This is a genomic window from Nocardioides sp. Z13_37, assembly GCF_058355585.1.
The window spans coordinates 677,320-734,990 of sequence record NZ_JBZGDV010000001.1; the positions used below are offsets into that span (position 1 = coordinate 677,320).

Annotated in this window: 45 protein-coding genes, 2 tRNA genes and 1 pseudogene (2 of these 48 only partly in view); 37 read left to right on the top strand and 11 right to left on the bottom strand. The window is 70.7% G+C overall.

Annotated elements, in window-relative coordinates:
- Window positions 1-2,466, top strand: partial view of a magnesium-translocating P-type ATPase gene (mgtA, locus tag AC4H2S_RS03215; protein ID WP_491495516.1) — the 3' portion only. It extends 126 nt beyond the left edge of the window; the window shows 2,466 of its 2,592 coding nt (coding positions 127-2,592); its start codon lies off the left edge, out of view; its stop codon occupies window positions 2,464-2,466.
- Between the two features lie 183 nt (window positions 2,467-2,649).
- Here the strand turns inward: mgtA and AC4H2S_RS03220 are convergent, their stop codons facing one another.
- Window positions 2,650-4,101: a CCA tRNA nucleotidyltransferase gene (locus AC4H2S_RS03220; protein WP_491495517.1), complete on the bottom strand. Its 1,452-nt coding sequence runs from the start codon at window positions 4,099-4,101 to the stop codon at window positions 2,650-2,652.
- A gap of 53 nt (window positions 4,102-4,154) precedes the next feature.
- Between AC4H2S_RS03220 and AC4H2S_RS03225 the strand changes: the two genes are divergently transcribed.
- The 7 genes from AC4H2S_RS03225 (at window position 4,155) to trxA (ending at window position 13,288) form a co-directional block, all read left to right on the top strand.
- A complete protein-coding gene (locus AC4H2S_RS03225) occupies window positions 4,155-6,446 on the top strand; it encodes a DUF6049 family protein (RefSeq protein WP_491495518.1) in 2,292 nt (763 codons plus the stop codon).
- A complete protein-coding gene (gene murJ, locus AC4H2S_RS03230; RefSeq protein ID WP_491495519.1) occupies window positions 6,443-8,083 on the top strand; it encodes a murein biosynthesis integral membrane protein MurJ in 1,641 nt (546 codons plus the stop codon). Before AC4H2S_RS03225 ends, murJ begins: the two co-directional genes overlap by 4 nt.
- 54 nt (window positions 8,084-8,137) lie before the next feature.
- Entirely contained in the window at window positions 8,138-10,279 is a 2,142-nt protein-coding gene (locus tag AC4H2S_RS03235; protein ID WP_491495520.1) for a protein kinase family protein, read from the top strand.
- Complete coding sequence (sigM, locus tag AC4H2S_RS03240) at window positions 10,276-10,932, top strand: RNA polymerase sigma factor SigM (RefSeq protein WP_491495521.1); 657 nt, start codon at window positions 10,276-10,278, stop codon at window positions 10,930-10,932. Before AC4H2S_RS03235 ends, sigM begins: the two co-directional genes overlap by 4 nt.
- A gap of 82 nt (window positions 10,933-11,014) precedes the next feature.
- Entirely contained in the window at window positions 11,015-11,755 is a 741-nt protein-coding gene (locus AC4H2S_RS03245) for a hypothetical protein (RefSeq protein WP_491495522.1), read from the top strand.
- Between the two features lie 98 nt (window positions 11,756-11,853).
- The gene (trxB, locus tag AC4H2S_RS03250; RefSeq protein ID WP_491495523.1) at window positions 11,854-12,873 is read left to right on the top strand and encodes a thioredoxin-disulfide reductase; all 1,020 of its coding nucleotides are present in this window, start codon (window positions 11,854-11,856) and stop codon (window positions 12,871-12,873) included.
- A gap of 91 nt (window positions 12,874-12,964) precedes the next feature.
- On the top strand, window positions 12,965-13,288 hold the full coding sequence (trxA, locus tag AC4H2S_RS03255; RefSeq protein ID WP_277395305.1) for a thioredoxin: 324 nt from the start codon (window positions 12,965-12,967) through the stop codon (window positions 13,286-13,288).
- Window positions 13,289-13,296: 8 nt separating this feature from the next.
- Here trxA and AC4H2S_RS03260 read toward each other — a convergent pair whose 3' ends face one another.
- Window positions 13,297-13,941, bottom strand: coding sequence for a GNAT family N-acetyltransferase (locus tag AC4H2S_RS03260; RefSeq protein WP_491495524.1), 645 nt, complete (start codon window positions 13,939-13,941; stop codon window positions 13,297-13,299).
- A gap of 42 nt (window positions 13,942-13,983) precedes the next feature.
- Here AC4H2S_RS03260 and AC4H2S_RS03265 point away from each other — a divergent pair, with 42 nt between their 5' ends.
- Together AC4H2S_RS03265 and AC4H2S_RS03270 are read left to right on the top strand one after the other, a co-directional pair.
- Window positions 13,984-15,198 (top strand): pyridoxal phosphate-dependent aminotransferase, encoded by a 1,215-nt coding sequence (locus tag AC4H2S_RS03265; protein WP_491495525.1) that lies wholly within the window; start codon window positions 13,984-13,986, stop codon window positions 15,196-15,198.
- A gap of 47 nt (window positions 15,199-15,245) precedes the next feature.
- A complete protein-coding gene (locus AC4H2S_RS03270) occupies window positions 15,246-16,013 on the top strand; it encodes a lysophospholipid acyltransferase family protein (RefSeq protein WP_491495526.1) in 768 nt (255 codons plus the stop codon).
- 196 nt (window positions 16,014-16,209) lie between these two features.
- Here AC4H2S_RS03270 and AC4H2S_RS03275 read toward each other — a convergent pair whose 3' ends face one another.
- From AC4H2S_RS03275 to rpmH, 8 genes are all read right to left on the bottom strand, one after another.
- Entirely contained in the window at window positions 16,210-17,208 is a 999-nt protein-coding gene (locus AC4H2S_RS03275) for a ParB/RepB/Spo0J family partition protein (protein ID WP_491495527.1), read from the bottom strand.
- Between the two features lie 13 nt (window positions 17,209-17,221).
- Window positions 17,222-18,160, bottom strand: coding sequence for a ParA family protein (locus AC4H2S_RS03280; protein WP_491495528.1), 939 nt, complete (start codon window positions 18,158-18,160; stop codon window positions 17,222-17,224).
- 304 nt (window positions 18,161-18,464) lie between these two features.
- Window positions 18,465-19,163, bottom strand: coding sequence for a 16S rRNA (guanine(527)-N(7))-methyltransferase RsmG (gene rsmG / locus AC4H2S_RS03285; RefSeq protein WP_491495529.1), 699 nt, complete (start codon window positions 19,161-19,163; stop codon window positions 18,465-18,467).
- Between the two features lie 50 nt (window positions 19,164-19,213).
- A complete protein-coding gene (locus tag AC4H2S_RS03290) occupies window positions 19,214-19,795 on the bottom strand; it encodes a Jag family protein (protein WP_491495530.1) in 582 nt (193 codons plus the stop codon).
- A gap of 65 nt (window positions 19,796-19,860) precedes the next feature.
- Window positions 19,861-20,835, bottom strand: coding sequence for a membrane protein insertase YidC (gene yidC, locus AC4H2S_RS03295; RefSeq protein WP_491495531.1), 975 nt, complete (start codon window positions 20,833-20,835; stop codon window positions 19,861-19,863).
- On the bottom strand, window positions 20,836-21,090 hold the full coding sequence (yidD, locus tag AC4H2S_RS03300; RefSeq protein WP_491495532.1) for a membrane protein insertion efficiency factor YidD: 255 nt from the start codon (window positions 21,088-21,090) through the stop codon (window positions 20,836-20,838). It lies immediately after the preceding gene.
- A complete protein-coding gene (gene rnpA, locus AC4H2S_RS03305; protein ID WP_491495533.1) occupies window positions 21,087-21,440 on the bottom strand; it encodes a ribonuclease P protein component in 354 nt (117 codons plus the stop codon). Before rnpA ends, yidD begins: the two co-directional genes overlap by 4 nt.
- A 23-nt stretch (window positions 21,441-21,463) precedes the next feature.
- On the bottom strand, window positions 21,464-21,601 hold the full coding sequence (rpmH, locus tag AC4H2S_RS03310) for a 50S ribosomal protein L34 (protein WP_011758123.1): 138 nt from the start codon (window positions 21,599-21,601) through the stop codon (window positions 21,464-21,466).
- A 502-nt stretch (window positions 21,602-22,103) separates the two neighbouring features.
- On the opposite strand from rpmH, the gene dnaA reads away from it, so the two are divergent.
- From dnaA to AC4H2S_RS03370, 12 genes are all read left to right on the top strand, one after another.
- The gene (gene dnaA / locus AC4H2S_RS03315) at window positions 22,104-23,570 is read left to right on the top strand and encodes a chromosomal replication initiator protein DnaA (protein WP_491495534.1); all 1,467 of its coding nucleotides are present in this window, start codon (window positions 22,104-22,106) and stop codon (window positions 23,568-23,570) included.
- 427 nt (window positions 23,571-23,997) lie between these two features.
- Window positions 23,998-25,131 (top strand): DNA polymerase III subunit beta, encoded by a 1,134-nt coding sequence (dnaN, locus tag AC4H2S_RS03320; protein WP_491495535.1) that lies wholly within the window; start codon window positions 23,998-24,000, stop codon window positions 25,129-25,131.
- On the top strand, window positions 25,128-26,171 hold the full coding sequence (gene gnd, locus AC4H2S_RS03325) for a phosphogluconate dehydrogenase (NAD(+)-dependent, decarboxylating) (RefSeq protein WP_491495843.1): 1,044 nt from the start codon (window positions 25,128-25,130) through the stop codon (window positions 26,169-26,171). The genes dnaN and gnd overlap by 4 nt, the downstream gene beginning before the upstream one ends.
- A gap of 6 nt (window positions 26,172-26,177) precedes the next feature.
- Window positions 26,178-27,314 carry a DNA replication/repair protein RecF gene (recF, locus tag AC4H2S_RS03330; RefSeq protein ID WP_491495536.1) on the top strand — a complete coding sequence of 379 codons (1,137 nt, stop codon included), beginning with the start codon at window positions 26,178-26,180 and terminating at the stop codon, window positions 27,312-27,314.
- Window positions 27,304-27,930 carry a DciA family protein gene (locus AC4H2S_RS03335; RefSeq protein WP_491495537.1) on the top strand — a complete coding sequence of 209 codons (627 nt, stop codon included), beginning with the start codon at window positions 27,304-27,306 and terminating at the stop codon, window positions 27,928-27,930. The genes recF and AC4H2S_RS03335 overlap by 11 nt, the downstream gene beginning before the upstream one ends.
- Before the next feature lie 479 nt (window positions 27,931-28,409).
- Window positions 28,410-30,611, top strand: coding sequence for a DNA topoisomerase (ATP-hydrolyzing) subunit B (gene gyrB / locus AC4H2S_RS03340; protein WP_491495538.1), 2,202 nt, complete (start codon window positions 28,410-28,412; stop codon window positions 30,609-30,611).
- A 150-nt stretch (window positions 30,612-30,761) separates the two neighbouring features.
- Entirely contained in the window at window positions 30,762-33,428 is a 2,667-nt protein-coding gene (gene gyrA / locus AC4H2S_RS03345) for a DNA gyrase subunit A (RefSeq protein WP_491495844.1), read from the top strand.
- Between the two features lie 3 nt (window positions 33,429-33,431).
- Window positions 33,432-33,977, top strand: a complete 546-nt coding sequence (locus tag AC4H2S_RS03350) for a DUF3566 domain-containing protein (RefSeq protein WP_491495539.1) — start codon at window positions 33,432-33,434, stop codon at window positions 33,975-33,977.
- 70 nt (window positions 33,978-34,047) lie between these two features.
- Window positions 34,048-34,121: transfer RNA gene (locus AC4H2S_RS03355), tRNA-Ile, on the top strand.
- A gap of 35 nt (window positions 34,122-34,156) precedes the next feature.
- Complete coding sequence (locus AC4H2S_RS03360; RefSeq protein ID WP_491495540.1) at window positions 34,157-34,282, top strand: DLW-39 family protein; 126 nt, start codon at window positions 34,157-34,159, stop codon at window positions 34,280-34,282.
- Window positions 34,283-34,309: 27 nt separating this feature from the next.
- A tRNA-Ala gene (locus AC4H2S_RS03365) sits at window positions 34,310-34,385 on the top strand.
- A 297-nt stretch (window positions 34,386-34,682) separates the two neighbouring features.
- Complete coding sequence (locus tag AC4H2S_RS03370) at window positions 34,683-37,784, top strand: DEAD/DEAH box helicase (protein WP_491495541.1); 3,102 nt, start codon at window positions 34,683-34,685, stop codon at window positions 37,782-37,784.
- A gap of 669 nt (window positions 37,785-38,453) precedes the next feature.
- Here the strand turns inward: AC4H2S_RS03370 and AC4H2S_RS03375 are convergent.
- Window positions 38,454-40,190, bottom strand: coding sequence for a CRTAC1 family protein (locus AC4H2S_RS03375; protein WP_491495542.1), 1,737 nt, complete (start codon window positions 40,188-40,190; stop codon window positions 38,454-38,456).
- Window positions 40,191-40,710: 520 nt separating this feature from the next.
- Here AC4H2S_RS03375 and AC4H2S_RS03380 point away from each other — a divergent pair.
- The 15 genes and pseudogenes from AC4H2S_RS03380 to AC4H2S_RS03450 form a co-directional block, all read left to right on the top strand.
- Window positions 40,711-40,797, top strand: a pseudogene (locus AC4H2S_RS03380) (helix-turn-helix domain-containing protein); the annotation flags it as partial.
- A 523-nt stretch (window positions 40,798-41,320) separates the two neighbouring features.
- Window positions 41,321-42,838, top strand: a complete 1,518-nt coding sequence (locus AC4H2S_RS03385; RefSeq protein WP_491495543.1) for an ABC transporter substrate-binding protein — start codon at window positions 41,321-41,323, stop codon at window positions 42,836-42,838.
- A gap of 13 nt (window positions 42,839-42,851) precedes the next feature.
- Window positions 42,852-43,775: an ABC transporter permease gene (locus AC4H2S_RS03390; protein WP_491495544.1), complete on the top strand. Its 924-nt coding sequence runs from the start codon at window positions 42,852-42,854 to the stop codon at window positions 43,773-43,775.
- Window positions 43,775-45,754 carry a dipeptide/oligopeptide/nickel ABC transporter permease/ATP-binding protein gene (locus AC4H2S_RS03395; protein ID WP_491495545.1) on the top strand — a complete coding sequence of 660 codons (1,980 nt, stop codon included), beginning with the start codon at window positions 43,775-43,777 and terminating at the stop codon, window positions 45,752-45,754. The genes AC4H2S_RS03390 and AC4H2S_RS03395 overlap by 1 nt, the downstream gene beginning before the upstream one ends.
- Window positions 45,751-46,773, top strand: coding sequence for an ABC transporter ATP-binding protein (locus AC4H2S_RS03400; RefSeq protein ID WP_491495546.1), 1,023 nt, complete (start codon window positions 45,751-45,753; stop codon window positions 46,771-46,773). The genes AC4H2S_RS03395 and AC4H2S_RS03400 overlap by 4 nt, the downstream gene beginning before the upstream one ends.
- The gene (locus tag AC4H2S_RS03405) at window positions 46,773-47,807 is read left to right on the top strand and encodes a Gfo/Idh/MocA family protein (protein WP_491495547.1); all 1,035 of its coding nucleotides are present in this window, start codon (window positions 46,773-46,775) and stop codon (window positions 47,805-47,807) included. The genes AC4H2S_RS03400 and AC4H2S_RS03405 overlap by 1 nt, the downstream gene beginning before the upstream one ends.
- Window positions 47,804-49,252, top strand: coding sequence for an aldehyde dehydrogenase family protein (locus AC4H2S_RS03410; RefSeq protein ID WP_491495548.1), 1,449 nt, complete (start codon window positions 47,804-47,806; stop codon window positions 49,250-49,252). The genes AC4H2S_RS03405 and AC4H2S_RS03410 overlap by 4 nt, the downstream gene beginning before the upstream one ends.
- Window positions 49,249-50,010 carry a creatininase family protein gene (locus AC4H2S_RS03415; protein WP_491495549.1) on the top strand — a complete coding sequence of 254 codons (762 nt, stop codon included), beginning with the start codon at window positions 49,249-49,251 and terminating at the stop codon, window positions 50,008-50,010. The genes AC4H2S_RS03410 and AC4H2S_RS03415 overlap by 4 nt, the downstream gene beginning before the upstream one ends.
- A gap of 105 nt (window positions 50,011-50,115) precedes the next feature.
- Window positions 50,116-51,864: an FG-GAP repeat domain-containing protein gene (locus AC4H2S_RS03420; RefSeq protein ID WP_491495550.1), complete on the top strand. Its 1,749-nt coding sequence runs from the start codon at window positions 50,116-50,118 to the stop codon at window positions 51,862-51,864.
- Entirely contained in the window at window positions 51,861-53,360 is a 1,500-nt protein-coding gene (locus AC4H2S_RS03425) for a M81 family metallopeptidase (RefSeq protein ID WP_491495551.1), read from the top strand. Before AC4H2S_RS03420 ends, AC4H2S_RS03425 begins: the two co-directional genes overlap by 4 nt.
- Window positions 53,353-53,799: a RidA family protein gene (locus AC4H2S_RS03430; RefSeq protein WP_491495552.1), complete on the top strand. Its 447-nt coding sequence runs from the start codon at window positions 53,353-53,355 to the stop codon at window positions 53,797-53,799. The genes AC4H2S_RS03425 and AC4H2S_RS03430 overlap by 8 nt, the downstream gene beginning before the upstream one ends.
- A gap of 141 nt (window positions 53,800-53,940) precedes the next feature.
- A complete protein-coding gene (locus AC4H2S_RS03435) occupies window positions 53,941-55,167 on the top strand; it encodes an aspartate aminotransferase family protein (RefSeq protein ID WP_491495553.1) in 1,227 nt (408 codons plus the stop codon).
- Between the two features lie 2 nt (window positions 55,168-55,169).
- Window positions 55,170-55,991 carry a fumarylacetoacetate hydrolase family protein gene (locus tag AC4H2S_RS03440; RefSeq protein WP_491495554.1) on the top strand — a complete coding sequence of 274 codons (822 nt, stop codon included), beginning with the start codon at window positions 55,170-55,172 and terminating at the stop codon, window positions 55,989-55,991.
- 94 nt (window positions 55,992-56,085) lie between these two features.
- Window positions 56,086-56,874, top strand: coding sequence for an IclR family transcriptional regulator (locus tag AC4H2S_RS03445; RefSeq protein ID WP_491495555.1), 789 nt, complete (start codon window positions 56,086-56,088; stop codon window positions 56,872-56,874).
- Window positions 56,875-56,923: 49 nt separating this feature from the next.
- Window positions 56,924-57,671 carry the 5' portion of an FAD-binding oxidoreductase gene (locus AC4H2S_RS03450; RefSeq protein WP_491495556.1) on the top strand. The gene runs 638 nt beyond the window's last position, so 748 of the gene's 1,386 nt are visible here — the first part of the coding sequence; it begins with the start codon at window positions 56,924-56,926; the stop codon falls past the right edge of the window.

Sequence of the window (57,671 nt, forward strand, 5' to 3'; positions counted from 1 at the left end):
CTCGAGTCGGCCGGTCCCAACCGGCTCGCGCCGGCGCACCACGTCTCCTGGCCGGTCGCCCTCGCGAAGCAGTTCACCGAGCCGATCATCGTGATCCTGATCCTCGCCAGCCTGATCTCCATCGTGCTGCGCGACGTCACCGACGCGGTGATCATCCTGACCATCGTCGGCCTCAGCGGCCTCCTCGGCTTCTGGCAGGAGCACCGCGCCTCACTCACCGTCGCCCGGCTGCTCGCCCTGGTGCAGGTGCATGCCGACGTGCTCCGCGGTGGCGCCGAGGTCGAGGTCGCCCTCGAGGAGGTGGTGCCCGGCGACGTGGTGGTGCTGCACGCCGGCGACGTGGTGCCCGCCGACTGCCGACTGCTGAGCGCCGACGCCCTCCAGGTCGACGAGTCCGCCCTGACCGGGGAGACCTTCCCCCGGCACAAGCGCCCCGGGGCGACGCCCGCCGACGCCCCGCCGGCCGACCGGCACGGAGCACTGCTGCTCGGCTCCCACGTGGTCAGCGGCCGCGGCCTCGCGGTGGTGGTGGCCACCGGTGCGCGCACCGAGCTGGGCCGGCTGTCCCGGAGGCTCGAGCAGCAGCCCCCCGCCACCGGCTTCCAGCGGGGCATCCGGCAGTTCGGCCTGCTCCTCGCCCGGGTCACTGCCGGCCTGGCGCTGGTCATCCTGCTGCTCAACCTCGTGCTCGAGCGCCCGTTCGTCGACTCGCTGCTCTTCTCGCTCTCGCTCGCTGTCGGGCTGACCCCGCAGATGCTCCCCGCCATCATCGCCGTCAGCCTCTCCGCCGGTGCGAGGCGGATGGCGCGCGAGCAGGTCGTCGTACGCCGCCTCGACACCATCGAGGACTTCGGCGCGATGGACGTGCTCTGCACCGACAAGACGGGCACCCTCACCGTCGGGACGACCCGGCTGCACGCGGCCCTCGACGCCGAGGGCGCCCCCAGCAACCTCGTGCTGGCCCTGGCGTCGCTCAACGCCGGGCTGCAGACCGGCTTCGTCAACCCGATCGACGCGGCGATCGTGGAGGAGCACCGCCCCGAGCCGGGCCACCGGGCGGTGGCGGAGCTGCCCTACGACTTCGAGCGCAAGCGGCTGGGCGTTCTGGTCGACGGGCCGACCGGTCGGCAGCTGGTCTGCAAGGGCGCGTACGCCTCCGTGGCCGACGTCTGCACCGGCGTGGACCGCCCCGCGCTCGACGCCCGGTTCGCCGAGCTCAGCAGTCAGGGCTACCGGGTGCTGGGGCTGGCCCGGCGTCCGCTGCCGGGGGCCGAGGGCCTCCGCCCCGACGACGAGCGGGACCTGGAGTTCGTCGGCTTCCTGGCGTTCGCCGACCCGGCCAAGCCCGGTGCGGCCGCGGCCCTGAGAGACCTGCGCGAGGCCGGGATCAGCGTGCGGATGATCACCGGCGACAACCACCTCGCCGCCGCCCACATCGCGGGCCAGGTCGGGATGGACGCCGCCACGGTGCTCACCGGCGACGACATCGATGCGCTGGACGACGACCAGCTCGTCAGCCGGGTGCGCGACGTCGAGGTGTTCGCGGAGGTCGACCCGCTGCACAAGGAGCGGATCATCCGGGCGCTGCGCGACAGCGGGTCGGTCGTCGGCTACCTCGGCGACGGGATCAACGACGCGGCGGCGCTCCACCTCGCCGACGTCGGGATCTCGGTCGACACCGCCGTCGACGTGGCCAAGAGTGCCGCCTCGATCGTGCTGCTGGACAAGGACCTCGCGGTGCTGGGCCACGGCGTGCGCCTGGGCCGGCAGACCTTCGCCAACACCCTGAAGTACGTCTTCACCACCGTCAGCGCCAACTTCGGCAACGTCGCGAGCATGGTGATCGCCTCGGCGTTCCTGCCCTTCCTGCCCCTGCTGCCGCGCCAGATCCTGGTGCTCAACTTCCTCTCCGACATCCCGAGCACCACCCTCGCCGTCGACCACGTCGACCCCGAGCAGCTCGCGCGGCCTCAGCACTGGGACCTGCGCTTCGTGCGCGACTTCATGGTGGTCTTCGGGCTGCTGAGCACCCTGTTCGACCTGCTCACCTTCGCGGTCCTGCTGCAGGTCTTCGACGCCGACTCGACGCTCTTCCGCTCGGCGTGGTTCGTCGGGTCGACGCTGACCGAGCTGGCGGTGCTGATGGTGCTGCGCACCCGGCGCGCCGCGATCCGCAGCCGGCCGGCGACCCCGCTGCTCGTCTCCTCGCTCGTCGTGGGGCTGCTCACCCTGGCGCTCCCGTTCGTGCCCGGCGTCTCGGAGGTGCTCGGCCTGGAACCCCTGCCCGTCGCCGTCGTCGGCGCGCTCGTGCTGATCACCCTCGGCTACGTCGTGGCTGCGGAGGAGCTGAAGCGCCACTTCTTCCGCGCGGCCGACCGGCCCCGGCCCGTCGCCCCCCGCGGACAGCGCCTGCGGCTGATGGGCATCGTACGCGAGCACGGCGGGACCCGGGTCGGCGGGCAGTGACCCGTACGGCGGCGCGCGGCTGGGCGGAGGGCGATGCCGGGCGGCGGCCACGTACATCGTGGCGGACTTGGCGGGGCAGTCTGACACGTGGAGGGGGTTGCAACCCCCTCCACGTGTCGGAGTCCCCGCTCGAGCGGGGACTCCGACAAAGACCAGACGCAGGCCCGACAGGACCCGAGGCGGTCAGCCCTGGCGGTCGGCCCACCACGCGCGGAGGGCCGCCTCGGCGGCCTCGCGGGACATCGGGCCCTCGTCCATCCGGAGCTCGAGGAGGTGGCGGTAGGCCTCGCCGACCTCGCGGCCCGGACCGATCCCGAGGATCTCCATGATCTGGTTGCCGTCGAGGTCGGGCCGGATCGAGGCCAGCTCCTCCTCCTCCGAGAGCCGCGCGATCCGCTCCTCGAGCGAGTCGTACGTGCGACGCAGCCGGTCGGCCTTGCGCTGGTTGCGGGTGGTGCAGTCGGCGCGGGTCAGGATGTGCAGCCGCTCGAGCTGGTCGCCGGCGTCGCGGACGTAGCGCCGCACGGCGCTGTCGGTCCACTCGCCCGAGCCGTAGCCGTGGAAGCGCAGGTGCAGCTCGACGAGTCGCGAGACGGCGTCGATGTCGTGGTTGGAGAAGCGCAGCGCCTGCATCCGCTTGCGGGTCAGCTTGGCGCCCACGACGTCGTGGTGGTGGAAGGTCACGACGCCGCCGGGCTCGAAGCGGCGGGTGCGCGGCTTGCCGACGTCGTGCATCAGCGCCGCGAAGCGGGACACGAAGTCGGGGCCGCCGCCGAGGCGGTCCTCGAGCTCGATCGACTGCTCCAGCACGGTGAGGGTGTGCTCGTAGACGTCCTTGTGGCGGTGGTGCTCGTCGCGCTCGAGGGCCAGCGCCGGCAGCTCGGGCAGGACGTAGGACGCCAGGCCGGTGTCGACGAGCAGCGTCAGGCCCAGGCGGGGGTGGGGGGCGCACACCAGCTTGACCAGCTCGTCGCGCACCCGCTCGGCGGAGATGATCTCGATCCGCCCCGCCATCGCGGTCATCGCCTCGACGACGTCGGGGGCGACCGAGAAGCCGAGCTGGGCGGAGAACCGCGCCGCCCGCATCATCCGCAGCGGGTCGTCGGAGAAGGAGTCCTCGGGCGCGCCAGGCGTGCGGAGCACGCGCTCGGCGAGGTCGACGATGCCGCCGAACGGGTCGACGAACTCGCGGCTCGGCACCCGCACCGCCATCGAGTTGACGGTGAAGTCGCGCCGCCCGAGGTCGCCCTCGAGGGAGTCGCCGAAGTCGACGTCGGGCTTGCGGGAGGACGCGTCGTAGCTCTCGGATCGGTAGGTCGTGATCTCGACCTGCCACGGTCCCTTGCGGCAGCCGATCGTGCCGAAGTCGCGGCCCATGTCCCACACCGCGTCGGCCCAGCCCGACACGAGCCGCTCCGTCACGTCGGGGTGGGCGGAGGTCGTGAAGTCGAGGTCGTTCTGGAGCCGACCGATCATCGCGTCGCGGACGGGCCCGCCGACCAGCGCCAGCTCCTCGCCGGCCTCGGCGAACAGGGTGCCGAGCTCGTCGATGACCGACCCGATCCGGTCCAGCTCGTCGCCGACCCGTCGCTGGATCTCGACGATCGTGAGGGGCTGCAGTGCGACGTCGGACACGACAGGCCAGTCTACGTGCCGGTCCGGTGGGGCCGAACAACTAGCATCGGGGCGTGCCCCGCCCGTCGTCGTTCCGTGCTGCCCTGGCGGGCCTCCTGACCGTCGGCATCGCCGGCGCCGGGCTCGCAGCGCCCGCCCCGGCGGCCCCCGCGGCCGAGTCGGACCCCCTCGTCGTGCACATCGACACCATCAGTCCCGTGCTGCCCCGCCGCGGTGACGTGGAGATCACCGGCACCGTCACCAACGTCAGCGACGACACCTTCACCTGGGTCAACCTCCACGCGTTCTCCTCCGAGTCCCCGATCCTCGACGCGAGCGCCCTCGCCGCCTCGGCCACCATCGACCCGACCGAGTACGTCGGCGAGCGGGTGACGGTGCCGGGCACGTTCGACACCATCGAGGAGCTCCCGCCCGGAGCCACCGCCGAGTTCAGCGACTCCGTCCCCGTCGAGCTCCTGGCCACCTCCGGCCAGCCCGGCGTCTACTGGATCGGCATCCACGCCCTCGGCGACGGAGCGGAGCCGCGCGACATCGTCGCCGACGGCCGCGCCCGTACGTTCATCCCCCGCGTGCCCGCCGGCGACGGGGTGCAGGAGGCGTCGGTGATCCTGCCGATCCGCAGCCGCGTCTGGTTCGCCGAGGACGGGTCCATCGCCGGCACCGAGCGGTGGGCCCGCCGCCTCGCCGAGGGCGGCAGCCTCGACGGTGCGCTCGACATGGCCGAGTCCGCCGGCACCACGCCCTACAGCTGGCTGGTCGACCCCGCTGTGCTGCTCGCCCTCGACCGCCTCGCCAAGGGCAACCCCCCGCGAGCGCTCGCGCCCGACACCACCGTGCCCGGCCAGGAGCCGCCGCCGGCCGAGCCGTCCGAGGGCGAGGAGTCCCCCGACCCCGCGGGCGAGGCGCTGAGCCCCACCGCCTCGGCGCCCACCGACGACCCGACCGCGGAGGAGGCCGCGCTGGCCGCCGCCGCCTCCGCGTGGCTCGAGCGCTTCCGCGCCCTGGCGGCCGCGACCCCGGTCCTGGCCCTGCCCTACGGCGACATCGACGTCTCGGCGGCGGTCCGCCACGACCGCACCCGCCTCGACCAGGCCGTGGCGCGGGCGGCCGCCGTCATGGCGGCGTACGAGATCGACTTCCGACCCACGGTGGCGCCCGACAACGACGTGCTCAGCCCCGAGGCCCTCGCCGCCGTCGCCGAGGGCACGGTGGTGCTGCTGGGCGACAACGCCTTCGAGATCCCGCCGACCAGCCCGACCTCGGTCGTGCGGCTCCTGGGCCACGAGGTGGTCGTCACCAGCACCGGCGCCGAGTCGGGTGGCCCCGGCCCCACCGCTGCGAGCGACCCCCTCGCGCTGCGCCAGCGCCTGCTCAGCGAGGCCGCCCTCCGCCTGGACTCCGCCAACACCGCGCCCCTGGTCGTCACCCTGCCGACGGTGTGGCGGGGCGAGGACGCGGCGGCGTTCTTCTCCGACCTCGAGCAGCCCTGGCTCGAGATGGTGTCGGTCGACGCCATCGCGAGCCGCCCCGCCAAGGGGGTCCCGGCCGCGAGCCTGACCTACACCGAGTCGGACGAGGCCGCCGAGATCGGCGGCTCCGTCTTCGCCGCCGTCTCTCGTGCTACCGCGGCCGCCACCCTGCTCGAGCAGGTGGTCATCCCGGTGACGACCATCGAGGCAGCGGTGCTCGACGAGGTGCTCGTGTCGCTCTCGCAGCAGCACAGCGACCAGCAGGCGATGGCGCGCACCGCGGCCGAGCGGATCGAGGAGTCCCTGCGGGCCGACCTCGGCATGATCGACATCGAGGCACCGCCCGCGGTGACCCTCTCCAGCGACTCGGGCCAGCTCGGCGTCACCCTGGTCAACGGCCTCGACCAGCCGGTCGAGGTGCGGGTGCAGGTGCGCACCGACGGCGCGCTGACGCTCAGCGGGGGCGGCGTACGACGCCTCGGTCCCCGGGCGCGCAGCGTGGTGCGGTTCGAGGCGACCACCAGCCGCGCCGGCGTGCACAAGGTCAGGCTCGCGGTCACCAGCCTCGACGGCGTGCCGCTCGGCGCCTCCGCCGAGCTGCCCATCCGCGCAGCACGGGTGAGCGCGCTCATCTGGATCGTGATGGCCCTCGGCGCGCTCGTGCTGTTCGGGATGGTCGGCTACCGGCTCCCCCGCCAGATCCGGGCGCGACGCGCGCAGCTCGCGGCCGACCAGGCCGCCGAGCGCGAGCAGGCCGAGCGCGAGGACCAGACCGACGAGCAGACCAGCGACCAGACCGGCGACGAGACCGGCGACGAGACCGGCGACGAGGGGGACGAGCGCGCGCCGCAGTCCCCGGTCGGGGAGCGTTCGTGAGCGACCAGCGGGTCCTGGCCAACTCGGCCGTGATGGCGGCGGGCACGATCTTCTCCCGCGCGTCGGGCTTCATCCGGAGCGCGCTGCTCGTCGCCGCCCTCGGCGCGGGGCTGCGCGGCGACCTGTTCACCATCGCCAACACGCTGCCCAACATGGTCTACATCCTGCTGGCGGGCGGCATCTTCAACGCCGTGCTCGTGCCGCAGCTGGTCCGGCGGATCACCGACGACCCCGACGGCGGCGACGCCTACGCCAGCCGGGTGATCACGCTCTCGGCGCTGTTCCTGGGCACCGTCACGGTGCTGCTGGTCGTGCTCGCCCCACAGCTGCTGAGCATCTACCTCGACAGCCGCCTGCTCGACGCCGACCGGGTGGCGCACCTGGAGTCGATCGTCGACCTGACGCGTTGGTGCCTGCCGCAGGTCTTCTTCTACGGCATGTACGTCCTGGTGGGCCAGGTGCTCAACGCCCGTGGGCGCTTCGGCCCGATGATGTGGGCGCCCATCGCCAACAACCTCCTCTCCGTGGTGATGCTGCTCGTCTACCTGGTGATCTGGGGATCGGTCGGCGACGGCCCCGAGCAGTACGCGCCGCTCGGCACCGACCAGGAGGTGCTGCTCGGCCTCGGCTCGACGCTCGGCATCGTGGCCCAGTTCGTGGTGCTGGTGCCCTACCTCCGGGCCTCGGGCTTCACCTACCGCCCGCGGTTCGACTTCCGCGACCCCGAGCTGCGCCACACGCTGTCGCTCGGCATCTGGACGGTGCTGTTCGTCGTCGTGACCCAGGCGGCCTACCTCGTCGTGGTCAGGCTCGCCTCCGGCGGCACGGCCGAGGGTGGCGACGGCACCGGCTACACCGTCTACAGCAGCAGCCTGCTCATCATGATGGTGCCGCACTCGGTCATCACCGTGTCGCTCGCCACCGCGATCCTGCCCCGGCTCTCCGTCTTCGCCCACGACGGCGAGCTGCGCGAGCTCGGCAGCACCGTGGGCTCGACGCTGCGCACCGCGCTCGCGCTGGTGCTCCCCTTCGCGGTCATCCTGCCGGTCGTCGCGGGTGACGTGGCCGGCTTCGCCTTCGGCTGGGGCGGCGGCGCCGACACCGCCGCGAGCTTCGCCCCGACCCTGGCGCTCTTCGGGCCGGCGCTGGTGTTCTTCACCGTCCACTACTTCATGCTGCGCGGCTTCTACGCCATGGAGATGACGCGGCTCGTCTTCTTCATCCAGGTCGCCGTGTCGGCCACCAACGTCCTGGTCGCCACCCTGCTGGTGCCCTCGCGCCCGGCCGAGGAGACGGCGCCGATGCTCGTCGTGGCCTACCTGTCGTCGTACGTCGTGGGCGCGGTGGTGAGCTTCACCCTGCTCCGCCGCACGGTGGGCGGCCTCGAGACGCCCCAGCTGCTCCGCTTCCTCGCGCGGATGGCCGTCGTGCTCGTCGCCGCGGGCGCCGCGGCGTGGCTGGTCGGGTTCGCGCTGGCCGACCTCGGTGAGCGTCCCGGGCCCCTCGTCGGGCTGGTCCGGGGTGCGTCCAGCGCGCTGGCCGGCTTCGTGGTCGTGCTCGTCGGCGCCCGGTTGTTGCGCATCCGCGAGGTCACGACCGTGGTGGACACCGTCGCGGCGCGCCTCCGACGGGGGTGAGACTGCCTAGAGTGGACCAGCAACCAGACGTGTGAGGAGAGGTGGGGGTGAGCGGTGGCTGCGTCGATGCAGGCCGGTGACGTCCTCGCCGGGCGCTACCGCCTCGACGACCTCCTCGCCGAGGCGGGCGCCGGCCGGTTCTGGCGGGCCCACGACCTGGTGCTCCACCGCCCGGTCGCCGTCCACATCCTCGGCCGCGACGACGACCGGGCCCAGCCGCTCCTCGACGCGGCCCGGCGCACCGGCCCGGTCATCGACCGGCGACTGCTGCGGGTGCTCGACGCCGAGGAGGCCGACGGCCGCTGCTTCGTGGTCAACGAGTGGGGCCAGGGCGACTCCCTCGACATCCTGCTCACCCGTGAGGGGCCGATCCCACCCCGCCGGGCCGCCTGGCTCGTCGCCGAGGTGGCCGACAGCCTCGTCGGGGCGCACGAGGCGGGGCTCGCCCACGGCTGCCTGACCCCCGAGCACGTGCTGGTCGACCAGCACGGCCAGGTGCGCATCATCGGCTTCGGGGTCGAGGCCGCCCTGCGCGGCCTCCCGCCCGGACGGGCCCACGTCGACGACGTCGACCTGGTGGGCCTGCTCTACTGCGCGCTCACCGGCAAGTGGGCCGGGGTGTCGCCCTCCACCCTGCCCCCCGCACCCGAGGTGCACGGACAGGTGCTGCGCCCGCGCCGGGTCCGCGCCGGCATCCCGCGGATGCTCGACGCGCTCTGCGACCAGGTCCTCAACCCCCACCGCGAGGACGCCACGCCACCCTCGGCCCGCACCGTGCGCGACCTGCTCCTCGAGCACGTCGGGGAGACGACCGGCACGCACGTCCCGGCCCACCCCCTCCACCCCGTACGTCCCATCGCCACCTCGTCGCTGCCTCCCGTCTCCACCACGCCGCCGGCGGTGGCGACCGCGCCCGATCCCGCCCCGGCTGCCAGCCCGGATCTCGCCCCCGATCTCGCCCCCGATGCCGGCGCCCGCGCCGCCACCGACGTCGAGGACGGCACCCGCACCGAGATGGAGCTGGTGGTCCCGTCCGCCTCGGAGGTCGACGCCGCGGTCGACCCCGCGACCGAGCCGGACGCCGGCCCCTCGGCCACCGACCACGCGCTCGCGCCCGCGGTCGACCCCACACCCGACCCCACACCCGACCCCACACCCGACCCCACACCCGACCCCACACCCGACCCCGCGCCGGCCGCCACACCAGACCCCGCGCCCTCGGTGACCGACCTGCCGACGGAGGCGGGGATGCCGGTGTTCCACGACGACGTCGACGAGGTCGACTGGCTGCGCGCCCGGGCCGAGCGGCCCGCGCCGCCACCGCCGCTCGCCGAGCCGGAGCCCAAGCCGCTCTTCGCCCCCGACCCGCCCGACGGCCAGCCCGTACGCCGGCCGCGCCCCGGCAGCCGCGCCCTCACCGACTCGTCGTACTGGCCGTGGGACTCGGGCACCGACGCGGGCACCGGCGCCGGCCGTGACCCCTCCAGCGACTCCGGCGTGCGCGCGCTCGGGCGCGACACCGGGTCGTGGGCGTCCGGGTCCTGGTCCGACGACCACTGGGACACCGGCGACTTCGACGACACCGGCGACCAGGTGCCCGGGCGCAGGTGGATCCGGCTCGCGCTGATCATGGGCATCTGCCTGCTCGTGGGCGTGGCCGCCGTCGCGGCCTACCAGCTCGGGCTCAAGCCACCGACGCCCGGCTCCGACGACGAGCCGAGCGCCACGGCCAGTCCCAGCGCCGCCGAGCCGACGCCCTTCGCCGACCTGACCGCCGACGACTTCGACCCGCAGGGCGCAGCGCCACAGGAGGAGAACCCCGACTCGGTGCCCAACGTCCTCGACGGTGACCCGGCCACCTCGTGGTCCACCTCGACCTACGAGCAGAACTTCGGCCCGGCCGGCCTCAAGACCGGGGTCGGCCTCGTGGTCGACCTCGGCGGCACCAAGGCGGTGCGACGGGTGGTCGTCTCCACGACCGGTGGGCAGACCTCCCTCGCGGCCTACGTCACCTCCGAGCCGCCCACCGGAGTCTCCGAGCTCACGCCGGTGGGCACCACGTCCGGCACCGGCGAGCTGGTGATCGACCTCGACGAGGCGGTGTCCGGGCGTTACGTCACGGTCTGGCTCACCCTGCTGCCCCAGGTCGACGACGGGTTCCGCGGCACGATCACCGAGGTGCAGGTGCTCGGGTGAGCGACGAGCGCTCCGACCAGGCACTGCTCCAGGCCCACGTCGCCGGCGACGCCGACGCCTTCGGCGAGCTGTTCGCCCGGCACCGCAACCGACTCTGGGCGGTCGCCCTCCGCACGATGGGCAACCCCGAGGACGCCGCCGACGGCCTCCAGGACGGCATGATCGCCGCGTTCCGCCGAGCCGGCTCCTACCGGGGCGAGGCCGCCGTCACGACGTGGCTGCACCGGGTGGTGGTCAATGCGTGCCTCGACCGGATCCGGTCGGCGCGGATCCGGCGGCTCGAGGCGCTGCCGGACGACGTCGAGGACCGCGGCACCGTGGTGGCCACCGCCGCGCGCGACGTCCAGCCCGACGAGGTCGCCGTCGACTCCGAGCGCCGCCGGCGCGTGCTCGACGCGCTCGCGAGCCTGCCGGCCGAGCAGCGCGCGGCGCTCGTGCTGGTCGACATGGAGGGCTACCCCGTCGCCGAGGTCGCCCAGATGCTCGGGTGCGCGGAGGGCACGGTGAAGTCCCGCTGCTCGCGCGGGCGCACCAAGCTGGCCGGGATGCTCGCCGACCTCCACCATCCCGCCGGTGACCCGCCCCACGGGAACCCGCCACCCGAGGGTCCCGTCCAACCACGGGTGCGGCCGCGGGGACCGCCCGCGCCCTGACCCCCTCCCTGACCCCGATCCCCCACCGGATCGCAGATCCCTGACCGTGACCACGCCGCGCCGCCCGAGGAGGTGAGCACCGATGACCGATCACTCCGGGCCCTCCGGGCTCCCGCCCGAGCAGGAGGCCGTACGCCGCCTCCTCGCCGACGCGCGCCACGACGCTCCGACGCCCCCGGACGTCGTCGCGCGCCTCGACGACGCCCTCGCCTCCCTCGTCGCCGAGCGCGGCACCGGCGCGGAGACGGAGGCCTCGCCCGGACGGATCGTCGACATCGGCTCGCGCCGGCGGCGCCGCGCCGGGATCGGGCTGCTGGCCGCGGCGTCGGTCGTGGTCGCCGGCGTCGCCATCGGCCAGGCCCTGCCCCGCAGCGGCTCCGACGACGCGACCGCCGGGTCCCCGTCCGAGAGCTCGATCGCCGAGTCGCCCGCCCCGAGGAGCGACGCGAGCGGCGACGACCGCGCCGGTGACAGCGCCAGGGACAGCGCCGGCGCCGCACAGGCCCCCGAGTCGCTGAAGAGCACCGCCGCGACGCCGTTCGCGGGTCGTCCCACCCTCTCCTCGGCCGACGCCCGCCTCGACGACGAGCTGCTGGCGCTGCGCGGTCAGGCCACCGCCCGCCACCGAGCGCTCGGCTCGGCCGGGGCGCTCAGCGGCTGCGACCTGCCGGACCTGGGCCGAGGTCGACGGCTGGCGGCCGAGGTCGACGGCCAGCCCGGTGTGGTGGTCTTCCGCAAGCCCGACGGCACGGCCCAGCAGGCCGAGGTCTACGTGTGCGGGGTCAGCGAGCCGGTGCGCACCCTCACACTGCCCGCGCCCTGAGTGCCCTCCCGCTGCGGAACAACACTCCCCTACGATCCGTTGAGGATGGCGTACCGCCCATCCCGACCAGTCGATCCTGCAGGAGTCACTGACCACTCATGAGCACCAGCACCGAGACGCGCAACGTCATCATCATCGGCTCGGGCCCCTCGGGCTACACGGCCGCCGTCTACGCGGCCCGCGCCTCGCTCAACCCGCTCGTCCTCGAGGGCTCGGTCACCGCCGGCGGCGCACTGATGAACACCACCGAGGTGGAGAACTTCCCCGGCTTCCGTGACGGCATCATGGGCCCGGCGCTGATGGACGAGATGCGTGCCCAGGCCGAGCGCTTCGGCGCCGAGCTGGTCTCCGACGACGTCGTCGAGGTCGACCTCACCGGCGACGTGAAGGTCGTGAAGACCGCCACCGAGACCTACACCGCACGCGCGGTGATCCTCGCCACCGGCTCGGGCTACCGCAAGCTCGGCCTGCCCAACGAGGAGGAGCTCTCCGGGCGCGGGGTGTCGTGGTGTGCGACCTGCGACGGCTTCTTCTTCCGCGAGCAGCACATCGCGGTGGTCGGTGGTGGCGACTCGGCCATCGAGGAGGCCACCTTCCTCACCCGCTTCGGCTCCAAGGTCTCGCTGATCGTGCGCCGCGACGAGCTGCGCGCGTCCAAGATCATGCAGGAGCGGGCGTTCGCCGACCCCAAGCTCGAGATCGAGTGGAACTCCGTCGTCGAGAGCATCAACGGCAGCGACCGTCTCGAGTCGATCACGCTGAAGGACACCGTCACCGGCGAGACCCGCGAGATGCCGGCCACCGGCCTGTTCATCGCGATCGGCCACGACCCGCGCTCGGAGCTGCTCACCGGCCAGGTCGACCTCGACGGCGACGGCTACGTGCTGGTCCGGCACCCCTCCACGGCCACCAACCTGCCCGGCGTGTTCGCCGCCGGCGACCTGGTCGACCACCACTACCGGCAGGCCATCACCGCCGCCGGCACCGGTTGCTCGGCCGCGCTCGACGCGGAGCGCTACCTCGCGGAGCTCGACCACACCGGGGCGACGGCCCGCCAGGCGCAGGACGACGTCGCGATCGACGCGCTCACCGACCGGGTGCAGACCGCGGGCCTCTGAGGAGCGCGGTCGGGAACATCCGCTCCCGACCGCGTGTTCAGATGAGCACTGACTTCCGTCGCAGCAACAGCACCGAGAGAGAGGCACACCCGTGGGCAACATCGCCGCCGTGACCGACGCCGAGTTCGAGGCGCAGGTCCTCAAGTCCGACAAGCCGGTCCTCGTGGACTTCTGGGCCGAGTGGTGCGGCCCGTGCCGCCAGGTCGCCCCGATCCTCGACGAGCTGAACGCCGAGCACGGCGACAAGCTCACCTTCCTCAAGATGAACGTCGACGAGAACCCCGTCACGCCGTCGTCCTACCGGGTCACCGGCATCCCGACCATCAACGTCTACCAGGGCGGCGAGGTCGTGAAGTCCATCGTGGGGGCCAAGCCCAAGGCTGCGCTCCTCAAGGAGCTCGACGGCATCATCTGAGCCGCATCTCAGTCGCGCGAGGCGACCCGCACCGATCCGATCGGGCGGGTCGCCTTCTGTGTGGGGCGCACCGCCCCCCACACCTTCTCGAGCGCGAGCTCGACCTCGTCCTTCCAGCTCAGCGTCGTGCGCAGGTCCATGCGCAGGCGAGGCGTGGTCGGGTGCGCGCGCTGGACGGTGAATCCCACCCGCCCCCAGAAGTCGGCCGGCAGCACGCAGCCCACGGTGTGTCCCCGGGTGTCGCCGTAGGCCTCGATGGCGGTGTGGCCGCGCTCGACCAGGTCGGCGGCCATCGACTGGACCAGGAGACGCCCCAGGCCGCTGCCGCGCAGCGACGGCTCGACCCAGGCGGTGGCCGCGACGATGGCGTCGGGCGAGCCGGGTGCGGTCGGCAGCGCCGCGGCCCCGGGCAGCCGGGTCGCCGGGGCGTACACGATGTGCCCGACCGTGCGCCCGTCGACGCGCACCACGCGCCCGCACGGGCCCCACTCGCGCAGCACCGACGCGAGCCAGCGCTCCTTCTCGGCGACCCGGTCGGCCTCGTCGAGGCGCGAGCGCTCGACCGGCGTGAGCTCCCAGAACACGCACGACCGCACCGGGTCGGCCAGCTCGCGGAGGTGGTCGACCGTCAGGTGCACGGTCTTGCGGGACACATCTCCGATGCTAGTCCGCGATCGCGCCTGAGAGGATGAGGCGTGCGCCCGATCCGACAGAGCAAGAAGCTGCAAGGTGTCCGCTACGACGTGCGCGGGCCGATCCTCGTGGAGGCACAGCGGCTCGAGGCCGAGGGCCACCGGATCCTCAAGCTCAACATCGGCAACACCGCCCCCTTCGGCTTCGAGGCGCCCGAGCAGATCCTCGCCGACATGATCCACCACCTGCCCCAGTCGCAGGGCTACGCCGACAGCCAGGGCATCTGGTCGGCGCGCACCGCGGTCATGCACTACTACCAGTCACGTGGCCTGCGCGACGTGGGCGTCGAGGACATCTTCATCGGCAACGGCGTCTCCGAGCTCATCTCGATGGTGCTCCAGGCGTTCGTCGACGACGGCAACGAGATCCTGGTGCCCGCACCCGACTATCCCCTCTGGACCGGGGCGGTGACGCTCGCCGGCGGCATCCCGGTGCACTACCGGTGCGACGAGACCGACGACTGGAACCCCGACCTCGCCGACGTCGAGGCCAAGATCACCGAGAACACCCACGCCATCGTCATCATCAACCCCAACAACCCCACGGGCGCCGTCTACAGCGCGGAGACCGTCAAGGCGCTCGTCGACATCGCGCGGCGCCACCAGCTCGTCGTGATGGCCGACGAGATCTACGAGAAGATCCTGTTCGAGGACGCCGTGCACCACCACGCGGCGACCTACGGCGGCAACGACGTGCTGTGCCTGACGTTCTCGGGGCTGTCCAAGGCCTACCGGGTGTGCGGCTACCGCGCCGGCTGGGTGATGGTCTCGGGGCCCAAGGAGATCGCGACCGACTTCCTGGAGGGCCTCACCCTCATCGCCAACATGCGGATGTGCGCCAACGTGCCTGCCCAGCACGCCATCCAGACCGCCCTGGGCGGCTACCAGTCCATCGAGGAGCTCATCGGCCCCGGAGGGCGCTTCTACGAGCAGTCCATGCTCGCCCACCGGCTCCTCAACGAGATCCCCGGCGTCAGCAACGTCAAGCCGCGCGGGGCGCTCTACTGCTTCCCACGGCTCGACCCGGAGGTCTACGAGGTCGAGGACGACCAGGAGCTCGTGCTCGACCTGCTGCGGGCCAAGAAGATCCTCGTCACGCACGGCACCGGGTTCAACTGGCCCGAGACCGACCACTTCCGGCTGGTGACGCTGCCGGAGGCGGCGGTGCTGGAGGAGGCCATCGGCCGCATCGCCGACTTCCTCGCCACGCGACGCTGATCACGATGGCTCGCGGCGCCGCCCGCGGGACCCCTAGGCTCCTCGCCATGCGCGATGTGACCTACCCCCCGATCATCGTCACCGCCAAGACGGCCTTCCGCCTGCTCGGTCAGGACTTCAGGCTCACCGGCACCGAGCAGGTGCCCCGCGAGGGCGGCGTGCTGCTCGCCTTCAACCACGTGAGCTACCTCGACTTCATCTACGGCGGGCTCGCGGCCCACCCGTCGGGCCGGCTGGTCCGGTTCATGGCCAAGCGCGAGATCTTCGACCACCGGATCGGCGGACCGGTGATGCGCTCGATGCACCACGTCCGGGTCGACCGGGGTGAGGGGCTCGACAGCTTCCACGAGGCCGTCGACCTGCTCCAGCGCGGCGAGGCGGTCGGGATCTTCCCCGAGGCCACGATCTCGCGTGCGATGGAGCTCAAGGAGTTCAAGACCGGCGCCGTCCGCATCGCCGCCGCGGCGGGCGTCCCCCTCGTGCCCGTCATCCTCTGGGGCACCCAGCGGATGATGACCAAGGACCACCCGCGTGACTTCTCCCGCGGTCGGACCATCTCGATCACCGTGGGCGAGCCGATGCTGCCGACCGGCGACGACCCCGTGGGCGACACCGCGCGGCTCCACGACCGGATGTCGCAGCTGCTGCGCGAGACGATCACCGCCCACCCGGCCGCCGAGCAGCCGCCCGGCTCGTGGTGGCTCCCCGCCTCCATGGGCGGCGGCGCGCCCACGCTCGAGGAGGCCGCGCGACTCGACGCCGAGGAGAGGCGCGACCGGGCACGTCGCCGCGCCGAAAAGCGGGCTAAGCGCTAGAGCGACCTGTCGTCATGTCGCTTGGTCGACACGGCGACATGTTGCTTTGTCGACATTGCCCGCTGCGGATTCCCCGGTCAGGCGGGGAAACCCGGACTTCTGGGGGCTTGCATGCCCCGAGATGTCCGCAACTCGCGCGCGAACTCCACGGGCGGCAGGCCGACCGGCGGCATGGGCCCCGCCGACGCCGGGGCCGTCAGATCGGGCGGTCGTCCCGGTTGCGCGGGTCCATGATGTCGACGATCCGGCGCAGGTCGTCGAGGCTGGCGAACTCGACGGTGATCTTGCCCTTGGCCTTGCCGAGGTCGACCTTGACCCGCGTCTCGAGCCGGTCGGACAGCCGGTCGGCGAGCTCGCCGAGGCCGGGGGCGACGGGCCTGTTGCGCCGGACGCGGGGCGCCTCCTCCTCGACACCGACCGACACGATCTCCTCGAGGCCGCGCACCGAGATGCCCTCAGCGGTGACCCGGGCGGCGAGCTTGTCCTGGAGCGCGGCGTCGTCGACCGACAGCAGCGCCCGCGCGTGCCCGGCGGAGAGCACACCGGCGGCGACGCGTCGCTGGACGGCCGGCGAGAGCTTGAGCAGCCGGAGCGTGTTGGAGATCTGGGGGCGGGAGCGGCCGATGCGCTGGGCGAGCTCCTCGTGGGTGCAGCCGAAGTCCTCGAGCAGCTGGCCGTAGGCTGCGGCCTCCTCGAGCGGGTTGAGCTGCGAGCGGTGGAGGTTCTCCAGCAGCGCGTCGCGCAGCATGTCCTCGTCGTCGGTCTCGCGCACGATCGCGGGGATCGTGTCGCGCCCGGCCTGCTGCGAGGCCCGCCAGCGGCGCTCGCCCATGATGAGCTCGTAGGTGTCCTCGCCCGTGCGGCGCACGACGACCGGCTGCAGCAGGCCGACCTCGCGGATGGAGTGCACCAGCTCGGCGAGCGCCTCCTCCTCGAAGACCTGGCGCGGCTGGCGGGCGTTGGGGCGCACCTGCGCGATGGGCAGCTCGGCGAAGTAGGCGCCGGCCACGCTGCCCGCCGGTGCGTCCGCGCCCGCGGCGAGGTCCACGCCCGCAGTGGCGTCCGGCCCGGGGTCCTCGTACGACGATGCCGGTGTGCTGGCGCCGGGCGGACGAGGAGCGGGCTGGCTCGGCGTCGTCGGGATCAGCGACCCCAGGCCGCGGCCCAGTCCGCGGCGCGGTGCGTTGGCGCTCATGCCTGGCCCTCGATCATGTAGCTGCTCCCTTGGTCGCGATCTCCCGGGCGGCCTCCAGGTAGGAGAGTGCTCCCGCCGACGCCGGATCGTAGGTCATCACGGTCTGCCCGTAGGACGGCGCCTCCGAGACGCGCACCGAGCGCGGGACCGCGGTCTTGAGCACCTGGTCGCCGAAGTGCCCGCGGACCTCCTCGGCCACGCCCGCCGCCAGCCGGGTGCGGGCGTCGTACATCGTGAGCAGGATCGTGGAGATGGTCAGGCGGGGGTTGAGGTGCTGGCGCACCATCTCCACCGTCTCCAGGAGCATGCCCAGGCCCTCGAGCGCGTAGTACTCCGCCTGGATCGGGATGAACATCTCGCGCCCCGCGACGAGCGCGTTGAGCGTGAGTAGCCCGAGGGACGGCGGGCAGTCGATGAGCACGTAGTCGAACCGCTCGTCGCCGGCCTCGCCCGCGCTGCCCACCAGCGGGTGGGCGGCGATGGCGCGGTCGAGTCGCTGCTCGCGCGCCACCACGCTGACGAGCTCGATCTCGGCCCCGGCCAGGTCGATCGTGGCCGGCACGACCCACAGGCCGGGCAGGTCGGCGCACTCGGTCATCACGTCGGCCAACGGGGCACCCTCGACCAGCATGTCGTACGTCGACGGGACACCGCGGTGGTGGTCGATGCCGAGCGCCGTCGACGCGTTGCCCTGCGGGTCCAGGTCGATCACCAGCACCCTCTGGCCGAGCTGGGCCAGGCCAGCCGCGACGTTGACCGTCGAGGTCGTCTTGCCGACGCCGCCCTTCTGGTTGGCCACGACCATCACGCGGGTCGCCTCCGGACGCGGGACGCCCTGCCGGCGCAGTCCGCCCGTCCGCGCGAGCACGGAGTGTTGCGCCGCTTGGGCCAGCGGGGTGGCGTGGTCCGCGAAGTCGGTGTCCTGTCCGGCGAGCTCGCCGGCGGTCCGCACCTGCCATGTCGGGCTGGTTTCACGTGAAACGTCCTCGGACGAGGTCGACGCACCGGTTGGTCCAGCGGCTGTCGTTTCACGTGAAACATCGTTCTCGGCCGGGGCCAACGACCCGGGCCGGTCGTCCCCATTCTGTGGATGACTGACACCGAACTGTGGATAATCCCGCTCAGGCGCGGCCTCCCCACCGGTGGAAAACGGGTACGGCCGATCCCCGACGCGCCAGTCGGAGGCGTCGTCGGGGGCGCCTCCGGGGGCGTCTTCGGTGCCGGGGTTCACATCGTCGTCGGGGCCGTGGCTCAACTCAGCTCACCTCTCGCTTGGTTGCTCGTCGGTCCCCGCGCACGGGCCGCTTGCTGTGGGGGGAGGACCGGCGCCCGCGGGCAAGGGGCCAACCTATCCGGCCGGGATCGGCCCACGGCACCCGGAGCACGGTGGTCGGCGGATCCACCAGCCCGACGCCGACCTCGAACACCTCGGGCTCGCCGCAGCGCCACTGACGTAGCACCGCACGCGAGGCCTCGACCTCGTCGCGGACCGACCGGCCCTTCATCGCCACGAGCGCCCCGGTGGGGGCCACCAGCGGCATCGACCACCCGAGCAGGCGGTCGAGCGGCGCCACCGCGCGGGACGTCACGACGTCGTACGTCCCAGCGCCGTGCAGGTCCTCGGCCCGGCCGCGAACCACACGTACGTGGCCCAGCGCGAGCTCGGCGACGACCTCGTCGAGGAACGTCGTGCGTCGCAGCAGCGGCTCCACCAGCGTCATCTCGAGGTCGGGTCTCGCGATGGCGAGCACCAATCCCGGGAGGCCGGCACCGGTGCCGATGTCGCACACGGACGACCCGTCGGGGACGGCCTCGCCCAGGACGGCGGAGTTGAGCAGGTGGCGCTCCCAGAGGCGGGGCGCCTCGCGTGGGCCGATCAGACCTCGCACCACGCCCTCGGTCGCCAGGAGCTCGGCGTAGCGCTCCGCGAGCGGAAGCCGGTCGGACGCGAACACCCTCCGCGCCTCGGAAGGCACGGAGGGTGTTTCACGTGAAACGTCGTCACTCACGCGGGGAGGATCACCACGTGCCGCTTGGGCTCCGCGCCCTCGGACTCCGAGGTCAGGCCGGCTGCGGCGACCGCGTCGTGGACGACCTTGCGCTCGAACGCACTCATCGGCTCCAGCGACACCGGCTGGCCCGACTCCTTGACCTCGGCGATGGACGTCTCGGCCAGCGCGACCAGGCGCTCACGCTGCTGCGCGCGATGTCCGTCGATGTCGAGCATCAGGCGCGAGCGCTCACCCGTCTCGCGGTAGACCGCGAGGCGGGTCAGCTCCTGGAGCGCCTCCAGGACCTCCCCGTTGCGACCCACGAGCTGGCTCAGGTCGGCGCCGCCGATCTGCACGCTTGCCCGGTCGCCCTCGACGTCCATGTCCAGGTCGCCGTCGAAGTCGGCGATGTCGAGGAGCTCCTCGAGGTAGTCCGCTGCGATGTCGCCCTCGTGCTCGAGGCGCTCGACCTTCGACGGGCGAGACGTCCCCTCGGCGCCGGCGGCGTCGTCGCTGGTCGCTGCGGCGTCGCCGTCAGTGGTGGCCTCGGTGGCTTCGGTGGTCTCGGTCTCGCCGTCGGTCAGCTGCTCACTCACGTGTGTCTCCTGCTCTCGATCACGGAGGACGGCGTCCGCAGGGTCGCCGTCCCGGGAAGTCTGGATCAGCGCTTCTTCTTCTGGGTGCGCTGGGCCTTGGTCTGGCGCTGCGGCTGCTGGCGCGTCTGCGACTTCTCCGCGCGTCGTGCCTCCGCCTCCGCCGCGAGTCGCTCCTCCTCGAGCTGGGCGGGCGTCTTCTGGCCCTTGCGCGCCGCCTTCGCACGGTCGCGCTGCTCCTTGGCCTCGGCCGCGGGCGTGCCCGGCGCGGGGTTGTTGCGGATGACGTAGAACTGCTGGCCCATGGTCCACAGGTTGGAGGTCGTCCAGTAGAAGAGGACGCCGACCGGGAACGCGATGCCACCCACGGCGAAGACGAGGGGGAGCACGTAGAGCAGCATCTTCTGCTGCTGGGCGTAGGGGCCGGAGAGCGCGTCGGCCGGCATGTTCTTGCTCATCAGCTGGCGCTGGGTGAGGAACGTCGTCGCCGTCATGGCGAGCACGAGGACCGCGGCGAGCACCCGCACGCCGATGTCGTCGGTGTTGAGGAAGGTGTCGGAGATCTTGGCGCCGAGGAAGATCGCGTCGCCGAACTGCGTGTTGAGCTGCTCGGTCATCAGCCCGCGCTCGTGCGAGGGGTCCTTGGCGGCCTGGTCGATCAGGCGGAACAGCGCCAGGAAGATCGGCATCTGCAGCAGGATCGGCAGGCAGGACGCGAACGGGTTCGTCCCCGAGTCCTTGTAGAGCTTCATCGTCTCCTGCGCGAGACGCTCACGGTCGTGGCCGTACTTCTTCTGCAGCTCGCGCACCTTGGGCTGGATGAGCTGCATGTTGCGGCTGGACTTGATCTGCTTGACGAAGAGCGGGATCAGCGCCATCCGGATGACCAGCGTCAGCCCGATGATCGAGAACACCCATGCCACACCCGACGTCTCGCCGAACAGGGAGCCGAACAGCTTGTGGAAGCCGACCAGCACCGCGGAGATGACGTAGTAGAGCGGGGCCATGATCGCGCCGCCGATGGCACCGAAGAAGTCGAGCACTCATGCTCCTCGAGTTGCAGGGGACTCCGCGGCCGAGCCGGCGCGGGAGGGAACAGGGTCGTAGCCGCCGGCCGCCCAGGGGTGGCAGCGGACCAGACGACGGGCGGCCAGCCAGGTGCCGCGCAGCGCGCCGTGCACGGTGACGGCCTCCAGCGCGTAGGCCGAGCAGCTCGGGTGGTAGCGGCAGACCTGGCCGTAGAGCGGGCTGATCGCGAAGCGCCAGGCGCGGATGAACCCGATGAGGAGGTGCTTCATGGGGTGCTCACCCTGCTCAGCGTACGGGCCAGATCGGCGCCGAGGGCGGCGTACGACGCATCGGCCGCGGCCGGGAGCGCCCGGACCACGAGCGCAGCACGACCCGGGAGCTCCTCCAGTGCAGGAAGGTGCTCCCGGGTCAGGTGCCGGAGTCGTCTCTTCACACGGTTGCGCGTGGCGGCGTTGCCCACGGACTTGCCGACCGTGAACCCCACCTGCACCGGCGCTCGCGCTGCGTCGGGATCCACCCAGAGGTGGACGACGAGCGTCGAGGAGCCGGAGCGCCGCCCCTGGCGCACCGTGCGACGGAAGTCGTCAGCGGTGGTTAGGCGGTGGGCAGCGGAGAGCACGGCGGGCGCCGTGAGCCCCGGCCTCAGACGGCCAGGCTCTTGCGGCCCTTGCGGCGCCGGCTGGACAGGATGGCGCGACCGGCACGGGTCCGCATGCGCAGGCGGAAGCCGTGCACCTTGTGACGGCGACGGTTGTTCGGCTGGTACGTACGCTTGCTCACGGCTATTTCTCCGAAGGTTTCGAGGGATGTCCACTCCACACGGCGTCGGTGCAGGCATTCGGCCGGCACCGCGCACCCACGCAGCCGCCAGGCGGCGGATCGTGGACATGCGGCACCCGTCGACAGGGAGCGACCGGCCAACGGTACGCGGAGGGGAAACGGGGGGTCAAACCCGCGAGCCCCCTGCTGGACACAGCCTGTGGATGACGTCTTGCTCCACGGCTCGCCCGGTTGTTACGTTCCCTGTCTCCGCGGTCTCGTCCGACCACGGTCCCCCCAGGGTCCACGAGGTCGTGCGACCCGGGCCACGAAGGCCGACGACAGCCCCGTGACCTGCGAAAACGGTGGAGGGTCCGGCCGACGACGGGGGTACGGGGAGCCGGTCGCCCGGGTCGGGACCGGCAGTTCACAGCTTGTGGACAACTCTGTGGAAGCCTCATCGTCGAATCGGTGGCGCGTCCGTGCGAGGCGGGAAATCGAGCAGCAACACGCGCATGACGACATGGTGGAAGCGAAGGCGGTCCGGGTGGACGACCAGCAGGTAGATCTCGGGACAGCGTGGCAGCAGATCGTCGAGGACCTCCAGCCCAACCAGCGCGCCTGGCTGAGGCCGAGCGTGCCGATGACGCTCCACGAGAACACCGCGATCATCGCGGTGCCCAACGACTTCACCCGCAACCAGCTCGAGGGCCGGCTGCGCAACCACATCGAGGACGCGCTCTCCGAGAGCTTCGGCCGCGAGATCCGGATGCTCGTCACGGTCAACCCCGCCCTCGAGGCCGAGGCGACCTCGCAGATCGACGAATCGACAGATCGATCTGACGCTTTGTCGACAAACCGGCAGGCGGCCTACGAGCCGCCGGCGCCGAGCGCGCCGGAGTCCTACGAGCCGATGGGCGGCATGGCCGCCGAGCGCCGGCCGTCCGCGCTGGAGACCCGGCTCAACCCCAAGTACACGTTCGAGACGTTCGTCATCGGCTCGTCCAACCGCTTTCCCCACGCGGCCGCCGTCGCTGTCGCCGAGGCGCCCGGCAAGGCGTACAACCCGCTCCTGGTCTACGGCGAGTCGGGCCTGGGCAAGACCCACCTGCTGCATGCCATCGGCCACTACGTCCGCAGCCTCTACAGCAACGCGAAGGTGCGCTACGTCTCCAGCGAGGAGTTCACCAACGAGTTCATCAACGCGATCCGCGACGACCGCCAGGACCGGTTCAAGCGGCGCTACCGCGACGTCGACGTGCTGCTCATCGACGACATCCAGTTCCTCGAGGGCAAGACGCAGACGCAGGAGGAGTTCTTCCACACGTTCAACACCCTCCACAACGCCAACAAGCAGATCGTGCTGACCTCCGACCGCGCGCCCAAGCGACTCGAGGCGCTCGAGGACCGGCTGCGCAACCGCTTCGAGTGGGGCCTGATCACCGACGTGCAGCCGCCCGACCTCGAGACCCGCATCGCGATCCTGCGCAAGAAGGCCGCGATGGACCGGCTCACCGCGCCGCCCGACGTGCTGGAGTTCATCGCCTCCAAGATCCAGACCAACATCCGCGAGCTCGAGGGCGCACTGATCCGGGTGACGGCGTTCGCCAACCTCAACCGCCAGGAGGTCGACATGACCCTGGCCGAGATCGTCCTCAAGGACCTGATCCCCGAGGGCGGCGAGCCGGAGATCACCCACGCGCTGATCATCGCCCAGACCGCGGCCTACTTCGGGGTCAGCCTCGAGGACCTCACCGGGCCCTCGCGCGGCCGGCACCTGGTGATGGCCCGCCAGATCGGCATGTACCTGTGCCGCGAGCTCACCTCGATGTCGCTGCCGCAGATCGGTCGCGAGTTCGGTGGGCGCGACCACACCACGGTGATGTACGCCGATCGCAAGATCCGCCAGCTCCTCGCCGAGCGCCGCGCCGTGTTCAACCAGGTCAGCGAGCTCACCAACCGGATCAAGATGCAGGCCCGCCAGGGCTGACCGGCCCGACACCGTCGCACCTGCGCGGAAGGTCCCTCACGTGTGGAGAACTTGTGGTTCGGTCCGCCGCGTCGTCCCCAGCCCCTGTGGACTCCCCGGGAGGAATCACACGAACCCGTCGCTCGTCCACACCACCCCGCAGGTCGCCGCTCCGGCGTCCACAGCCATCATCCACAGCCTCGCGGCGCCCTGACCTGCATCAACGCGGCTCCTCCACAGTTTCCACGGTCCCTATGACCACTATGAACCTCACCACTGGACTCATCACCCACCAACGAATGACATGCCTCCCTCTGGGGAGAACCCTGCCGCCGCGCCGACAGCGCGTGGCAGGATGCACTTCCCACGTGCACGCCTGTGGTTCCTGCCCCCGCCTGCGTGCAGTCGCTCGTTGCCCGCACCACCACCTCTCGTCGAGGAGACCCTTGTGAAGTTCCGCGTCGAACGCGACGTCTTCGCCGATGCCGTTGCCTGGGCTGCCCGCAGCCTGCCGGTCCGTCCCAGCTCGCCGGTCCTGGCCGGCCTGCTGATCGAGGCGAACGACGCCGGGCTGATGCTCTCGACGTTCGACTACGAGACCTCCGCCCGCGCCACGCTCTCCGCCGAGGTCAACGACGAGGGCCGCGCGCTGGTCAGCGGCCGCCTGCTCGCCGACATCTGCCGCAGCCTGCCCGCCAAGCCCGTCGAGCTCACCCTCGAGGGACCACGCGTGTCGCTCACCTGCGGATCGGCGCGCTTCAGCCTCCAGACCATGCCGGTCTCCGACTACCCCACGCTGCCCGAGATGCCCTCGGCCACCGGCACCGTCTCCAGCGCCGACTTCGCCCACGCCGTCGCCCAGGCGGTGACGGCCGCGGGCCGCGACGACATGCTCCCGGTGCTCACCGGCGTACGCATCGAGATCGACGGCTCCACGATGGCGCTGCTGGCCACCGACCGCTTCCGGCTCTCCCACCGCGAGCTCACCTGGAACCCGCAGTCGCCCGACGAGTCCGTCGCCGCGCTCGTGCCGGCCAAGGTGCTCGGCGACACGGCGAAGTCGCTGACCTCGGGCGCCGAGGTCACCATCGCGCTGAGCGCCAGCGGCGGCGGCGAGGGCCTCATCGGCTTCGAGGGCACCGGGCTCGGCGGCGTGCGCCGCACCACCACGCGCCTGCTCGACGGCGAGTTCCCGAAGGTGCGCTCGCTGTTCCCGGCCGAGCACCTCACCGTGGCCAAGGTCAACAAGGCCGAGCTCATCGAGACCGTCAAGCGGGTGGCGCTCGTGGCCGAGCGCAACACCGCCGTACAGATGAAGTTCGGTGACAACCAGATCGTCCTCGACGCCGGCTCCGGCGACGAGGCGATGGCGACCGAGGCGGTCGACGCCGACATCACCGGCGACGACCTCACCACCGGCTTCAACCCGCAGTTCCTGCTCGACGGGCTCACCGCGATCGACGGCGAGATGGTCGACCTGGCGTTCACCCAGGCCACCAAGCCGGTCGTCATCTCCGGCACCGACACCGACGACTCCGGCTCCTTCCGCTACCTGCTGATGCCCCGGCGCCTGCTCAGCTGAGCGCGGCGTCGACGGTCGGGTCCGGTCCGGCCGGTCGGGACCCGACTGCGGCTAGGCTCACCGACATGGACATCGGACTCGTCGGGCTCGGCAAGATGGGCGGCAACATGCGTGAACGCATGCGCCGCGCGGGACTCACGGTCGTCGGCTTCGACCGCAACCCCGACGTCAGCGACGTCGACTCGCTCGAGGCGCTCGTCGAGGCGCTGCCCAGCCCGAAGGTCGTGTGGGTGATGGTCCCCGCCGGCGACCCGACCCGGGCGACGATCACCGAGCTGGCGGACCTGCTCGGCGAGGGCGACGTCGTCGTCGACGGCGGCAACTCGCGCTGGACCGACGACATCGCCAACGCCGAGCTGCTCGCCGAGAAGCAGATCGGCTACGTCGACTGCGGCGTCTCCGGAGGCGTCTGGGGCCTCGACAACGGCTACGCCCTGATGTACGGCGGCGACGGCGACGACATCGCCAAGGTCCAGCCGGCCTTCGACGCGCTCGCCCCCGAGGGCGACTTCGGCTCCGTCCACGCGGGCAAGGTGGGCGCCGGCCACTTCTCCAAGATGGTCCACAACGGCATCGAGTACGCGATCATGCAGTCCTACGCCGAGGGCTGGGAGCTGCTCCAGAAGGTCGACATGGTCGACAACGTCACCGAGGTGTTCCGCTCGTGGCGCGAGGGCACCGTCATCCGCTCGTGGCTGCTCGACCTCATGGTCGCCGCCCTCGACGACGACCCGGGCCTGAGCAAGATCGCCGGCTACGCCGAGGACTCCGGCGAGGGCCGGTGGACCGTCGAGGCCGGCATCGAGAACGCCGTCGCGACCCCCGCGATCACCGCCGCCCTCTACGCCCGCTTCGTCTCCCGCCAGGACGACAGCCCGGCGATGAAGGCGGTCGCCGCGATGCGCAACCAGTTCGGCGGCCACGCGGTGCGCACCCCGGCCCCCAAGGGCGGCGACGCCGACGGCGCCGGCGCGCCCGACCAGACCGAGACCTCGCAGAAGGCCGGCGCGGGCAGCGGCCAGGAGCCGAGCGAGAGCTAGGTCCCCTTGCACGTCGCGCACCTGACCCTGCACAACTTCCGCTCCTACGCCGACATCGACGTCGCGCTGGAGCCGGGGGCGACGGCGTTCATCGGACGCAACGGCCAGGGCAAGACCAACCTGGTCGAGGCGATCGACTACCTCTCGCGGCTGTCATCGCACCGGGTGGCGACCGACGCGCCCCTGGTCCGCGCCGGCGCCGAGCAGGCGATCGTGCGTGCCTCGGTCGTCAAGGACGGGCGCACGGCGCTGCTCGAGGTCGAGCTCAACCCGGGCCGCGCCAACCGCGCCCGGATCAACCGCTCTCCCCTCCCCCGCCCCCGCGAGATCGTCGGCCTGGTGCGCACCGTCGTGTTCTCCCCCGACGACCTGACCCTGGTCAAGGGCGACCCGTCGGACCGGCGCAGGTTCCTCGACGACCTGCTGGTGCTGCGCACGCCCCGCCTGGCCGGCGTGCGCTCCGACTACGACCGGGTGCTCAAGCAGCGCAACAGCCTGCTCAAGACCGCCGGGGTGGCGCGCGGGTCCTCGCGCGACGCGGCGATGTCGACGCTGGAGATCTGGGACGACAACCTGGCCCGGGTCGGCGCGGAGATCCTCGGCGCCCGGCTGCGCCTCGTCGACGACCTGCGCCCGTACCTCGGCAAGGCCTACGAGGCGGTCGCGCGAGGCGCGAGCCGCGACGACGCCGACCTCGACTACCGCGCGAGCGTCGAGGTGACCGCCTCGACCGACGACCTGCGGCAGGCGCTCCTCGACGCGGTCGCGGCGCGCCGCAAGGAGGAGCTCGACCGCGGCATCTCGCTCGTCGGCCCGCACCGCGACGAGCTGCTGCTCACCCTCGGCGACCCGCAGCTGCGGCTGCCGGTCAAGGGTTACGCCTCGCACGGCGAGTCGTGGTCGTACGCCCTCGCGCTCCGGCTGGCCTCCTACGACCTGCTCCGCGCCGACGGGGACGACCCGATCCTGGTGCTCGACGACGTGTTCGCCGAGCTCGACTCCGAACGACGCCAGCAGCTGGCCGAGCTCGTCGCGGGAGCCGAGCAGGTGCTGGTCACCGCCGCGGTCGCCGCCGACGTGCCCGCGTCGTTGCAGGGCGTGCGCTACCTCGTCGCCGACGGGGCGGTGACCCGTGACGGATGACGAGCGTCCCGGCACCCCCGGGGCAACCCAGGACGACACGGCCGACGCTGCGGCCGAGCACTCGAGCGCCGACACGAGCGCCGACACGAGCGCCGCCGTCCCCGGCCCGCTGGCCGAGCACCGCGCCGAGGGGCTCGACCTCGCCCGCGCGGCCGCGCGTGCCGCCGCCGCCGGTCCCGGGGGGAAGCCCACCCGGCGCCGCTCCAACGGACCGCGACGGCGTACGCCCCCGCGGGCGTCCGGCGCCCGGCCCGACGACCGCGACCCGCAGCCGCTCGACCAGGCGATGGGCCGGCTGATCGCCAACCACGGGTGGGAGCTCGACCTCAAGGTGCAGGGCGTGTTCGGGCGGTGGGCCGACCTCGTCGGCTCGGAGGTGGCCGACCACTGCACGCCGGAGTCCTTCGCCGACGGAAGGCTGGTGGTGCGCACCGACTCAACCGCCTGGGCCACCCAGCTCAAGCTGCTCGCGCCCACCGTCGTACGCCGGCTCAACGAGGAGCTCGGCCACGGCACGGTCACCCTGATCGAGGTGGTCGGCCCGCACCTGCCGACCTGGACCAAGGGCCGGCTCTCGAGCCGCGACGGTCGCGGCCCGCGCGACACCTACGGCTGAGGACCGACGGCAGTCACTCGCCCAGCGGGAGCTGCTCGCGGTCGTGGGCCCAGGATTGAGCGATCCGCCGCGGCGGCGTTGGTTCATCAAGGTATGCAGGCGAACCGTCACTTCCCACGGTCAGCTCGCCATGGGATGTGCGGGTTCGGCGACATACCTTGATGAACCGTCAGCGCGCGGGCGGGCAAGGGCCGCCGCCGCGAGCGCCGGAGCCGCGCTCTGCCGATCTGGCAGCCGCCGGACCACATGGGGACCCACCGACCCCCCTGTTCGAGCGGCTGACAGGCCTCCACAGGCCCGCTGGAGCGGTTTTTGCACCGGGATCCATCCCCATCCGGGGGTTGGTCCTTCGTTTGGAGCGCCCTGACGGGTAATATGGGCTCACGAGTCGCAGATCGTGTTGCCACCGCAACCGCCGCGACTCGACTCATGTCGAGCGTCCCCGGACCCGCCCGGGGCGATGAGCAGAAGGCTGTGCCTTGAGCGAACAGAATCACGAGTCCACCCCAGCCACCCCCGACTCCGCTTCTGCTCCCGATCCCTCCGACGAGACCCAGCCCACGGAGGCCCAGCGCGCCGAGGCCCTCGCCTCCGCCGTCGAGGCCACCGCCGAGAAGCGCTCCAACACGGCCGTCGACGAGGGCGTGGAGTACGACGCCTCCGCGATCCAGGTGCTCGAGGGCCTCGAGGCGGTGCGCAAGCGCCCCGGCATGTACATCGGGTCCACGGGCGAGCGCGGCCTGCACCACCTGATCTGGGAGATCGTGGACAACGGCGTCGACGAGGCGCTGGCCGGCTTCGCGACCCGCATCGTGCTCACCCTGCAGGCCGACGGCGGCGTGCGGGTCGAGGACAACGGCCGCGGCATCCCCACCGACACCGCGCCCGGTCAGGACATGCCGGCGCTCACGATGGCGCTGACCATGCTGCACGCGGGCGGCAAGTTCGGCGGCGGCGGCTACAAGGTCTCCGGCGGCCTGCACGGCGTCGGCGTGTCGGTCGTCAACGCGCTGTCCAGCCGCCTGGTCGCCGAGGTCAAGAACCGCGGCCACCTGTGGCGCCAGACGTTCCACCTCGGCGTGCCGGAGGCCGACCTCGAGCAGGTGCGCCCGATGGAGCCCGGCGAGCAGACCGGCACCACCGTCACCTGGTACGCCTCGGAGGACATCTTCGAGAGCACCACCTACCACCTCGAGACCATCACCTCGCGGCTGCGCGAGATGGCGTTCCTCAACAAGGGCGTCGAGTTCGTCGTGCGCGACGAGCGGCCCGAGGCCGACTCCCGCGTCGACGCGGTCGAGGACGACACCGTCACCGACGAGGTCGACGCCGGCCACGACGCGATCAAGCGCGCGGAGGCCGGGGGCCTCGAGCAGGTCTTCAAGTACGACCGCGGCCTGGTCGACTACGTCGAGCACCTCAACCGCCGCAAGACCGTGGCCAACCCGACGGTCATCTCCTTCGAGGCCGAGACCGCGGAGGGCGCGAGCGGGCAGCACATGAGCCTCGAGGTCGCGATGCAGTGGAACACCTCCTACACCGAGTCGGTCCACACCTTCGCCAACAACATCAACACCCACGAGGGCGGCACCCACGAGGAGGGCTTCCGCGCCGCGCTCACCTCCCTGGTCAACAACTGGGGTGAGGAGTGGGGGTTGATCAAGAAGAAGGAGGACCGCGTCTCCGGCGACGACATCCGTGAGGGCCTCACCGCGATCATCTCGATCAAGCTCAGCGAGCCGCAGTTCGAGGGCCAGACCAAGACCAAGCTCGGCAACACCGAGGCCAAGGGCTTCACCCAGCGGATCATGAACGACCAGCTCGGCGCCTGGCTCGAGGAGAACCCCGCCGAGGGTCGCGAGATCGTCCGCAAGTCGCAGGCCGCGGCCAGCGCGCGCATCGCCGCCCGCAAGGCCCGCGAGCTGGCCCGCAACCGCAAGGGCCTCCTCGGCGGCGGCGGCCTGCCCGGCAAGCTCAGCGACTGCCAGTCGACCAACCCCGCCGAGTGCGAGGTCTTCATCGTCGAGGGCGACTCGGCCGGCGGCTCTGCGCGCCAGGGACGCGACCCGCGCATCCAGGCGATCCTCCCGATCCGCGGCAAGATCCTCAACGTCGAGAAGGCCCGCATCGACAAGGTGCTCGCCAACGCCGAGGTCCAGGCGATCATCTCCGCGCTCGGCACCGGCATCCAGGAGGAGTTCAGCCTCGAGAAGCTGCGCTACCACAAGGTCGTGATGATGGCCGACGCCGACGTCGACGGCCACCACATCAACACGCTGCTCCTCACGCTGCTGTTCCGCTTCATGAAGCCGCTCATCGAGCACGGCTTCGTCTACATGGCCCAGCCCCCGCTCTACCGGCTGCGCTGGAACAAGCCGGCCGAGCACGAGTTCGTCTACTCCGACGCCGAGCGCGACGCGCTGCTCGCCGACGGGCAGGCACAGGGCAAGAAGCTCCCCAAGGAGAATCCGGTCCAGCGCTACAAGGGTCTCGGCGAGATGAACGCCGACGAGCTGTGGGAGACCACGATGGACCCCGACGCCCGGCTGCTCAAGCAGGTCACCCTCGAGGACGCCGCCCAGGCCGACGAGATCTTCTCGATCCTCATGGGCGAGGACGTGGAGCAGCGCCGTTCGTTCATCCAGCGCAACGCCAAGGACGTTCGATTCCTCGATATCTAGGTCTCTAGACACATCTAAGACCCGACCTAGACATCGATAGAACGCAGGAGAGAAGACGAGATGACCGAGATCCCCACCGACCTCACCGGCGGACCCGGCGGCGGCGGCCGCGACGACGAGCGCGTGCAGCCCATCGAGCTGCAGACGCTCATGCAGCAGTCGTACATCGACTACGCGATGACCGTCATCGTCGGGCGCGCGCTTCCCGACGTCCGCGACGGGCTCAAGCCCGTGCACCGGCGCATCCTCTACGCGATGTACGACGGCGGCTACCGCCCCGACCGCGGCTTCTCCAAGTGCTCGCGCGTCGTGGGTGACGTGATGGGTCAGTACCACCCCCACGGCGACTCGGCGATCTACGACACCATGGTCCGCCTCGCCCAGCCCTGGGTGCTGCGCGCGCCGCTGATCAACGGCCAGGGCAACTTCGGCTCGCCGGGCAACGACTCCGCCGCCGCCATGCGATACACCGAGTGCCGCATGGCGCCGCTGGCGATGGAGATGGTGCGCGACATCGACGAGGACACCGTCGACTTCCAGCCCAACTACGACGGTCGCTCCCAAGAGCCGACCATCCTGCCCAGCCGCTTCCCCAACCTGCTGGTCAACGGCTCGGCCGGCATCGCGGTCGGCATGGCGACCAACATCCCGCCGCACAACCTGCGTGAGGTCGCCGAGGGAGCCATCTGGGCGCTCGAGCACCCCGACGCCACCAGGGAGGAGCTCCAGGACGCGCTCCTCGAGCGGATCAAGGGCCCCGACTTCCCCAACGGCGCGCTGATCGTCGGCCGCCAGGGCATCGAGCAGGCCTACCGCACCGGGCGCGGCTCGATCACCCAGCGGGCCGTCGTCGAGATCGACGAGGACGCCAAGGGCCGGGTGATGCTGGTCATCAGCGAGCTCCCCTACATGGTCAACCCCGACAACCTCGCGCTCAAGATCGCCGAGCTCGCCGACTCCGGCCGGATCCAGGGCATCTCCGACGTCCGCGACGACACCAGCTCGCGCACCGGTCAGCGCCTGGTCATCATCCTCAAGCGCGACGCCGTCGCCCGGGTCGTGCTCAACAACCTGTTCAAGCACACCGAGCTGCAGAGCAACTTCTCCGCCAACATGCTGGCGCTGGTCGACGGGGTGCCGCGCACCCTGCCGGTCGACCAGTTCATCTCGCACTGGGTCACCCACCAGATCGAGGTCATCCAGCGGCGCACCCGCTTCCGCCTCGCGGAGGCCGAGCGCCAGGCGCACATCTACCGCGGTCTGGCCAAGGCGCTCGACGCCCTCGACGAGGTCATCGCCCTCATCCGCCGCAGCCCCGACGTCGAGGAGGCGCGCAGCGGGCTGATGAGCCTGCTCGAGATCGACGAGGTGCAGGCCAACGCCATCCTCGAGATGCAGCTGCGCCGCCTGGCCGCCCTGGAGCGGCAGAAGATCATGGACCGCCTCGCCGACCTCGAGCGCGTGATCGCCGACCTCGAGGACATCCTGGCCAACGAGGCCCGCCAGCGGCAGATCGTCTCCGACGAGCTCACCGAGATCGTCGACAAGCACGGCAACGAGCGGCGTACGCAGATCATCGCGGCCGACGGCGACCTGTCGATGGAGGACCTGATCCCCGACGAGGACCTCGTCGTCTCCATCACCCGCGGCGGCTACGCCAAGCGCACCCGCGCCGACCAGTACCGGCTGCAGAAGCGCGGCGGCAAGGGCGTGCGTGGCGCGACGCTGCGCGGCGACGACGTCGTCCAGCACTTCATCGCGACCACCAACCACCACTGGCTGCTGTTCTTCACCACGGCCGGTCGCGTCTACCGCACCAAGGCCTACAACCTCCCCGAGGCCGCACGCGACGCCAAGGGCGGCCACGTCGCCGGCCTGCTGAGCTTCCAGCCCGACGAGGACATCGCCCAGGTGCTGGCGATCCGCGACTACGACCAGGCGCCCTACCTCGTCCTGGCCACCCGCACCGGCCTGGTCAAGAAGACCAAGCTCGGCGACTACAACAGCCCCCGCCAGGCCGGCGTGATCGCGATCAACTTCCGCGAGGACGACGACGAGCTCATCGGCGCCGAGCTGGTCAACGCCGACGACGACATCCTGCTCGTCTCCCGCAAGGGCCAGGCGATCCGGTTCCGCGCCGACGACGACCAGCTGCGTCCGATGGGTCGCGCCACCGGCGGCGTGCGGGGCATGAAGTTCAAGCACGACGACGACTCGGTGCTCTCGCTCTCGGTGATCCGCGCTGCGCAGGTCGCGGCCGAGGAGGCCGCCGAGGCCCGCCTGGTCCAGGAGGGTGCGTCGGCGGAGGCCATCGAGGCCGGCGACCTGCCGGAGGTGAAGGAGCAGTACGTCTTCACGATCACCGACGGCGGCTACGCCAAGCGCACCCGCATCACCGACTACCGCACCACCAACCGCGGTGGTGTCGGGATCCGCGCGGTCAAGCTCGCCAACGAGGACCGCGGCGGCCTGGTCGGCGCGTTCATCGTCGAGGAGGGTGACGAGGTCCTCTCGATCACCAGTGGCGGGCAGGTCGTCCGCAGCCCCATCGACGCCAACTTCCGGGCCACCGGCCGCGACAGCCAGGGCGTGAAGTTCGTGACGCCCAAGAAGGGCGACACCGTCGCCGTCGTCGCCCGGTCGGTCGAGGCACGCGAGGACGAGGAGGTCGAGGAGCTGGCCACCGAGAGCGCCGCCGAGGTCGAGGCAGCCGCCCGCGAGGCCGCTGCGGAATCGCCCGACGTGATCGACGGTGCAACAATCGATGGTCAGGACGCTGTGGAAGCAGCCCCCTCCGACGACGACACCGAGGAGTGATCCATGTCGGAACGCACCGCGACTCCCCGCCGCACCTCCGGCGGAGAGCCCACCAAGAGGTCGCTGACCGGGCGGCTCCAGGACACGCTGTCCAACGCCGCTGAGGAGCACCGTGCCAACGCCGGACCGCAGTCGGGGCGCGGCAACCGCGCCCGGCGTACGTCCGGGCGCCAGCCGCGGCGCGCCCGCCTCCGGCTGACCCGCATCGACCCCTGGTCGGTGATGAAGACGGCGTTCCTGCTCTCGGTCGCCTTCGGCGTGGTCACCTTCGTCGCGATCTTCATGGTGTGGTCGGTGCTCGGCGCGGCCGGCGTGTGGGACTCGATCAACTCCGCCGTGGGCAGCATCGTCGAGGGCGACAGCGGCAACTCCAGCTTCGACGTCACCAACTACGTCGGCATGTCGCGGGTGCTCGGCTTCACGCTCCTCGTCTCGGTGGTCGACGTCATCCTGCTCACCGCGATCGCCACCCTGACCGCCTTCCTCTACAACCTCGCGGCCGCCCTCCTCGGCGGCATCGAGGTCACCCTGGCCGAGGACGAGAAGTGAGTCGCGACCTCGATTGGCACCGCCTGACCGCGGTCAGGTAACGTTCGGCGTCGCCGCTTGCGGCGTGCACGGGCCTATAGCTCAGACGGTTAGAGCGCTTCCCTGATAAGGAAGAGGTCGGAGGTTCAAGTCCTCCTAGGCCCACTCCATCCCCTTCGCTCCGCTCTCGAGGAGAGTCCATGAAGAAGCTCCTGCTGGTCGCCCTCGCCGCCGCCGGCGCGGTCCTGGCGAAGAAGAAGATGGACGAGGGCAAGAACGAGCAGGCCCTCTGGGCCGAGGCCACCGACACCGTCGACAAGGCCTGAGCCCACCTTTGAGCGCCCGGCGCTCACGGGGCCTTGGCGCAATTGGTAGCGCACCTGCTTTGCAAGCAGGGGGTTAGGGGTTCGAGTCCCCTAGGCTCCACCAAACCAAAGGACCGCAGGTCATCCTGGGGTTTTGTTCTTTCTGGAGTGTTCCGGTCGACTTCGAGATCGGTCTCTAGGGGGACTGGTGGGGGAAGGCGCGAGACTCTCGAGATCGATCGAGACGTCCCGGCCAACTGGCCTCTGTCGCGACGGGCGGCCATCATCCACCTACCCGCCGACCGTAGCCGGCGTCGAAGGCCGTTCCGCGCACTGCGACCAGCCTGCGCATGGTGGTATAGGCGCCGACCGCCGGTCGAGCTTGTGCCCGAATCGCCGGTGAGCGTGAGAGCTTGGGCCGGTGACTGAACAGCCGCTCGTCGTGCCCGGGCTTCACGAGCATCTGGTGACCCACGCGCTGCAGGCCGCGCTTGATGACCAAGCCGTGCTTCGGGCGGAGTTCGCGAAGGTGGATCCGGCTGACCAACCACACGTGCTGGCGCGCCACATCTACGAGCTCACTCGAAGCGCACTCGAAGGCCGAACGGATCCCGACGGTCGGCTTCAGCTGCTCAACGACCTCATCGTCCTACTTGAGGCCCCTGGAGCCAGAGTGGATGCGCCTGCCCGCCAGTTGCGGCGCCTTGCCATGGAGCCTGGTCCTGGCGTGGTCGATATCGAATCTATTCGGCCCAAGACGCCGCTCTCGGACGCTGCGCTCCTGACGAACAGCGTCGGCGAGCCGAACCTTGCGGCCGAGCTGCGCGCCGAAATCGACACCTCGGACGAGGTGGATCTGCTGTGCGCCTTTGTCAAGTGGCATGGTCTCCGGCTCCTGGAGGACGAGCTTGGGCGACTGCGCCGACGCCGAGCTCCACTCCGCGTGATCACGACGACATACATGGGCGCGACTGAGCGGGCCGCGCTCGATCGGCTCGTGCGCGAGCTCGGCGCAGAGGTACGGATCCAGTACGACGCCGCCCGCACCCGCCTGCACGCCAAGGCGTGGATGTTCCGCCGCCAGACCCGATACGACACGGCCTACGTCGGCTCCTCCAACCTCTCGCGCGCCGCCCTTCTCGATGGGGTGGAATGGAACGTCCGGTTGTCCCGGATCGCAACCCCATCGCTGCTCGACAAGTTCCACGGCACCTTTGACACGTACTGGAACGACGCGAGCTTCGAGCTGTACGACCCGGACGTCGACCGGGACCGCTTGGACGACGCACTCGCCGAAGCTTCGGGACGACGACAGCACGACCGGGTGACTATCAGCCTCTCAGGACTCGAGGTTCGACCGTTCTTGTACCAGCAGCACATGCTTGACGAGCTCGCCGTCGAGCGCGACGTCCACAACCGCCACCGCAACTTGGTCGTCGCAGCTACCGGAACAGGCAAGACAGTGGTCGCTGCCCTCGATTACCGCCGGTTGTGCGGGCCCACACCCACCGACCGGCCGCGACTTCTCTTCATCGCGCACCGCAAGGAAATCCTCCAGCAGTCGCTGCGCACCTACCGAGAGGTCCTTGCCGATCAGACGTTCGGTGAGCTGTACGTCGACGGCGCACGACCCGAGCGGTGGGACCATGTCTTTGCCAGCGTGCAGTCCCTGCAGTCCTACGGCGTCCTGAACATCCCGGCCGACACCTACGACATCGTGGTCATTGACGAGTTCCACCACGCCCAAGCGCCGACGTATCGACGGCTCCTCGACCACCTGACCCCACGGGAGCTGCTTGGCCTCACCGCAACGCCGGAGCGCACCGACGGCATCGACGTCCGCGCCGAGTTCTTCGAGGGGCGCACCGCGTCGGAACTGCGGCTGTGGGACGCCCTCGGCAAGGACCTGCTCTGCCCGTTTCACTACTTCGCCGTCGCCGATGGCACCGACCTACGGCGCGTCAGCTGGAGCCGAGGCCAATACGACGAGGGCGAGCTGTCACACGTCTACACCGGCAACCAGGCGCGGGCCGCGATCGTCCTTCAGCAACTGCGCGAGAAGGTGATTGATCCTGGAGCGATGCGCGCCCTTGGCTTCTGCGTCGGCGTCGCTCACGCACGCTTTATGGCCCAGGCGTTCAACGCCGCAGGCATCCCCGCACTCGCGGTCAGCGGCGAAACGCCCGCAGCAGAGCGCCAGCGCGCGCTGGACGACCTCAAGTCACGCCGAGTCAACGTCCTCTTCGCTGCCGACCTGTTCAATGAGGGCCTCGACCTGCCAGACGTGGACACGGTGCTGTTCCTCCGTCCCACCGAGAGCGCCACGATCTTCTTGCAGCAGCTAGGTCGTGGACTTCGCCGCACACCCGACAAGGCTGTGCTGACCGTCCTCGACTTCGTCGGTCACCAGCGCCAAGAGTTTCGCTTCGACAAGAAGCTGCGCGCCCTCACCGGCGAAACGCGGCGGGGCCTCGAGCGCGAGATCGAACGCGGGTTCCCCTTCCTGCCGTCCGGCTGCCAGATCGTCATGGATCGACAAGCCCAGTCGTTGATCCTCGAAAACCTGCGCACCCAAGTCGCCAACAGCTGGAAGGCGATGACCGCGGAGCTTCGGTCCTACGGCGACCTCGACCTCCAGACGTTCGTGCACGAGTCAGGGGTCGAGCTGCCCGACATCCTGCGTCGCGGCCAGAAATCCTGGACCCAGCTCCGGCGAGACGCGGGCCTCCCGACGCCCGATGGCACGCCCCGCGAGGCTGAGCTCTTGAAGCGGATCCGTGCCTTCGCGCACATCGACGATCGAGTCCGTGCGGCCAGCTATGTCAGCTTGCTGACGTCCAATGCGCCGTACGACGGCCTCACGCAGGCGGAACAACGGCTGGCACGGATGCTCTTCTTCTCCGCCTTCCCCAATGGCGGCGGCTTCTCATCCTACGACGACGGCCTGGCCGCCATCCGCAACGAAAAGGCCGCCGCCGCCGAGCTCGGTGCGGTCGTCGACCTGGTGTTCGACGAGACTCGGCATGCCGCGCTGCCACTATCCGGATCACTCGGGCAGGTGCCGCTCCGAGTCCACGCGTCATACCAACGCGAAGAGATCCTTGCCGCCATTGACTACGCCAACCTCCAACGCAAGCCAACCAGCATGATGCAGGGCGTCGCGTACTCCGAGGCGCTCAACGTCGATGCCTTCTTCGTCACCCTGAAGAAGTCAGAGGCAGACTACTCCCCGACCACCATGTACCGCGACTACCCGATCAGCACCACGTTGTTCCATTGGGAGTCGCAGAACACCACGTCAGTCGCTTCACCTACGGGTCAGCGCTATCTCGGGGGCACCAGCACGGTGCTGATCTTTTGCCGAATAGAGCCAAGAGGCGAGTACGACACTGCCCCGTACACGTTCTTGGGACCGGCCTCATACGTGAGTCATACCGGCGAACGTCCCATCGCCATCACGTGGGAGCTTCGATACCCCGTCCCCACGGAGTTCTTCGCAAGCGCCACTCTGGCTAGCTCATAAGGAGGCGGCGAACAGGGACCACGCCCGCGCATGCGAACAGCGCGATACGCGCCCGAACATCAACGTCCCAAGCTGCCACGGATACTAGGGTCAGCGACATGTCCCCAAGCAGATCCTCCAGCCCGCACCTCACGTAGGAAGAGCCCGTTATGTCAATCGAGCGGGAGGACGGTTGCCGTGAGTGACTCGCCGTGGCGTCCGTTGTTTGTGAGGGGAACGGCGGCGGGATCGAGTTCGGCAGTGGATCACCAACGTCGTGTCCAGCGAGGCGACCTCCACTCAGGTCGGGGTCGTCTTCACTGCCGCGCTCGAGATCGAAGGCCTCCTCGAAACCCCAAGAGCGATGATCAAACCCGGCCGATCCTGCTCGCGGTCTCTGACAACGGGCCGCAGATGACCGCCGGTCGACCCGGGAGTTTCCTGGCGCTGTGCGCGATCGCCCAGCACTTCGGCCGGCCCGCACCCCGACCGACCCGGCCCGGATCGAGTCGCTCAACGGGCACAGCACGATCGAGAACCCGCACCTGCTCACGATCGAGGAGGGCTAGTCGTGTTGTCGCGCGTCATGCCCAGGTGTTGGTGGGCCCTCGACCCTCAAACAGAGGCGCCGCCACGACAACCAGCTGTGGCGGCGCCTCACCCTGCCACCTGACAGGAAGGACCTACCGATCAGTCGACGGTGAGCACTCGGTTGGCCCGGACCTTTCGGTAGTGCCGCACCTCACCGCCGGCCAGCGTCACCCGAACATCGACCTGCGGCAGCCGGCCGAGTCCGGCGTGTACCCGCGGCTCGACGCCACCCGCGTACCCCGTCGTCGCCACGATGTAATGGGTGCCCATCAGGGCTGTGTCCCTGCCCAGGCCGCCGGGGCGGTAGATGTCTACTCGCGCTCCGATCGCGGCAGCTGGCACCGTGCCCTCTACCCGCAGCCAGTTGTTGCGTGCCGGGGCCGGGAGGTGCTCGCCGGACTCGTTGCGCAGCAGGCGGGAGGGGAGGTCCGGGAACCACTCGGCGAGGAAGAGGTCCATGCGGCCGTCGCGGTCGTAGTCCAAGGTTGTGCCGGTTCCCCAGTAGCGGTACATGCCGAGACCCTCCCAACCGGACTGCTCGGGCGGGGTGGTCCGCTCCTCGGGAGCCAAGCCTTCGGGATTGGCGAACTGTGGCAGGCCGTCCCGGACGCCGAGCGAGCGGAACACAGCTGGCTTGGTGCCATCTCCCACCGAGGTGGCCGCCACAATGTCGAGCCAGCCGTCGTTGTCCATGTCCACGAGCTCGACGTGCGGAGCCCGGGTGTGGATCGCGCCGAGCCCGACGTCGGCGCCGATCTCTCGGAACATTGGCCCGCCGTCCGCTCCTAGCCCCCGGTGCAGATACACCCGGATCGACTGGCCGTCAGCGAGCAGGCTGCTGGAAGCCGGTGTCCCTTCGATGTGCTGGCCGAGCACCAAGTCAGGCAGCCCGTCTCGGTTGAGGTCGCCGACGGCGATGCCCCCGGATTCGTCGCCGCGACTGCGAGTCTGGAAAGTGATCGCGCTCGAGTCGGTCTCGCGGAAACCTTCGTCACCGCGGTTCACGAAGATCCTCGCGGCACCGCTGTCCAAAATGCCTGCCGCGGTGGGCTCGCTGCGCTGGGATCCGGAGAGCAGCAGGTCCGGCAAGGCGTCGCCGGTGAGGTCGACGGTGGCCACCGCCAGACCGGTGAGCCCGGTGGTGGGCAGCCCTGCTTCCGCGGTCACGTCGGTGAAGGTCAGGTCGCCGTCGTTGCGCAGCAGCACGCTGGAGTCGTTGCCGTAGTACCGATCGTTGACGAAGAACAGGTCGAGGTCGCTGTCCCCGTCGTAGTCGAGCACTCCGACGTGCCGCATGGTGCGCTGCCCGAAGAGTTCCTGGGCCACGGTGAACCTTCCCCCGTCGTTCCGCAGGATCATCGACGGCATCGAGTAGGCGCCGGTGGGGTCGTTCGCCTGGACCACGCCGTTGCGGGACAGCACCATGTCGTTGTCCCCATCACCGTCTAGATCGACGATGGCGCCGCCCGTCGTGCGGCCGACGAAGGCAGGGAAGTGCGGGTCGGCTGTGAACCCCGTCGGGCCGCCGAGCAACAGGCGGTCTGGAGACCGTCCTGGTGAGTTGCGAACCTGATAGTCCACGTCTGGTCGATCGCCGAAGGTGCCCACCACGAGATCGGTCCAACCGTCGGCGTTCACGTCGCCGGCCAGGGCAGCGTGTCCGTACATGCCGAGCAGGGGATCCCAGAGTCCCGCCTGATGGGTCGTCTCGGTCAAGCTGACCGGTGTGCTCCGCCTGTCCGGTTCAGCTGGGCTGGCGCCCGCGGGATTGGAGGTCGCGGTGAGGCCCGCGGCGAGGATCGTCAACGCGAACGTCGCGGTCGAGGTTCTACGCATCTGCCTGGTTCCTATCTGCGTGCCAGGCCCGCCGAGACGGGCACACGCCATCGAGTGGTTTCAGTAGATGGAATTCGAATTTCAAGAATGAGCCGGCAGAGGTCTATCAGTACTGTGCTGCGGCGTCAACAGTCTGGTGGTTCACGCCTCTCGCTCCCTCCGGATGGCCCGCGGGCGTACGACGCTGTCCTTCCAGGGAAGGGACGGGCCACTGGGGAGGCGCGGAGCGGTTCGTCGGTTGATGAGCAAGCAGGTGTGGGTTCGGGGTGGCGGGCCAGGCGCTGAACCGGCTCTGGACGGTTTGCGGCGACTGGAATGTCGCGGCAGTCGCGCTGGAGCCGGCCGTCGACGATGTCGTGGTCGCCAACGCGATCAGGCCGCGGTCGAGCGCACGCTCGACCAGATGAACGCCGAGCAGCTGCGGTCGCTCGCGATCGCCCTGGCCACCCAGGTCAACGCCGCCGAGGCCGCCACCGGCGGTCGCGGTCGGTGAAGGCTGATCTGGTGAAGCGCGCGGATCGTGCTGCTGGCCGCCGACGGGGTGAGCAACCAGGAGATCGCGGCTCGGGTGGATGCCTCGCGGACGACGGTGGTCCAGTGGCCCAATCGCTACGAGGCCGCCGAGCGCAAGGTCAGCCACAAGACGGTGGATCGTGCGTGGAAGGCGTACGGGATCAAGCCGTGGAAGGCGCCACGACCCTGTTTGCGCCCTCGAGATCGCCACCGGCCAGGTGACCGCGTCACTCAAGCCCAAGCACCGCCACCAGGAGTTCCTCGCGTTCTCGCGCCAGATCGAGCGGACCTACCGCGACGCCGTCGACGAGCACGGGCAGCCCGTCGAGCTGCACCTGGTGATGGACAACTACGCCGCCCACAACTACAAGAACGTCCGCGACTGGCTCGAAAAGCACCCCCGGTTCACGGTCCACTTCACCCCCGACCCACGCGTCGTGGAGGAACCTCGTCGAGGTCTGGTTCGGCCTCGTCGAGCGCCAAGCCGTGCGACGACTCGCGGTTCCGGCGCTCGCGAACTGCCCATTGACTTGCGTGTCGGGCGCACACTACGTTTTGCGGAACGATCATTCCATCTAGTAGAACGCGGTGGTTATCCGATGCGCTCGAGGATCACGATGGGAGCGGGGCTTCTTCTCTCCCTGTCTCTGTTCGCAGCCTGCTCGCCGACCGGCGGCTCCACGGACGATGCCGGCGGCCCCGCGGACGGCGAGGTCCGGTTCCTGATCGCCGAGAACTTCTGGGCCGACTGGACGCCCTATGCGAGCACGGCGCAGAGCCAGCACCGCCTGAGCCGCCAGATCTACGACACCCTGATGGACTTCCCGAGCGGTCGGCTGGACGCTCCGGAGCCGATGCTGGCGACGTCCTGGGAGCAGGTCGACGAGCGCACCTGGGAGTTCGAGCTTCGCGAGGACGTGACCTTCCACGACGGTCAAGAGTTCGGGTCCGACGATGTGAAGGCGTCGTTCGAGTGGGCGTCGGGCGCCACGGGGGAGGAGTCGATCCTCGTCGACCGCTGGGTCCCGACCCAGGTCGAGGTGGTCGACGATCACACGGTCCGGCTGGTCACCGAGACACCGCTCGCCTCGATCTTCGACGCGATCCGGCAGACCCCGATCATCGCGGCGAAGGACGTCGCGGCGGGAGCCGACGCGATGGCCTCCGAGCCGAACGGGACCGGTCCCTTCAAGCTGGAGAAGGAGACGCCGACCAAGAAGACGATGGTCGCCAACCAGGACTACTGGCGTGACCCGGCAGCCATCGACACCCTCGTGTGGGAGTACGTCGGTGACGGGCAGACGAGGGTGAACGCGCTCAAGGCCGGCCAGGCCGACGTGATCGACCGGGTCCCGGCCGAGCACCACGAGAGCCTGGCGTCCACCGGCGGCATCGCCGTGGAGTCGATGACCGCTGCGGAGCAGGTCAACCTGTGGTCGATCCCCGGCCGCGTGGCCGCCTGGGACGAGAACCCCGATCTGCGGCGCGCCGTGATGCTGGCCATCGACCGGGCGTCGCTGACCGAGAACCTCGTGCAGGGCGAGAGCCGGCCGGCGATGAGCCACATGCCCAGCGAGACCCTGTACTACGTCGAGAACCAGCCGGGCTACGAGCAGGACATCGAGGAGGCCACCCGGCTGGTCAAGGAGTCCGGTGCCGAAGGGCTCGAGTTCGAGATCTGGGCCGCTCCCGGGTTCCTGCCCGCGGCGGACAAGGTCGGCCAGGCGGTCGTGGCCATGCTGGAGAAGGTCGGGCTCAAGCCGAAACTCGTGACCGCGGACGTCGCAGGGCTCGTGGACGACTCCACCAAGAAGAATGGCACCGGCCTGCTCTACCACATCAGCTGGGCGAGTGGCGGTGAGCCGGCCTCCGCCGTCGGCATCTACACCAGCGCCAATCGCTGGCACCTGACCGACCCGACCGTCGACGAGCTCGTCTCCGAGGGCAAGCGGACGGTCGACCCGGCGGAGCGCGAGAGCGTCTATGCAGAGCTTCAGGCGCGGCTGTGGGAGACGCTGCCGTCGCTGCCGCTCTACTACAGTGACTTCACGATCGCCCAGTCCGAGAAGGTCGAGGGGCTGCAGATCCTGCCCAACTACGACACCTACTTCTACCCGGCCACCCTCGGCGAGTAGTCGGCACCCACCGATGCTGTCACTGATCCTGCGCCGGGTGGCACAGATGATCGCGGTCGCCCTGGCCGTCGTAGCGCTCGTGTTCTTCCTGCTGCGACTGGCCGGCGACCCGGCCCGGCTGTTGAACTCCGCCGACGCCTCGGAGGCGACCATCGCGGCGACCCGCGAGCGGCTCGGGCTCGACGATCCCGTGATCGTCCAGTTCTTCCGCTTCCTGGGTCAGGTGCTCCGCGGCGATCTGGGTAGCTCCTACCTCGGCGGGTATGACGTGAGCTCCATCGTCTTCGGCGCGCTGCCCAACACGATCATGCTGGCCATCGCCATCATCGCGTGCTCGACCGTGCTGTCGCTGGTGCTCGGGATCTCCTCGGCCCTGGCCGCGGGGTCCTGGTGGGACCGATGCGTCCAGGTGTACGTCGCCCTCGCGCAGGCGACGCCGAACTTCTGGCTGGCAGTGATCCTGGTGCTGATCTTCGCGGTGAACCTCGGCTGGCTTCCCGCTGTCGACTTCACCGGCCCGGTCAGCTTCGTCCTCCCCGTGACGACCATGACGGTGGTGCTCACCCCGATCCTGATCCGGACCGTGCGGCAGTCCTTCCTTGAGACGCTGGACCAGGACTACGTCCGGGCGGCGCGGGCCCGCGGGATCGCATCCCCCCGGATCGTCGGCATCCACGTGCTCAAGGTGGCCTCACTGCCCCTCGTCACGCTGATCGGGATGCAGCTCGGCGTGGTGCTGGCCGGCTCCTACGTCATCGAGGTCATCTTCAACTGGCCGGGCATCGGCAAGCTGGCCGTCGACTCCCTCAACTCCCGAGACTTCCCGATGGTGCAGGGAGCTGTGCTGGTCGCCGCGGTCACCTTCGTCCTGGTCAACTCGCTGGTCGACCTGACCTACAGCGTGCTCGACCCGCGCGTACGAGCGGAGAACACCTGATGAGCGCCCTGATCGAGCAGGCGGAGGGAGTGGCCGCGCCCGCCACCACCGGCACCCGGCAGCGCGGGGCACCGCGGGGACTGCGGCTAGTGGGCTGGATCGGCATCGTGGCCCTGCTCCTGGTGGCCGCGCTGGCCCCGTGGCTGGCGCCCCACGACCCGCACGCCCAGGACATCGCCGGCACCCTGCGCCCGCCCGTATGGGACGGCGGCACCTGGTCGCACCCGTTCGGCACCGACTCCCTCGGCCGCGACGTGCTGTCCCGGATGCTCCTGGGGGCCCGCTCGTCGGTGGTGATCAGCGTCTTCGCCATGCTCCTCGGGGCCAGCCTGGGCGTCGTCACCGGGATGGCGGCCGGCTTCCTGGGCAGGGTGGTGGACACGGTGCTCATGCGCCTGGGAGACGTCCAGCTGGCACTGCCGTTCATCCTCGTCGCCATCGTCGTGCTCGGGATGATGACCGATCGGCGGCCGATCCACCTGATCCTAGTCCTGGGTCTCCCCGCGTGGATCGTCTACGCCCGGGTGGTGCGTAGCCGGGTTCTCGCCGAGCGCTCGCAGGACTACGTGCTGGCCGCGCGGACGCTGGGTGCCAGCCGGCTGCGGCAGATGACGACCTACGTGTGGCCGCAGGTCCGGTCGGTGGTCCCCCCGGTGGCGCTGGTGGACCTGAGCCACCTGATCATCATGGAGTCGACGCTGAGCTTCCTCGGCTTCGGCCTCACGGCACCGGCGGTCTCCTGGGGGCAGATCCTCGCCGAGGGGCGACAGAACATGGAGAGCTCGCCGTGGCTCCCGGTGCTGCCGGGCGTGGCCATCATGCTCGCCGTGCTCGCGATCAATCTGGCCGCCGAGCCACGGGAGCGCCGCCGCCGGTCCGGCCGGACCCGCCGTGCCGCCGCCCGTGCCGCCCGCGAGGCGACCGGTCGACCGGGTGCGCCCGCCGGCCCCGACATCGACATCGATGCCGACGTGGTGTTGGCCGTCCGCGACCTGCGTGTGGAGTTCCCGGGGCGCGACGGACGACCGGTGCAGGCCGTGCGCGGCGTCTCCTTCCAGGTGCGGCGTGGCCGGATCGTCGGCATCGTGGGAGAGAGCGGCTCGGGCAAGTCGGTCACCGCCTACGCCGTGATGGGGCTGCTCTCCGGCGGCGGAGCCATCACCGACGGCGCTGTCCGGTTCGACGGAGTCGACCTGGTCGGCGCCTCCGAGGCGAGTCTTCGGCCCCTGCGTGGACGTCGGCTGGGGATGATCTTCCAGAACCCGTCCAGCTCGCTGAACCCTGTCCTGACCGTCGGCTTCCAGCTCGTCGAGGCCCTCCGGAGCGCCCAACAGGTGTCGAGGTCGGAGGCGGTCGCGCGGTCGGTCGAGGCGCTCCGCCAGGTGGGCTTCGGCCATCCGGAGAACGTGATGGCGCAGCATCCGTTCCGCCTGAGCGGTGGGCAGAACCAGCGGGTGATGATCGCGATGACGATGCTGACGGCTCCGGACCTGCTCCTGGCCGACGAGCCGACGACGGCGCTGGACGTGACCACCCAGGCGCAGGTCCTCGACCAGATCGCCTCGATGCGCGACGACCTGGGCACCAGCGTGGTGCTCATCTCCCACGACCTCGGGCTGGTGGCCGAGGTGGCCGACGAGATCGTCGTCATGTACGCCGGCGAGGTCTGTGAGTCCGGACGCACCGAGGACGTGCTGGCGAGTCCGGCGCATCCGTACACCCGTGCGCTGCTGGCCTCTGCTCCTGGGGCCATCCGATCCACGGACGGCGTGCTGGCGACCATCCCCGGCGACCTGCCGGATCCGGCGACGACCCGGCAGGGGTGTGCGTTCGCCGACCGCTGCCCAGCGGCGATGACCATCTGCCGCAGTGTCGCCCCATCAGCCGTGGACTATGCGCCGGACTGGACGGTGTCCTGCCACCTGCACGCGCCGGAGAGCGAGAGCGAGCAGACGAAGGGGAAGGTGGGACTGCGATGACCCCCCTGCTCGAGCTTCGAGGAGTGGACTCCCGCTACACCGTGCGGCGTGGCCTGCGCGCGTCGGTCACGGTGCACGCGGTGAACGATGTGGACCTGACCATCCAGCCGGGAGAGACCTTGGGACTGGTCGGCGAGAGCGGTTGTGGCAAGTCCACGCTCAGCCGCACCATCCTGCGACTGAAGAAGCACACGGCGGGCGACATCCTGTTCGACGGGCGGCCGGTGCAGGAGATCGACGAGGCGGCCTACCGGCAGCAGGTGCAGATGGTGTTCCAGGACCCCTACGCGAGTCTTCCGCAGCACATGAAGGCCGGCCGGATCGTCGCGGAGCCGATGCTCATCCATCGCACGGTGAGCGACAAGTCGGCCGCACTTCGCCGGGCCGCCGAGCTGATGCGCGACGTCGGGCTGCCGGTCGGCACCGCTGACAAGCTCCCGGGACAGCTGAGCGGCGGACAACGTCAGCGCGTGGGCATCGCCCGCGCGTTGGCGCTCGATCCGTCGCTGATCGTCGCCGACGAGGCGGTTTCGGCGCTCGACGTGTCGGTCCAGGCGCAGATCCTGAACCTGCTCGCCGAGCTCCAGCGCGAGCGAGGGCTCGCCCTGTTGTTCGTCTCCCACGACATCGACGTGGTGCGGTTCCTGTGCCAGCGGATCGCTGTGATGTACCTGGGCAGGATCGTGGAGGTGGGGCCGGCTGGGGCGGTGCACGATCGGCCCCTGCATCCCTACACCCGGGTGCTGATGGACGCCGTGCCCACCATCGCCCGGCGCGGTCGGCCACGGATCGAGGTGCGCGGCGACGCGCCGGACCCACTCGATCCACCCACCGGCTGTGCCTTCCACCCGCGCTGTCCCTTCGCGCAGGACATCTGCCGCACCGAGCGGCCGGCGCTCACTGCGCGGGCCGGCGGCGGCATGGCCGCGTGTCACTTCGGGCCCGAGGAGCTGGCGTCGATGGAGGCGCGAGGCGACACCGGGAGTGCCACGGCAGACACGCTCGGGCGGGTGCGCTGATGGCGTCGGTGACAGGTGGCTCGGCTCCGGTCGGCGTGGCCGTCGTCGGCCTGGGGTTCATGGGGACGCGGTGGGTGCGGGCTCTGGCCGATCACGACGGCGCTCGGGTCGTGACGGTCTGCGACGTCGACGCTGAGCGAGCGAGGAGGGTCGCCGACGCCTGCGGAGCACGGTGGGCCACCGGGCTCGACGCCCTGGCCGACCCAGGGGTGGACGCGGTCGTGGTCTGCACGCCCGACCACCTGCATCGCGATGCCGCGCTCGAGGCGATCCGGCTCGGGCTCCCGGTCGCGGTCGAGAAGCCCTTCGCGCACGACGTCGCGACGGCCGAGGAGATCCGGGACGCCGCGGCAGCCACCGGCGTACCGGTCCTGGCCGGTCACATCCTCCGGTTCGAGCCGCGCTACGCGGCGGCCCGGGCGGCGGTCGCGGACGGGCGGATCGGTCGCGTCCTGGCGATCCGCAGCGAGCGGATCGGACTGCTCGCGGACCAGCAGGTGCTGGGAGGCCGGGTCAGCGTCCCGCTCTACTACGGCACCCACGAGATGGACATCGCCCGGTGGTTCGCCGGGGACATCGCCGCGGTCGACGCGGTCTGTAGCGGTGGTGTGCTGCGCTCCCAGGGCTTCGACGTGGACGACCTGTACTCGGTGTGCTTGAGATTCGCCTCGGGCGCCCACGGGACCTCGATGCTGGGCTGGGTGCTGCCGGACGCGTCCCTGGGCGCCGGACTGACCGGCTTCAGCGTGATTGGGGAGCACGGCTACCTGACCATCGACCAGGGCGGCACCGGGCTGTCCGTCCAGGGGGCGACGGGCCCGGTGCCGGTGGACAGCTGGTACGCGCCCACGATGCACGGGCGGATGTCCGGAGCGATCGGCTACCAGGTCCGCCATCTCGTGGAGGTGGCGCGTGGCGAGCGCGAACCCCTGTGCAGCGCCGTCGACGGGACGGAGGCGGTCAGAGCCGCCCTCGCCATCGAGCGATCGGCACTGAGCGGAACCCGCATTCGACTGGAGGAGACAGCACGATGAGAGAGATCCTGCTGGCGATCGGCGGCAAGCGCCTGCCGGCCGCCGACGGCGCGACCATGGACGTCCGCAGCCCCGCCACCGGCGAGCTGGTGGCGCGGATGTCGTGTGCGTCCCCGTCCGACGTGGACGCCGCCGTCACCGCCGCGTGGGAGGCGACCGCGGCGCTGGCCGAGCTCGGTCCGCGGGGCCGGGCGCGGCTCGCCGTCCAGGTGGCCGATCTGCTCAGCGAGCAGCAGGAGTCCATCGCGCGAGACCTGGCCGCTGAGCAGGGCAAGCCGATCGTCGAGGCCAGGGGGGAGGTCGCGGCGGCCGTGGAGATGTGGCGCGACGCCGCCGAGCTGGTCCGCCATCGCACCGAGGAGATCCTGCCGAGCGACGATCCGGCCCGCGCGATCGTCGTACGACGCCGGCCGCATGGGGTGCTCGCGGTGGTGACCCCGTGGAACTTCCCGGCCACGATCCCGACCGAGTACCTCTGCGCCGGGCTCGCGATGGGCAACGCCATCGTGTGGAAGTCCTCGGAGCTGACCCCGGTCACCGCCGACCGGATCCTACGGTGCATCGAGGAGGCCGGGTTCCCGGCAGGAGCGGTCAACCTGGTGACGGGCACCGGCGGCTCGGTGGGGGCGGCGCTGGTCGGCCATCGCGGTGTCAGCGCTGTCGGCTTCACCGGAAGCCCGGAGACCGGTGAGGCCATCTCCCGGTCGGCGGGCACGAAGCCCCTGCTGCTGGAGCTTGGTGGCAACAACGCGACGGTCGTCCTGCCGGAGACCGACATCTCCCGGGCGGCGGAGGCGCTCGCCGAGGCGGCCTTCGCCAACGCCGGCCAGATCTGCAGCTCCACCGAGCGCATCCTGGTGCACGCGTCGATCCACGACGACCTGCGTGACGCGCTGGCGCAGGCCGCGAGGAATCGCCGCGTCGGACCGTCGCTGGACGAGACGACCCAGATGGGTCCCCTGAACAACGCGGCAGTCCTGGAGAAGGTCCAGCGGCACGTGCGCGAGGCACTGGACGGCGGTGCGGTGGCCGTGGCGGGCGGGCGGCGTCTCGAAGGAGCCGCGACCGAGCTGTTCTACGAGCCGACCGTGCTCAGCGGCGTACGTCCGGACATCGAAGCCTTCACCGAGGAGACCTTCGGCCCGGTCGCGATGCTGGTGCCCTTCGCCGACGACGCGCAGGCCGTGCGGATGGTCAACGACCACCGGCTCGGCCTGATCGCCGGGATCATCGGCGACGACATCGACCGGGCTCTCGAGATCGGACGGCGGCTCGAGGTCGGCATGGTCAACGTCGACGCGGTGGCGACCGCCTGGCAGCCGCACACGCCGTTCGGCGGATTCTCCGGCCGGCGCAGCGGCGTCGGCCGGCTGGGCGGCGCCTACACGCTGGATGCGCTCAGCCAGCTCCAGACGTTCGTGCTGCCCGCGAGGAGGCTGCCATGAGCGGGCACGTACTGGGCGAGCTGACCACCGAGGACATGGCCGCGGCCGACTTCCGGATCGCGATCGTCCCGGTCGGTGCGGTGGAGCAGCACGGCCCGCACCTCTCGGTGCTGACCGATGCGCGGATCGCCGAGCGGTTCGCGCAACTGCTGGCCGAGCGGCTCGGCGGGACGGCGCTCCTGTGTCCGCTGCTCCCGTACGGCCTGTCCGAGCACCACGCGGCCTTCGCCGGGACGGTGACGCTGCGGCCGGCCACCTTCATCAGCCTGGTCGGCGACATCATCGACTCGCTGGCGGCTCAGGGGTTCGACAAGGTCGTCGTGGTCAACGGGCACGGCGGGAACATCGAGGCTCTGTCGCTGGTGGCGCGCGATCAGCGCGTCCGCAACCGGGTCCGGGTCGGCTCGCTGATGTGGGCGAGGCTGGCCCACGACGTCTGTGCCGAAGGCACCGCGGGTGCCGCCTACGGGCACGCCTGCGAGAACGAGACGTCCCTGGCGATGGTGCTTGCCCCCGAGCTGCTCCGCCCGGACCGGGTGCGGACCCCGGAGGGCGCCCGTATCGACGTACCGCACGCGATGCCGCCGCGCGCGCTCGTGGACACCGCCTACGCCTTCGACGAGCTTACCGTCGACGGCGTGTGGGGAGATCCGCGCGCGGCCAGCGTGGGGCGCGGTGAGCGGATCCTCAGCACGGCGCTGGAGCGCGCCGAGGAGTACTGCCGCGCTCTGGCGGAAGAGTCCCCGCCCGCCGGCTGACGGCACCCCCCGCAGCCCGGGCACGAGCGGGGGCCCGCCGGCCCTGAGCACCGCGATCCTCAAGTCGATCGAGTCAATCGAGCAACTCCAGATGAAAGGAACGTCATGGCAGTAAGACGAACCGTCGGCCGCATCCTCGGCCCCGCCCTGTGTGTGGGGATGGCCGCGACGGCCGTGCCCACCGCCGCCGCCGAGGTCGATGACCCCGCGGCGCCGACGGAGTCCGTCCTGGTCGACCAGACGCGGGAGAAGGGGCTGTGGGAGCCCCTGCTGGGCATGTTCGCCCACACCGCCGCGTCCGCGGACGTGAACGGCGACGGCCATCTCGACCTGTACGTCGGGGGCTTCTACCAGCAGATGCCCTGGGACGAGTTCTTCCGGTTCGGCACCCGCGGGGCCACCGAGATCTCGCCCGACCGGCTGTTGCTGGGTGGGCCGGACGGCTTCACCCCGGACGACACCTTCCCCGAGCTGCGCGACGGCAACTCGAGCGGCAGCTCCTTCGCCGACTTCGACGACGACGGCGACCTGGACCTCCTGGTGAGCCAGTACTACCCCTACGAGTACGTGAACAACGTGCCGCCGCCGACCAACGGCCAGAGTGTCGTCGTCCTGGAGAACGTGGACGGCAGCTTCGCCGAGCCGCGCCGGGTCGCGCCCGAGATCGGCGCGCGCACCGTCGCCGTGGCCGACTACGACGCCGACGGCAACCTCGACTTCTTCGTGGTCGAGGACATCTACTACCAGGCCCAGCTCGGCCCGTCGTCCAGTCGGCTCTACCTCGGCAACGGCGATCTCACCTTCGAGGAGGCCACCGCCGACTCGGGCCTGCCGGCCGACCTCAGCGGGCTCGGCGCGTCGGCGACCGACCTGAACGGCGACCACGCACCGGACCTGTTGATCAGTGGGACGCTGCGCAAGCAGTCCGACCCCACCGGCGCCGCCACCCACGGCCGGGCACGGCTGTTCGTCAATGACGGCTCCGGGGGCTTCACGGAGGCCGACGCGAGCATGTTCACCATGCGCACCGGCGGCTGGAACGACGAGTCCGCCGGGATGGCCGTCGCCGACCTCAACCGCGACGGCCGGCCGGACGTGGTGATCGGCGCCCACCCCTATCCCGGGCTGACCACGGTGTGGCCGCAGCCGATCCACATCTACCTCAACGAGGGCAACGACCCCGACGGCAACCCGCGCTTCCGCGACGTGACCGCGGAGACCGGCATCGGCGCGATCGACAGCAAGTCCGCGCACATCACGCTGGCCGACACCGACCAGGATGGCTGGCTGGACATCGTCTCCGGCGTCTCCGTCAAGGACGGCACCACGCCGGCGGTGTTCAAGCACCTGGGCGTCTCCGACGGCGTTCCGCAGTTCGCCACGCCTGCCGGACTGGGTTCCGAGCGGGTGCCCACGCCCGAGATCAGCCAGTGGGAGAACGCCAAGATTCCCCGCTACTGGCCGACCGGCGTGAACGGCGACTTCGACCGCGACGGCGACGTCGACTCGTTCATGGCGGAGTGGTTCCCGGAGCTGCCCTCGCGCTACTTCGACAACCGCACCGAGCGCAACGGCAACTGGCTGACCATCAAGCTGCCCACCACCGACCTGGCCCCCGGCACGACGGTGCGGATCTACGACCGTCCCGGCAACCGACCGAAGGCCCGCAACCTGGTCTACAGCCGTGAGTTCACGCCCAACGAGAGCTACGGCGGCGGCGTCCCGTACGAGCTGTACGCCGGGGTCGGCGACGCTCGGGTGGTGGCGGTCGAGCTGATCGCCCCGCACACCGGTGAGCGCACGCTGCTCAAGGCGGTCCGCACCAACCGTGAGGTGACGGTGACGTTGCCGTGATCCCCACCGTCACACTCGCCGTCCTCGGACTGGGGCACGAGACCAACACCTTCTCCTCGCAGAAGGCCGACCTGGCGCTGTACCAGGACGGCGGCCTGCACCGCGGAGCGGAGCTGGTCGCCCACCACGGGGATGCTCAGACGACGTTCGCCGGGTTCCTGGAGCCCGACGGGCTCGAGTCGTCGGTCCGGCTGGTGCCGCTGGTCAGCGCCTGGGTCAACCCCCGGGGACCGATCACGGCCGAGGCGTTCGCCGCCATCGTGGGCGAGATGATGACGATGCTCGCCGAGCAGGGCCCCTTCGACGGGGTCCTGCTCGGCCTGCACGGAGCTGCCGTCGCCGACGGCTGCGCCGACGCGGACGCCGAGATCACCAGGAGGGTCCGCGAGGTCGTCGGCGGCGACGTGCCCGTGGGCGCGGTCGTCGACATGCACGCCAACCTGTCCGAGGCGATGGTCTCGAACCTCGACGTCCTGTTGCCGTACCAGACCAATCCCCACGTGGACGCCCGTGCACGTGGCCGGGAGTGCCGCGAACTCGTGCTGGAGATCATCCGGTCCGGGCAGCGGCCTGGCCTGGCCCTGGAGCGGCTGCCGCTCGTCGTCGGTATCACCAGCCAGGACACCGCCCACGGGCCGATAGCGGATCTGCTCGCGATCGCCGCCGATCTGGAGGCGGAGGACGGCGTCCTGGACTGCAGTCTCGTCGAGGGCTTCCCCTACGCCGACGTGCCCCAGATGGGGATGTCGGTGGTCGCGTGCCATCGTGAGGGGCCGGACGCCGCGGGCGACGTCGCCCGTCGCCTGGCCCGCGAGGTGTGGAGCCGACGGGAGGAGCTGCGCGGCGAGGGCGTGGCCATGGACAGCGCGATCGACCGGATCCTGGCGCATCGCGACGAGCGACCGATGCTGGTCCTCGACGTCGGTGACAACGTCGGCGGGGGAGGCCCGGGCGACTCCACGGTGCTGCTCGCCGAGCTGGTACGCCGCGAGGTCGGCGAGGTGACCGTAGTGATACACGACCCGGTGGCCGTGGCCGCGCTCGACGCCGCCACGACGGGCGAGCAGGTCGAGGTCGAGGTCGGCGGCCGCAGCGTCGAGCAGGAGGGCCGCCCGGTCGCGCTGCGGGCCCACCTGGTCGGGCGCTCCGACGGCCGCTACGAGGAGCCGCGGATGGCGCACGGAGGGCTGCGGTACTTCGACGCCGGCAAGATGGTCGCGCTCCGCGACCGAAGCGGCGTACTGATCGTGGTGACCTCGAAGCTGGTGCAGCCGATCACGCCCGCGCAGCTGACTGCGGTCGGCCTGGACCCGTCGCGACTGCGCGCCATCGTCGCCAAGGGCGTCAACGGCCCACGGGCCGGCTACGCGCCGGTCTGCGGCGAGGTGCTGGTCGTCGACACGCCGGGGATCACCCGGCTGTCCGTCCACGAGTTCAGCTACTCCCACCGCACGCGCCCCATGTACCCCTACGAGCCGGAGGCCAGCTATGTCTGAGTCGTCCCTTCCCTTCCGACAGGGAGCCACCACCACCACCGAGCGCGCCAACGGAGCGGTGAACATCGGGGAGGGACCGGTACCCCACCTGTATCCCCCCGCGGTCCGCGCCGGAGACTTCGTCTTCGTCTCCGGGCATGCCTGCGTCGACGAGAGCGGGGCCTACGACCCCCGGCCGTTCGCGGAGGAGATGTCCTTCGCGATGGGCAAGGTCGCGCAGGCCCTGGCCCTGGCTGGCTCCGGGATGGACGACGTGGTCCAGGTGCGTGCCTACCTCGGGGATCCGCGTTACAAGGACGAGTACAACGCGCTGTTCCCGACCTTCTTCAGCCGCCCCGGCGCGGCCCGGACGACGATCCAGCAGTGCCTGGGCGAGATCAAGTTCGAGGTGGACGTCGTCGCGTACTCGCCGCGACGCCAGCCCCCGGACCCGACCTAGCCGGTGTGCGTGCCACCGCCAACCCACCCAAGGAACAGAAGGACTGAGATGCCGAACACCTCATGGCCCGCCTCGGCAGAGGCATGGGAACGAACCAAGCGTTCAGTGGGGGGAGGTGTATCCACCGGGCTGCGCGCACAGATGAAGCCGCACCCCCTCTTCTTCAGCGGAGGAGCCGGCGCTCGGCTGACCGATCTCGACGGGCACGACTACCTTGACTACGTGCTCGGCTGGGGGCCGGTGATCCTGGGGCACGGCCACCCGGGCCTGACCGAGGCGGTCGCCCGGCAGATCCCGCGGGGGGCGACTTACGGGGCGGGTCACTTGCTCGAGCCGGAGGTGGCCGAGCAGGTGCTTGCCCGGATCCCGGGGGCGGAGCGGCTGCTGTGGACCAACACCGGCTCCGAGGCCGCACAGGTCGCGCTGCGGCTGGCGCGGGCAGCCACGGGCCGCCGTCGCTATGTGCGGTTCGCCGGGCACTACCACGGTTGGTCCGACCCGTTCCTGGTCGGCTACCGTCCCGGTGCCGACGGAGAGCTGGGGCTGGGCAGTCTGGGCCAGCCCGCCAGCGTCCTGGACGACGTGGTGATCGTGCCGTGGGGCGATCTGGAGTCCGTGCGCAGGGTGCTGACCGATCCCGACAACGACTGCGCGGCGGTCTTCTGCGAGCCGGTGCTCTGCAACTCCGGGGTGCTGGAGCCGCCTCCGGGCTTCCTGGCCGGCCTCCGCCGGCTGTGCGACCAGAGCGGCACGGTCCTGGTCTTCGACGAGGTGATCACCGGCTTCCGCATCGACCCCGGAGGAGCGGTGAGTCGGTACGGCGTACAGCCGGACCTGATCACCCTCGCCAAGGCGATCGCCGGCGGCTACCCGTTGGCCGCCGTCGCGGGCTCGGCCGAGCTGATCGACCAGACCCAGCGCGGCGTGGTGCACGCCGGCACCTACAACGGCAACCCGGTGGTCCTGGCCGCGGCCGGCGCCACCCTCGAGGCGCTGTCCGCCCCCGGCGTCTACGAGTCGTTCGAGCGGCTCGGCGCGAGATTGGCCGACGGGCTGCGCTCCGCCTTCGCCGAGCACGGTCTGAGCGCGTCCGTACGCCAGGTGGGCCCGGTCCTCCAGTGCTCGCCCGGCGTGAGCGCCGCGGACACCTTCGACGGGTTCCTGGCCACCGACCAGGAGTTCTACGACCGGCTGACGGTACAGCTTCTGGGACGAGGGATCTTCGTGCTGCCCGGCGGCCGGTGGTATCTGTCGACCGCCCACACCGAGGCTCACATCGACCAGACCCTGGAGGCGTTCGCCGAGGCGCTGGCGGCGACGGTCGCCCAGCAGCCCGCGGCTCTGGCCGGATCCAGGAAGGGGGCCTAGGCATGCGCATCACCGCGATCGAGGTCGACGGTGCTCGGCGGTACGCGGCCGTGGAGGGCGACGTGCTACGTCTGTTGGGAACGACAGAGGCTCCCGCCCGCGACCTGGTGTCGGCCGCGTCCGCCACCCCCGGCGACGTGCTGCCCGGGAACGCCCGACGCCTGGTCCCGGTGACGCCGAGGAAGATCGTCGCGGTCGGGTTGAACTACCTCGACCACGTTCGGGAGACTGGCATGGCCCTGCCAGCAGAGCCGCTGCTGTTCTCCAAGTTCCCGTCGACCGTGATCGGCGACGGTGATCGGATCCGGTTCGACCCCGGTCTGGCCACGCGGGTCGACTGGGAGGTGGAGCTGGGTGTGGTGATCGGACGCACCGCCCGCCGGGTGAGCGAGGAGGAGGCGCTCTCGCACGTGCTCGGCTACACGGTCGTCAACGACGTCTCGGCCCGGGACCTGCAGTTCGCCGACGGCCAGTGGACCCGCGGCAAGAACCTGGACACCTTCTGCCCGGTGGGCTCGGAGGTGGTGACCGCCGACGAGGTCCCGTCCCCTCAACGGCTGCGGATGGGGACCGACGTCAACGGGGAGCGGGTGCAGGACTCCTCGACCGCGGAGATGGTGTTCTCCGTCGCTCGCATCGTCGCCCACTGTTCCCGCTCCTTCACCCTGGAGCCGGGGGACCTGATCCTGACCGGCACGCCCTGGGGCTGTGGGGAGTTCATGACGCCGCAGCGGTCGCTGCGCCACGGTGACCAGGTGACCGTCTGGGTGGAGGGCATCGGCACCGTGACCAACACGGTGGACGCCGAGGCGCGCGCCGGATGAGGGGAGGACGGAGTGGGTCGCGCGGGCCCTCGGGACTTTGGTCCTCTGTTTCACCAGGCGGAAGTGAGGTACCATTCACGATGCGAGTCAACGTGTGAAGGACGTGGCGACGATGAGTGGTGACTCCGATAGCGGGACGACGGCGTATCCCATTCGGGCGGTGGACCGGGTCTGCGACATCCTGGACACGCTTGCGAACAGCCAGGACGAAGTCTCGCTGTCCGAGCTCGCAGGGGCGACCGGCATGCCGAAGAGTTCGACGTTCCGGTACCTCACCGCGCTCGAGGTCAGGCACTACGTCGAACGCTGTGACGACCGCGCGAGCTACCGTCTCGGACCGGCCTTCCGTCCGCAGGACACGAGAGGGCTCGAGAAGCTCGCGGAGCTGGCCAAGCCCGCGCTGGACAGGCTGCGCGACCAACTGGGCGAGACCGCCAACCTCGGTGTCCTCGACGGCGGATCGATCGTGCACACGGTGGTCTCCGAGTCGCCCCACATGATGCGGTTGGCCGCTCGGGTCGGTGAGCGCGGCGCCGTGCATTCCACGGCGCTGGGCAAGGCGATCTGCGCCAGTCTGCCGGAGCACCAGGTGCGCACCATCTTGCAGATGGCGGGCATGCCGGCGGCGACCGAGACGACGATCACCGACCCGGACCGCTACCTCGAGGAGCTGGCACGGACCCGCGAGCTCGGCTACGGCGTCGACGAGGGTGAGAACCAGGCGTCGGGCCGATGTGTCGCGGTGGCGATTGAGGATCTGTCGTTCCCGGCCGGAGTCAGCATCAGTGCTCCCAACGATCGGCTCCCGGTCGATCGGATCCCCGAGGTGGCCCGCAGTCTGGCGAAGGTGGCCCGGGCGCTCGGCAACCAGATGCGAGGCTAGGCGACTAGGACGCGCGGCGAACGTTCCACAGGAGGGAAGTCAGGTGTCAGTGGACATCGATCTCGTCGGTCGAGCACCGGACCTGTCGGAGTTGGTCGACTCCCTGCGCGAGGGGCAGGTGATCGTCGATCCCGATCGGATGGCGGACTATCGATGGGACCGCGCGAACGATCTGGATGCAGGTGTCCCGCTCGTGGTGGTGCGTGCGGAGTCGACGGACGACGTCCAGGTCGCCGTCCGGTTCGCAGCTGCACACGGCATCGCCATCGTCCCCCGCGGCGCGGGATCCGGCCTCTCCGGCGGCGCTTCGGCCGTCGACGGCTGCATGGTCATCGCCACGGAGCGCATGCGCGACGTCGAGATCGATCCACAGACGTCGACCGCCACGGTGGGGCCTGGCCTGTTCAACGCCGAGGTCAAGGCGGCCGCCGCCGAGCACGGGCTCTGGTATCCCCCTGACCCGGCGTCCTTCGAGTTCTGCAGCATCGGAGGCAACGTCGCGACGAACGCTGGGGGGCTGTGCTGCGTCAAGTACGGGGTCACGACCGACTACGTCCTCGGCCTGACGGTGGTTCTCGCCGACGGCGTCGCAGTCGACCTCGGTGGGCCGCGCCTCAAGGATGTCGCGGGATTGTCGCTGACGAGGCTGTTCGTGGGCAGTGAGGGGGCCCTGGGCATCATCACGCGGATCGTGCTGCGACTCGTCCCGGCACAGCGGGCCCCGGCCACGGTCGTCGCGACCTTCCGGTCCCTCGATGCCGCGACCGACACGGTCCTGGACATCACGCGCGCGATGC

Excerpts from the sequence above, each read along its gene's own strand:
- dnaA (WP_491495534.1), top strand. The coding sequence starts at position 22,104 with ATGGTGGAAGCGAAGGCGGTCCGGGTGGACGACCAGCAGGTAGATCTC.
- AC4H2S_RS03430 (WP_491495552.1), top strand. The coding sequence starts at position 53,353 with ATGTCTGAGTCGTCCCTTCCCTTCCGACAGGGAGCCACCACCACCACC.
- AC4H2S_RS03420 (WP_491495550.1), top strand. The coding sequence starts at position 50,116 with ATGGCAGTAAGACGAACCGTCGGCCGCATCCTCGGCCCCGCCCTGTGT.
- AC4H2S_RS03350 (WP_491495539.1), top strand. The coding sequence starts at position 33,432 with ATGTCGGAACGCACCGCGACTCCCCGCCGCACCTCCGGCGGAGAGCCC.
- AC4H2S_RS03415 (WP_491495549.1), top strand. The coding sequence starts at position 49,249 with ATGAGCGGGCACGTACTGGGCGAGCTGACCACCGAGGACATGGCCGCG.
- AC4H2S_RS03440 (WP_491495554.1), top strand. The coding sequence starts at position 55,170 with ATGCGCATCACCGCGATCGAGGTCGACGGTGCTCGGCGGTACGCGGCC.
- trxB (WP_491495523.1), top strand. The coding sequence starts at position 11,854 with ATGAGCACCAGCACCGAGACGCGCAACGTCATCATCATCGGCTCGGGC.
- AC4H2S_RS03270 (WP_491495526.1), top strand. The coding sequence starts at position 15,246 with ATGCGCGATGTGACCTACCCCCCGATCATCGTCACCGCCAAGACGGCC.
- AC4H2S_RS03360 (WP_491495540.1), top strand. The coding sequence starts at position 34,157 with ATGAAGAAGCTCCTGCTGGTCGCCCTCGCCGCCGCCGGCGCGGTCCTG.
- AC4H2S_RS03390 (WP_491495544.1), top strand. The coding sequence starts at position 42,852 with ATGCTGTCACTGATCCTGCGCCGGGTGGCACAGATGATCGCGGTCGCC.
- AC4H2S_RS03405 (WP_491495547.1), top strand. The coding sequence starts at position 46,773 with ATGGCGTCGGTGACAGGTGGCTCGGCTCCGGTCGGCGTGGCCGTCGTC.
- AC4H2S_RS03395 (WP_491495545.1), top strand. The coding sequence starts at position 43,775 with ATGAGCGCCCTGATCGAGCAGGCGGAGGGAGTGGCCGCGCCCGCCACC.
- gyrA (WP_491495844.1), top strand. The coding sequence starts at position 30,762 with ATGCAGCAGTCGTACATCGACTACGCGATGACCGTCATCGTCGGGCGC.
- AC4H2S_RS03245 (WP_491495522.1), top strand. The coding sequence starts at position 11,015 with ATGACCGATCACTCCGGGCCCTCCGGGCTCCCGCCCGAGCAGGAGGCC.
- AC4H2S_RS03375 (WP_491495542.1), bottom strand. The coding sequence starts at position 40,190 with ATGCGTAGAACCTCGACCGCGACGTTCGCGTTGACGATCCTCGCCGCG.
- yidD (WP_491495532.1), bottom strand. The coding sequence starts at position 21,090 with ATGAAGCACCTCCTCATCGGGTTCATCCGCGCCTGGCGCTTCGCGATC.
- AC4H2S_RS03400 (WP_491495546.1), top strand. The coding sequence starts at position 45,751 with ATGACCCCCCTGCTCGAGCTTCGAGGAGTGGACTCCCGCTACACCGTG.
- AC4H2S_RS03275 (WP_491495527.1), bottom strand. The coding sequence starts at position 17,208 with ATGAGCGCCAACGCACCGCGCCGCGGACTGGGCCGCGGCCTGGGGTCG.
- AC4H2S_RS03435 (WP_491495553.1), top strand. The coding sequence starts at position 53,941 with ATGAAGCCGCACCCCCTCTTCTTCAGCGGAGGAGCCGGCGCTCGGCTG.
- AC4H2S_RS03410 (WP_491495548.1), top strand. The coding sequence starts at position 47,804 with ATGAGAGAGATCCTGCTGGCGATCGGCGGCAAGCGCCTGCCGGCCGCC.
- AC4H2S_RS03385 (WP_491495543.1), top strand. The coding sequence starts at position 41,321 with ATGGGAGCGGGGCTTCTTCTCTCCCTGTCTCTGTTCGCAGCCTGCTCG.